This is a genomic window from Pseudomonas gessardii (assembly GCF_001983165.1).
Classification (GTDB): domain Bacteria; phylum Pseudomonadota; class Gammaproteobacteria; order Pseudomonadales; family Pseudomonadaceae; genus Aquipseudomonas; species Aquipseudomonas gessardii.
Genome location: NZ_MNPU01000012.1, coordinates 56586 through 113727, shown reverse-complemented (window position 1 = coordinate 113727; position 57142 = coordinate 56586). Strand labels below are relative to the sequence as shown.

Sequence of the window (57142 nt, the reverse complement as noted above, 5' to 3'; positions counted from 1 at the left end):
CCTGGGGGAGCGCCTGCTGAGTATCACCCAGCGCCTGTTTGTCATCGCCGCCGAAGCCCACGAGCTGCTGCAAGACTCCAAGGCCTTGCAAACCGGCAGCCTGACCCTGGCGGTGGACGCGCCGGTGCATGTGCTGCCGCAAATCGCCCGGTTCTGCCAACGCTATCCGGGGATCACGGTGAAGATCGAGACCGGCAACACCGATGATGCACTGTACCGCCTGTACAACTATCAAGCCGACCTGGCGCTGGTGGGGCGCGATGTCGACGATGAGCGCCTGCTCTCGATCCCCCTGCGCGATGACCCGATGCTGGCGTTCGTCGCACGCAACCACCCGTGGGCCGGGCGCGAGTCCATCGACCTGGCGGACCTGGACGACACGCCCCTGGTCCTGCGCGAAACCGGCTCGGTGACCCGGCAGACCCTGGAGCGCGAGATGCACCAGGCCGGGCTGCGCATCCGCCCGGCGATCCAGGTGGAAGGCCGCGAGGCCGCCCGTGAAGCGGTGGTGGTGGGGATTGGCGTGGGCGTGGTGTCGGCGTCGGAATTCGGCGCGGATTCGCGGGTGTATGCCATGCCCATCCGCGACTGCACCCAGCGCATGAAGGAAACGTTGGTGTGCCTCAAGGAGCAGAGCTCGCGGCGGGTGGTGGCGACTTTTCTGGAGATTGTCCGGGAAAGCCTGCGCGAAGATTAGCTGAGTAATTGCATTGAGTTGACCCGTGCACAGGCTGTCGATGGCTGGCCAGACTCGACCCAACCTCGTTCCTGAGCCTGCACGCCATCATGAGCGTGACTAATACTCTTTTGAAATCAATTCGTTTTTGTTCATGTAGCCTCCTTGCTTAAAATACGTGCAGCTCTTCACGCTGGCCGATCTACAAGCCGTCGAGTGAAGAAACAGCATGTTGATCAAATCTGAAAGAGGCCAGGCGCCATTTCAGGTTTGTCCAAAATACGGGTGCAGGTCACGATGAACAACGAATTCACATTTGCTATCAAGAGCATTTGTTTTGATGAGAATTACTTTCCTTCAGACACTACGCGCATCACGACCAACTTTGCCAATCTGGCGAGGGGGGAGAGTCGTCAGGAGAATCTGCGCAACACGTTGAAGATGATTGATAATCGCTTTAATGCGTTGGCGCACTGGGACAATCCTACGGGTGATCGTTACACGGTCGAGTTGGATATTATTTCCGCTGAAATGAAAATTGATACTGAAGGTCGCGGCCACGCTATTCCTTTGATTGAGATTTTGAAGACCACGATTGTTGATCGAGAAACCAATCAACGCATCAGTGGCATAGTGGGAAATAACTTTTCATCCTACGTGCGAGACTATGACTTCAGTGTGCGGCTGCTGGAGCACAACAAGAACCAGTCACAATTCAGCACCCCACACGACTTTGGCGATTTGCACGGCAAACTATTCAAGTGCTTCGTCAACTCCAGCGCTTACAAAGAGCACTTCGACAAGCCACCGGTCATCTGCCTGAGCGTATCCAGTACCCGGACATACCTTCGAACCGAGAACCAGCACCCTGTGTTGGGCTTTGAGTACCAGCAAGATGCCTACTCTTTGACAGATGAGTACTTCAGGAAAATGGGCTTGAAGGTTCGTTATTTCATGCCGCCGAACAGTGCCGCGCCACTGGCTTTCTACTTCTCGGGGAATTTGCTCGGTGATTACACCGATCTTGAGTTGATTGGCACCATTAGCACCATGGATACGTTCCAGAAAATCTACCGCCCTGAGATTTACAATGCAAACTCCGTAGCTGGAAAGTTCTACCAGCCTAGTTTGAAGCATCAGGACTATTCATTGACTCGAATTATTTATGATCGAGAAGAGCGAAGCCGACTGGCTACTGAACAGGGAAAGTTTGCCGAAGAGCAATTCATCAAGCCCTATAAGGTCATTCTTGATCAATGGTCTGTTAGCTGCGCGCATTAATTAATTTCAAATCAAGGTCTTCTTTAATGAAAAAGCTGTTGCCTACTTCGACCGCTGGGAGCTTGCCTAAACCTTCCTGGCTTGCACAACCTGAAACGCTTTGGTCGCCCTGGAAATTGCAGGATGAAGAACTGGTTGAAGGTAAACAGGACGCTTTGCGCCTCGCCTTGCAGGAGCAGCAGTTGGCCGGCATTGATATCGTCAGTGATGGCGAACAGACCCGTCAGCATTTTGTGACGACCTTCATCGAGCATCTCGAAGGGGTCGATTTCGAGAATCGTGAAACCGTCCGGATTCGTGATCGCTACGATGCCAGCGTGCCGACGGTTGTGGGTGCCGTTTCTCGGAAAAAGCCGGTATTCGTGGAAGACGCCAAATTCTTGCGCCAGCAGACGAAGCAGCCAATTAAATGGGCCCTGCCCGGCCCCATGACGATGATTGACACCCTCTACGATGCTCACTACAAAAGCCGTGAAAAACTGGCCTGGGAATTCGCGAAGATTCTCAATCAGGAGGCCAGAGAGCTGGAGGCTGCCGGGGTAGATATCATCCAGTTCGATGAGCCTGCATTCAACGTGTTTTTTGACGAGGTGAATGACTGGGGTGTGGCCACCTTGGAGCGAGCAATCGAAGGGCTCAAATGCGAAACCGCCGTGCATATTTGCTATGGCTATGGCATCAAGGCCAACACCGACTGGAAAAAAACGCTGGGTTCGGAGTGGCGCCAGTATGAAGAAGCGTTCCCCAAGTTGCAGAAATCCAGCATCGATATCGTCTCGCTCGAATGTCACAACTCTCACGTCCCGATGGATCTGATCGAACTCATCCGGGGTAAAAAAGTGATGGTGGGCGCCATTGATGTGGCAAACCATGCCATCGAGACGCCCGAGGAAGTCGCCAATACCCTACGCAAGGCACTTCAGTTCGTAGATGCCGACAAGCTCTATCCTTGCACCAACTGCGGCATGGCTCCGTTGCCTCGCCAGGTGGCAAGGGGCAAGTTGAATGCGTTGAGCGCAGGCGCAGAGATCATTCGAAAAGAGCTGTCGAACTAGGAATCGCGATGTCACTCACTGCCACTACCACTGCTACTTCCATCGAGCCCCTGAGCTTTCGTCAGGCGCTCGGGCACTACGCTTGCGGTATCACGGTGATTACATCGCACACCGGTGATGAGCCGATTGGCTTTACTTGCCAGTCGTTTTATAGCGTATCGATGAACCCGCCACTGGTCTCGTTCAGCGTCATGTGCAGCTCGGCCAGCTATCCGAAGATTCGTGAGGCAGGTCGATTCGCAGTCAATATTCTGTCCGGTGAACAGGTTGGGATTTCCAACCAGTTCGCTCGCCGAGGCACGGATAAGTGGCATGGAATCGAATGGCAGGAATCACCGCTAGGTAACCCCGTCATTGCCGACAGCCTGCACTGGCTCGACTGTGAAATCCACGCCGAGCACGTCGCAGGCGATCACGTGATAGTGATTGGTGAGGTGAAAGCCATGGATCTGCAAAAGGCCGACACCGCACAGCCATTGCTGTATTTCAAAGGGCAGTATCGCAACCTGGCGGCGCATGGCGCAGTTTGAGCGACGAGGGTTTTCCTGCGTAAACGCACTGGCCACAAGCCACTGCGTTATGTTGCGTTAACCCACACTAGACACCTACAGCCCTGCGAGAGGGGTACGGGGCCAACTCGAAGTCGAATGCAAACGACTGGTCAAACGGGGTGCAACGTCCCAATCAGCTTGAGGCCAACTCGAAAAACGCCTGAATCAAGCGCAACTCGCGGCGTCGTTCCATGCAGCCGAGCATGTGCTGGTTCAGCAGCCCATCGCCACGGATCGCAATCGCATGCACCCGCGGGTCCCGGCTGACTTCCATGGAAGACACCACCCCCACCCCCAATTCGGCGGCCACCGCTTCCGCCACCGCTTCGCGGCTATCGAGTTCCAGCAACACCTTGGGCTGCACGCCGGCCTTGGCACACGCCTCGTCGAAAGTGCGGCGGGTGATGGAACTGGGCTCGCGCAGCACCATGATCACCTGGTCCAACTGCTCCAGGCGAATACCCGCCGGGTCCGCCAGCCACGGGTGGCCAGCCGGTACCAACGCGCAGATACGTGACTCGTTCAACGGCTGCAGGTGCACGCCCTTGCGCGGCTCGACTTCGGTCAACACCGCCACATCCGCATGCTCGGACAGCAGCGCCGCCAGGGTTTCCTGGGCATTGCCCAGGCGCAGGTTGACGGTGATCCCCGGGTAACGGGCACGCAGCTTTGCCAACATCGGCATGACCATATGCGGGCCATCCGCCGCCACCTCCAGGCGTCCGGTGAGCAATTGGCGGTTGGCTTCGAGCAGGGTCTGCGCTTCATCCACCAGGCCGAAGATGCTGCGGGTGATGGCCGCCAGCTTGATGCCCTGCTCCGTCAACTCCACGCGCCGCGCGGTACGCCGCAGCAGGGTGATCTGGTAATGCTCTTCCAGCGCCTTGATATGCCCGGTCACGGCTGGCTGGCTGATAAACAGGCGCGCGGCGGCACGGGTAAAACTGCCGTCCCGGGCCACGGCGTCAAATGCACGGAGTTGGAAAAGATTCATAGCTATCGGCCTCACTGATGGCTGGCATAACAACAAACAATTTGATTGATGACAAGGCAAACTGCAATTTATGCCCCGTAGCTTCATCCCACTGCTTTGCGAGGACATGAGAATGAGTACTGCCGCGCCGATCCTGCTCACACCTGGGCCCCTGACCACCTCTGCCCGCACCCGCCAGGCGATGATGGTTGACTGGGGTTCGTGGGATGACCGCTTCAACCAACTGACCGCCAGCCTCTGCGAGCAACTGCTGGTGATCATTAACGGTGGCGACAGCCATCACTGCGTGCCCTTGCAGGGCAGCGGCACGTTCGCCGTCGAAGCCGCCATCGGTACCCTGGTGCCCCGCGATGGCAAAGTGCTGGTGCTGATCAACGGCGCCTACGGCAAGCGCCTGGCGAAGATCTGCGAAGTGCTGGGCCGCCCGTTCAGCACCTTCGAGACCGCTGAGGACCAGCCCACCACCGCCGCCGATGTCGACCGTCTGTTGCAGGCTGACAGCAGCATCACCCATATCGCGCTGATCCACTGCGAAACCAGCACTGGCATCCTCAACCCGCTGCCGGAGATCGCCCAGGTCATCCAGCGCCATGGCAAGCGCCTGATCATCGACGCCATGAGCTCCTTTGGCGCGCTGCCCATCGACGCCGCCCAAGTGCCGTTTGACGCCCTGATCGCTGCCTCCGGCAAATGCCTGGAAGGCGTGCCCGGCATGGGTTTTGTCTTTGCCAAAAAAGACGCACTGGCCGCCGCCCAGGGCAACAGCCATTCCCTGGCCATGGATTTGTTCGACCAGCACGCCTACATGGCCAAGACCGGGCAATGGCGCTTTACCCCGCCGACCCACGTGGTAGCCGCCCTGCATGAAGCGCTGCTGCAATACAACGAAGAAGGCGGCCTGCCAGCCCGTCATCAGCGCTATGCCGCCAACTGCCAGACGCTGCTGGACGGCATGGCCGACCTGGGTCTGCGCAGCTTCCTGCCGGCCGCGATCCAGGCGCCGATCATCATCACCTTCCACGCACCGAAAGATCCGCGCTACCAGTTCAAGGACTTCTACGAGCGGGTCAAGGCCAAGGGTTTCATTCTGTATCCGGGCAAGTTGACCCAGGTGGAGACCTTCCGCGTCGGCTGCATCGGTCATGTCAACCAGGCCGAGATGCAGGCGGCGGTGGCGGCGATCGGTCAGGCGCTGCAAGAGATGGAAGTGCTCGAAATCTGATTCCCCTCGGCGATGGGGCCTTCAGGGCCGCTATCGCCGGCAAGCCGGTTCCTACACATTATTTACAGGATTTGCACCATGAACTATCAGAACCCCAACACCCTGCAGGCCGCTATCCTTGACTGGGCCGGCACCGTGGTCGACTTCGGCTCCTTTGCCCCCACGCAGATTTTTGTCGAGGCGTTTGCCGAGTTCGACGTGCAGGTCTCCATCGAAGAAGCCCGTGGCCCGATGGGCATGGGCAAGTGGGACCATATCCGCACCCTGTGTGATCAGCCGCAAGTGGCCGAGCACTATCGCAAAGCCTTCGGCCGCACGCCGACCGACGCTGACGTGACCGCCATCTACGAGCGCTTCATGCCCTTGCAGATCGAGAAGATCGCCGAACACTCGGCGCTGATTCCCGGCGCCCTGGCGACCATCGCCGCGTTGCGTGCGCAAGGGATCAAGATCGGCTCCTGCTCCGGCTACCCCAAGCCAGTGATGGACAAGGTGGTCGAACTGGCCGCCACCAACGGCTATATCGCCGACCACGTGGTGGCCACCGATGAAGTGCCCAATGGCCGCCCATGGCCGGCCCAGGCCCTGGCCAACGTGATCGCCCTGGGCATTGACGACGTGGCGGCCTGCGTGAAGATCGACGACACCGTGCCGGGCATCCTCGAAGGCCGCCGCGCCGGGATGTGGACCGTGGCGCTGACCTGCTCGGGCAACGCCCTGGGCCTGACCTACGAGCAGTTCCGCGCCCTGGACCCGGCGACGCTGGCCAGCGAGCGCCAGCGTATCGAAACGCTGTTTGCCGGCTCACGCCCGCACTACCTGATCGACACCATCACCGACCTGCCCGGTGTGATCGCCGACATCAATCAGCGCCTGGCCCGTGGTGAAATGCCACAAAGCGCCTGATCGAGATCAATACTTCGCCCCTCACTCGGGCAAACCTTGCGCAACAGGTTTAGGCTGAAGGGACTCCGTCGCCAAAGAACGGAGGTTTGCCCCTGATGAGTGAGGAAAGACGCGATGCCGTGGAAAAACAGTGAGTCCCGTTACAGTACGATGTCCATTGCCCTGCACTGGCTGATGTTGGTGCTGCTGGTGGCGGTCTACGTCACCATTGAATTTCGCGGGATTTTCCCCAAGGGCAGTGGCGGGCGCACCCTGATCAAAGAACTGCATTTCATGTTCGGCCTGACCGTGTTTGTGCTGGTCTGGCTGCGCCTGTTTGCCCGCAGCCTCGGCGTGGCACCGAAAATCCTGCCGGCGCCGCCGCACTGGCAAACCCTGCTGGCGACCCTGATGCACGTGGCGCTGTATGTGTTCATGATCGGCATGCCGATTTTCGGCTGGCTGATTGTCAGTGCCGAGGGGCATCCGGTGTGGTTCTACGGGATCGAGTTGCCACCCCTGATCGGTGAGAACAAGGACCTGGCCAAGCAGATCGAAGGCTGGCATGTACTGGGCGGCACCATCGGCTACTGGCTGATTGGCCTGCATGCGGCGGCGGGGCTGTATCACCACTACTTTATGCGCGACAACACCGTGTTGCGCATGTTGCCCAAGCGTTAATCCACAAAACCCCGGCGGCCCTGCAAGCCGCCGGTGTGCACAAAGACCAGGCGAGTGCCGGGGGCCAAGCGTCCGGCCTCGATCTGCTGCTTGAGCGCCAGCAGCGCCTTGCCGGTGTAGAGCGGTTCCAACGGCAGGCCACTGGCCTGCTCGGTGGCCTGGATAAACTCCAGCAATACCGGATCGACCTTCGCAAAGCCGCCACGGCTGGCCTCCAACAACTCATACCCGCCCTGCACGATAGCCTGCACGTTCTGCGCAACCCCGTGATCATCCGGCACCGCCAGTGCCCCGTACACCGGATGGGCACCCGCCTCCGCCAGCACCAGCCCCGCCAGGGTGGTACCGGTGCCGGCTGCCAGCCACCAGGCGTCATAGTCGGCCCACCCCAGGGCGGGCAACTGCCTGCGCACCTGCTCGACCAACACCCCACAGCCCAACGCCCCCGTCACCGCGCCGCCGCCTTCGGGCACGGGATGCAGGTGCGGGTATCGCTCGCGCCAGGGCAACCAGAAGTCCGGCTCATGCCGCGCGCGGTAACCGCCATAACCCAACCAGTGCAGTTGCATGCCGAAGGCTTGCAGGTCGAGGACCGTCGGGGTGTCTTGCGGGTGCCCGCGCAGCAGGCCGACGGTGGCAAAGCCAAAGCGTTTGCCGGCCGCCGCCAGGGCATGCAGATGATTGGAGTAGGCGCCGCCCAGGCTGATGATGCCGCTGGCACCCGCCTGTTGCGCCTGGGCCAGGTGCCCGCTGAGCTTGAACCACTTGTTGCCGCTGATCAGCGGGTCGATGCGGTCCAGGCGCAGCACGGCCACCTCGACCCCGTTCAGCCAATCCAGCTGCAAGGGTTCAAGGGGCGCGTGGGGAAGCCAATCGAAAGGACCCATCAGGGCATATCTGCATGAAAAAAGGGGCGCTAGTCTAACACCGCCCCTGCGCGCCCCTTACAACTCGGCGGCCAGGCGCGAGCCTTGGTTGATGGCGCGCTTGGCATCCAGCTCGGCGGCCACATCGGCACCGCCGATCAGGTGCACGTGCTGGCCCGCGGCGACCAGGTCCTCTTGCAGTTCGCGCAGCGGGTCTTGCCCGGCGCAGATGACGATGTTGTCCACCGCCAGCACCTGGGGCTCGCCCTCGGCACCAATACGGATATGCAGGCCCTCGTCGTCGATCTTCAGGTACTCAACGCTATTGAGCATCTGCACCTGCTTGTTCTTCAGGCCGGTACGGTGGATCCAGCCAGTGGTCTTGCCCAGGCCGTCGCCGACCTTGGAAGCCTTGCGCTGCAACAGGTACACCTCACGCGCCGGCGCATGGCGCTCGGGCTTGATCCCGGCCACGCCGCCACGGGCTTGCAGATGGGTGTCGATACCCCACTCCTTCCAGAACGCTTCGCGGTCCAGGCTGGTGGACACGCCCTGGTGCACGAGAAACTCCGAGACGTCGAAGCCGATCCCACCGGCGCCAATCACCGCAACGCGCTTGCCCACCGGTTTGCGTGCCAGGAGCACGTCCAGGTAGCTGAGCACCTTGGCGTTCTGCACGCCTGGAATGGCCGGGGTCCGCGGCGCGATACCGGTGGCGAGGATGATCTCGTCATAACCGCCGGCCACCAGTTGCGCCACATCCACCCGGGTGTTGAGGCACAACTCGACATGGGTGGTTTGCAGCTTGCGCTTGAAGTAACGCAGGGTTTCAAAAAACTCTTCCTTGCCCGGCACGCGCTTGGCCACATTGAACTGGCCGCCGATCTCGCTGGCCGAATCGAACAGGGTCACCTGGTGACCGCGCTCCGCCGCCACGGTGGCAGCCGCCAGGCCGGCGGGGCCGGCGCCGACCACGGCGATTTTCTTGATCTGCTTGACCGGCAGGTAATTAAGCTCGGTTTCGTAGCAGGCACGCGGGTTAACCAGGCAAGTGGTCAATTTGCCGCTGAAGGTGTGGTCCAGGCAGGCCTGGTTGCAGCCGATGCAGGTATTGATCTCATCGGCACGGCCAGCGGCAGCCTTGTTGACGAACTCCGGGTCGGCGAGGAACGGCCGGGCCATGGACACCATGTCGGCATCACCTTCGGCGAGGATCTGCTCGGCCACTTGCGGGGTGTTGATGCGGTTGGTGGTGATCAACGGGATCTGCACCGCGCCGCGCAGCTTGGCCGTGACTTTACTGAACGCGCCACGCGGCACCTTGGTGGCGATGGTCGGGATACGTGCTTCGTGCCAGCCGATGCCGGTGTTGATAAGCGTCGCACCCGCCTGCTCGATGGCCTTGGCCAACTGCACGATCTCTTCCCAGGTGCTGCCGCCTTCCACCAGGTCGAGCATCGACAGGCGGAAGATAATGATGAAGTTCGGCCCCACGGCTTCGCGCACCCGGCGCACGATTTCCACCGGCAAACGCATGCGGTTTTCGTAGGCGCCACCCCAGCGGTCAGTGCGATGGTTGGTGTGGGCGGCGAGGAACTGGTTAATGAAATAACCTTCCGAGCCCATGATTTCCACGCCGTCGTACTCGGCGACCTGGGCCAGTCGCGAGCAGGTAACAAAGTCGCTGATCTGCTTTTCGATGCCGTCCTCGTCCAGCTCCTTGGGCTTGAACGGGTTGATCGGCGCCTGGATCGCGCTGGGTGCGACCTGCTTGGGGCTGTAGGCGTAACGCCCGGCATGCAGGATTTGCATGCAGATCTTGCCGCCCGCCTCGTGCACCGCCTGGGTGACGATCTTGTGCTTGAGCGCCTCGGCCTCGGTGGTCAGCTTGGCCGCCCCGGCATACACCCCGCCTTCATCGTTCGGGCCAATCCCGCCGGTGACCATCAGGCCCACGCCGCCACGGGCGCGTTCGGCAAAATACGCGGCCATGCGCTCGAAACCGCCGGGCTTTTCTTCCAGGCCAGTGTGCATCGAACCCATCAGGGTGCGGTTGCGCAAGGTGGTAAAACCCAGGTCCAACGGGGCCAGCAAATGCGGGTAGGCAGCAGCGCTCATGGTACAGCTCCACAACGGATCATCACGGGACGTGACAGGCTCGAATGGCCGGCCATCGGTTTATGTCCCACAGACTAAGAGCCATACCCCTAGCGCTCAATGACTGAAACTGACAAGTTATTGATCCAAATGCGCAGCGCCCCTTGGCAAGTGTGGCGACGGGCCCTACCCTAGGGTCGAACCCTGCACACGGCCTGTTGTCTGTTCCCCCATGCGTAAATTACTTGCCTTGACCCTCACCATGGCCCTGGTCGCCGCCGTTTCCGCCTATCTGGTCTGGACCCAGGAGCGCCCCGTGGGGCATTACCTGTCGGACCTGCGGATCAACCTGGCCGTGAACCAGGGCACTCCCGCCGATCACGGCAACCTGCTGGGCATCCAGCCGGAACTGTTCCCCGCCGACTACCAGAGCCTGGAGCGCCTGCACCTCAAACTCTCGGCCTACCTGCGCAATGCCCGGGACCTGGGCCTGCTCAACGACAAAACCATCGTGGTCCTGCCGGAACATGTCGGCACCTGGTTGATGATCAGTGGTGAAAAAAACCAGCTGTATCAGGCCACCACCTTTAAAGAGGCGATGAACTGGCTGTCGGTGAGCAACCCGTTGCCGTTCCTGCGCGCACTGATCAGTGCCCAGGGCGACAACCGCCTGGACGATGCCTACCTGCGCATGAAAGCGCCGGCCATGGCCCGTGATTACCAGGTGCTGTTTGGCGGCCTGGCCAAGGAGTTCGGGGTGACCCTGGTCGCCGGCTCCATCGCCCTGCCCAACCCAAGCATCAGCCAGGGTCAACTGCAGGTCGGCCATGGCGCGCTGTACAACACTAGCCTGGTGTTCGACCGCGATGGCCTGCCCCTGGGTCAACCCCAGCGCCAGCTCTACCCGATCTTCGATGAGCGCGGTTTTATCGCCCCGGGCGACGAAAACGCGATCAGCGTGATCGACACCCCGGCCGGGCGCCTGGGCATTCTGATTGGCAGCGACAGCTGGTACCCCGACAACTACCGCAAGCTCAACGAACAAGGCGCGCAAGTGGTGGCGGTGCCGGCACTGGTGATTGGCCGCGACACCTGGGACAAGCCGTGGCGCGGCTTCAAAAGTGTGTCCACGCCCCCGGAAGTCAGCCTCAAGCCCGAAGAGCTCAGCGAAGGCGAAGCCTGGCATCGCCTGAGCCTGATCAGCCAGGTGCCCATCAGCCTCGCGGGTGCGGGCATGAGCGTATTCATGCGCGGGCAATTCTGGGACCAGGGCACCAGCGGCCAGAGCTTTCTCAGTGCCCAGGGCCAAGTCTTCGCCGACAGCAACGCGCGTGGTGCGCGCCTGCTGAACGTGTGGCTGTAAGCCCATGAAACCGGCACCGATGCGCCTCGGGGACTTATCGGTGGGCATCGTGCACACCCTGGCCGACGCCATCCTCAGCCATGGCCTGGACCCACAGCCGCTGCTGTTGCAGTACGGCCTGGACCCAGCGCGCTTGAGTGAGCCCGGCGCGCGCCTGTCGATCCCACGCTATATGCGCCTGGGCCATGCGGCCATCCAACTGACCGGCGACCCCGGCCTGGGCCTGCGCATGGGCCAATTGAGCCGCATGAATCAACTGGGCCTGGCCGGCGTCACCGCCGCCCAGGCGCCCAACGTGCGTGAAGCGGCGCGTACCCTGACGCGCTTCGAGGCCCTGTACGGCGCCAACTACCGTGGCCAGTCGAGCTTTCATGAAGACGCCCGGGGCGCCTGGCTGCGTTTCTATTCCATCAGCCCGTACAACGCCTATAACCGCTTTGTGGTGGACTCGATCCTGGCTGGCTGGCTGCAGCAGATGGCGACCTTGTGCCAGCAGCCGGTGTTGGCCGAGCGTATCGAAATCGAATTCGCCGCCCCGGACTACAGCGCCCGCTACAGCGTACTGGGCGACTGCCCGATCCAGTTCGGCGCCGAACTCAATCAACTGCGCCTGAGCCAGCACAGCCTGGGCCTGCGCAACCCGCAACACTGCCCCAGTACCTGGCACATGCTGTTGCAGGTGTGTGAACGAGAACTGGAACAACTGACCCGCACCCGCAGCCTGCGCGAGCGCATCACACGGTTGCTGGGGCCGATGCTCAATGGCGGCCGGGAACCCGACCTGGAAGAAGTGGCGGCGCGCCTGAAGCTGCCGACCTGGACCTTGCGCCGTAAACTGGCCGAGGAAGGCACGCAATATCGCGCCATACTCAACGACACCCGCCGCGACCTGGCCATGACCTACATTCGCGATACGGAACTGGCGTTTGGGGAAATTGCCTATTTGCTCGGTTTTGCCTCAGCGCAAGCCTTCCAGCGGGCCTTCAAGCGCTGGAACAGCCAGACCCCAGGGGAATTTCGCCGCAGCCAGCGGCATTTCGCCTGACGCCGGCCTACAGCTCGGTGGCGTCGTCGGCCGGGTCCAGAGGGTCCAGTTCAAAGGCCTGGAGTTCCAGCAGTTCTTCCTGGTAATCGTCCATCGTCGACTCCTTATTTGAGGTGAGTGGCTGCATAGTGACCCGCATCACCAGCCTAAAGTGCCTTCATGACGGAAAAATGTATGCGTCAAGATGTGTTCCTGCACCTAAGGAGTAAACGTAGTAGCGCCGTGGGAATTTATGGCGGTGACGGCAGCGCTGGGATCGCCTCGGTCGGGGCCGGCAAGGCGGGTGGGGCTTGCACCGGCACGGCAGGTTGCTCTGGAGCAATCGGCGCGGCATCAGGAGGAGGTGCCAGTGGCTGCGAAGCCTCGGGTTCGGCTACCGGGGCTGCCGGTGCCACAGGCTCTGCTGCCTTCGGCTCCGGCACGCCCAATTCTGCCTTGGGCGCTTCAGGCAGCGGTGCTGCAGGTTTCTCCTGGGGTAGAAACACATCGACCAAGGCAAAGTAGCGGTCATAGAACTTCGGCGAAGTCACTGTCTCGCTGGCCACCTTGACCATCGAGTCGTCGGTGGAGCCGATCGGCATCGACACCGAGCCAAGCACCCCCACTCCCAGGCTGGCGGAGTTGTTGACCTTCTTCAGCGCGTAGCGATCCTGCAGGGCGTTGGCAAACATCGTCGCATGATGCTCACCGCTGCCGTCTTCGGCACACACCACGTTGAAACTGATCTGCAGATGGGTCTCACCGGTCTGCTGGAAGCTTTTGTTACCACTGACCAGCTTCGGGTCGCTGCTGGTGATGATGTAGCCCTGGCTGAGCAACGCCCGGCGTGCCGCTTCGCAGGCCGCGACATCGCTGACCGGGTAATTGCGCGAAAACGTACCGGAGTCGTCGAAATTCTCATGTTCGTAGATAGCGGTCTTGGGCGACGAGCAGCCCGTGGCGCCTGCCAGCACCAGCGCAAGCACAAGGCCACGCAAGTGAAATGAAGTTGACATTGATCATCCTGGGGAAAACGGTCAGGGCGGTATTGTGCAACAGATCACCGGGTGCGCGCGCGGATTCCTGTCGGTAAAACGTCACCGGCCGGCTCGACGCGCGGCGCAGGAAAAAGCCTGGCGCTCATATGATCGATAAACACCCGCAGTTTGGCCGAGGCATGCCGGCTCGACGGCCAGAGCATCCAGAAACTGCCGCGATGCTCCAGGTAATCGTCCAGCACCCGCTGCAAGCGGCCCTGCTCGACGGATTCGCGGACCATGAAGTCCGGCAGGCAGGCGATCCCCAGGCCTTCGTGCACCACATGCTTTAGCGACTCGATGGTCGTGCTGACCAGCGGTGCGCGCAGCAACGGCTCGGGCTCACCCGGTAAATGGCGCAACGGCCAGCTCTCCAGCTTGCCGGTGGCGCAGAACTTGTGACGTAGGCAGGCATGATGGTTGAGCTCCGCAGGACAGGCTGGTATGCCGTGTAGGGCGAAATACTGTGGCGATCCCACCAGCACCAATCGATAGTGCCCCAGCAGCCGCGCCGACAGCCGCGAATCCTCAGGCTTGCCGGTGCGCACCACGGCGTCGAAGCCTTCCTCGATCACATCCACCATGCGGTCGGAAAAATCCACGTCCAACTCAATCTCTGGATAGGCCCGCATAAACTCGGTCAGCACCGGCATCAACAGGCCCCTGACCTGCGGCAAGCTGATGCGCAATTTACCACGGGGGGTGGCCGCCGCTTCGGTCAACTCCCGTTCAGCCGCTTCAACCTCGGCCAGGATCCGCCGCGAACGCTCAAGGAACAGCGCACCCTCGGCCGTCAGCGTAATACTGCGGGTGCTGCGGTGAAACAACCGCACCCCCAGGCGCTGCTCCATACGCGCAATGCTTTTGCCCACGGCCGAGGACGACACACCCAGCAAGCGAGCGGCCTGGGTAAAGCTGCGGGTCTCCGCGACCTGCACAAACACCGACATACTGCCCAGGCTATCCATTGTCCCTTCCTGCTGATTACGGACACCACTGTCCGATAAGTTCGGAACCTTAGCCTATTTTTCCGAGCGGTTCAGCCCCCTACTCTGCCCCGATGTCCTGATGCCTTGAATACGGAGCCGAGCCCCATGAATGACTGCAGTACACCGCAATGCCTGCCCAGCCAGCGCGAACGATTGCCCCTGGCGGGTTTGCTGGCGCTGGCCACCGCTGGCTTCATCACCATCCTCACCGAGGCGATGCCCGCAGGCCTGCTGCCCCAGATGAGTACTGGCCTGGGCGTTTCCGAAGCGCTGGTGGGCCAGCTTGTCACGCTGTATGCCCTGGGCTCATTGCTGGCCGCCATCCCGCTGACCATCGCCACCCGTGGTTGGCGCCGCCGCCCCTTGCTGCTGATGGCCATTGGTGGTTTTGCGCTGGTCAACAGTGTCACGGCGCTATCAAGCGTGTATTGGCTGACCCTGGTCGCACGGTTGTTGGCCGGGGTGTTCGCGGGCCTGCTCTGGGCACTGTTGGCGGGGTATGCCAGCCGCATGGTGGCGCCGCACCTGCAGGGCCGGGCGATTGCCGTGGCGATGCTGGGCGCGCCGCTGGCGCTGTCCCTCGGGGTGCCCGCCGGGACCTTCCTTGGCACGGCGGTAGGCTGGCGCTTGAGCTTTGCGATCATGAGCGGGCTGACCGTGCTGCTACTGGTGTGGGTCCGCTGGCAGGTGCCGGATTTTGCCGGGCAACGTGCGCAGCAGCGCCTGGGCTTGCGCCAGGTATTGCACTTGCCGGGGGTGCGCCCGGTGCTCTGGGTGACCTTTACCTACGTGCTGGCGCATAACATTCTGTACACCTATATCGCGCCGTTCCTGATGCCCGCCGGGCTTGGCGCCGACATTGACCAGGTGCTGCTGGTATTTGGCCTGGCCGCGCTGATGGGCATCTGGATCGTCGGCCTGTTGATCGACCGCCTGCTGCAGGGCTTGCTGGTGCTCAGTTGCGCGCTGTTTGCCGCTGCGGCATTGGCCCTGGGGCTGTGGGTCGCCGCTACCGAGGTCGTCTACCTGTCAGTCGCCGTCTGGGGCCTGGCATTTGGCGGCCTGCCCGCCTTGCTGCAAACCGCGCTGGCCAAGGCGGCCGGTGACTCGGCGGATGCCGCCCAGTCGATGCTGGTGACGGTGTGGAACCTGGGGATTGCCGGCGGTGGCCTACTGGGCGGCGTGTTGCTTCAAGGGTGGGGCGTGGTGTCCTTTCCCTGGACCGTTGCCGGCCTGGCCATGCTGGCGTTGATCACGACCCTACAGCTTCGCCGCACCTGACCCACAGGCAAAAAAAGACCCCGGTTTTCAGGCCGGGGTCTTTTTTTGAGGCGGTATCACACGATCAGAAACGCTTGATATCAGCCTTGGCTTCCAGTTCCTTGCGGAACGCTGCGAAGTCTTGCTGGCCGACCCGCGAGGCGAGGAAGCGACGATATTGCTCCTTCTCTTCATCGCTTGGTGCGGCACCTTCGTTGACGCTGTTCAAGCGCACGATCATCAGGCTGCCATCCGGCAGGGTCACGTCGGTAAAGGTCGGTTTGTCCTTCGCCGCCGGCTTGGCCATGCGGAACAGGGCCTGCAGCACGGCAGGCTCAACGCCTTCCTGGCCACGGGTGGCGGCTTCGGTGACTTTCCAGGCCTGGCCATCAACGGCCTTGTCCAGCGCCAGCTTGCCATCGCGCAGGTTGGCGATCAGCTCGTCAGCGTGGGCCTTCGCCGCAGCGCTTGCACGCTCCTTGGTCAACTGGGCACGGATGGCAGTCGCCACGCTGTCCAGTGGCAGTTGCTCCGGCTTGCGGTGCTCCTTGGCGCGCAGGACCACGATGGTTTCCGGATCCAGCTCGATGGCAGTGCTGTTGGCACCCTCATCCAGCACTTCAGGGCTGAAAGCCGCCTGGATCACCGCACGATTGGCCGTGATGCCTTCGCCACCTTCACGGCCAAACGGCGCCGAGGTGTGCACGGTCAGTTTCAGGTCCGATGCCGGCTGGGCCAGGTCGGAAGCCTCAAATGCCGCATCTTCCAGTTGCTTGGTCGCCTCGACGAAGCGCTGCTCCACTTGCTGGGTCTTCAGCTCGCGGGTCAGCTTGTCTTTGAGGCTGGCGAACGAAGGCACTTCTGGCGCCTCAACACCCAACAGCTTGATCAGGTGCCAGCCGAAGCTGGAGCGTACCGGTGCCGAGACCTGATCCTTGTTCAAGGCATACAGGGCGGTTTCAAACTCCGGATCGTAGACGCCAGGGCCTGCAAAACCCAGGTCGCCGCCATTGTTGGCCGAACCTGGATCCTGGGAGAACTCCTTGGCCAGGGCCTCGAAGCTTTCGCCCTTGGCCAGGCGCGCCTGGACGTCTTCGATCTTGGCCTTGGCCTGCGCCTCGGTCACCTTGTCGCTGACTTCGATCAGGATATGCGCGGCACGACGCTGTTCAGCGAGGTTGGCGGTTTCTTTCTCGTACAGGGCCTGCAGTTCATCGTCCTTGACCGTTACCTGGTCAAAGAACGAAGCCTTCTTCAGCTCCAGATAGTCGATGACGACCTGGTCCGGGGTCATGAACTCCTTGGCACGCTGGTCGTAGTAAGCCTTGACCTCGTCGTCGGTGAGCTTCACCGCTGCCGGGTCGGCCTTGATGCTGACGGTGGCAAAATCACGGGTCTGTTTATCCAGACGCGCGAAGTTCAGCACTTCCTGGTCGGTGACGAAACCGCTGCCGGCAATGCCCAAACGCAACTGCTCGATCAGCATTTGCTGCGTCATCATCTGGCGGAATTGCATGCGGCTGTAGCCCGCCTGACGAATCGCCTGGTCGAAACGCTCAGCGTTGAACTTGCCCTCTACCTGGAATTCCGGCATTTGCAGGAGCATTTGGTCCAGGGCCGCTTCCGAGAAGGAGAACTTCGAGTCGGCCGCGCCTTGCAGCAGCAGCTTGCGGTCGATCAGGCCCTTGAGGGCCGCTTCGCGCAGCATTTTTTCATCCAGCAAGGACGCGTCGAAGTCCTTGCCCAGTTGTTGCATCAGTTGCCGACGTTGCGAGTCGACAGCCTGGCTCAGCTCGTTTTGACTGATTTCTTCACCATTGACCTTGGCCGCGTCCTGGCTGTTGGTCGTCGCCTGGAAAATGGCCTCGATACCGGTGAAAGCCATCAATACAACGATGAGCCCGATAATGGTCTTGGCAATCCAGCCTTGTGAATTGTCCCTGATATTCTGCAGCATGCGTCCCCCAGAAACGGTTGAACTTCAAAATTAGGCAACCGTGGAGCGTGGGTAGAATCCGGATAGAAGAAAGGCGCATCCGAGGATGCGCCTTCTCGTAACTGGCGGAACGGACGGGTGTTGAACCCGCCCCCCGGCGTCGCGACCCAATGGATACCTGGGTCAGTTGCCGCTCCGCTGCCAGGCCAGACCTGCGTCCAGCCCGGATAGGCAAAGGCTTGAGCGAAGCTTAGTTAACGGCTTCTTTCAGGGCTTTACCGGCTTTGAAACCTGGTTTCTTGGCAGCAGCGATTTGCAGTGCTTTGCCAGTCTGTGGGTTACGGCCAGTGCGAGCTGGACGATCGGTCACAGAGAAAGTACCGAAACCTACCAGTACCACGGAGTCGCCGGCCTTGAGAGCGCCAGTGACGGATTCGATTACTGCGTCCAGCGCACGGCCAGCAGCGGCTTTCGGGATATCAGCAGATGCGGCGATAGCATCAATCAGTTCCGACTTGTTCACTCTAAGTCCCCTTATATCTATTGAGTATGATTCTAAGTTTTTTGGTGAAAGCAAAAACCAGTGCTGAATGGCCTACAGACACTTAAGAGCCGCTTTATAACAAGGGCTCTAAAAAGCTGTCAAGGAAGCCACCCGGCTTAAACGTATTAATGCGTGCTAATTCTTTCCTTAGAGTCTGTCTCGCGTTTTTCGTCCTTCGCGACTATCTCGGGAGCCACATCCGGCAAGGGCTCCGGCGCGTATTGCAGCGCAATTTGCAGGACCTCGTCAATCCATTTAACCGGTTTAATCTGCAGATCCTGCTTAATGTTGTCAGGAATTTCCTTCAAGTCGCGGACATTCTCTTCCGGAATGATCACGATCTTTATGCCACCACGGTGGGCGGCCAGCAGTTTTTCCTTGAGGCCACCAATGGCCAATACCTGGCCACGCAGGGTGATCTCCCCGGTCATGGCGACATCGGCACGCACCGGGATGCCGGTCAGGGCCGAAACCAGGGCCGTACACATGCCTACGCCAGCGCTGGGGCCGTCTTTGGGGGTAGCCCCTTCCGGCATATGGATGTGAGTGTCGTGCTTCTGGTGGAAGTCCTGGGGGATCCCCAGGCTGCGGGCGCGACTGCGCACCACGGTCTGCGCGGCCGTGATGGACTCGACCATCACATCCCCCAGGGAACCGGTCTTGATCAGTTGCCCCTTGCCCGGAATCACCGCGGCCTCGATCGTCAGCAATTCGCCGCCCACCTGGGTCCACGCCAGGCCAGTCACCTGCCCGACCTGATCCTGCTGCTCGGCCAGGCCGTAGCGGAATTTACGCACGCCCAGGAAGTGTTCCAGGTCATCGGCCGTGACCTTCACCGAGAAGCGTTTTTCCAGGGCATGTTCCTTGACCGCCTTGCGGCAGATCTTCGCCAACTGGCGCTCAAGGCCCCGTACACCGGCCTCGCGGGTGTAGTAACGAATGATGTCGCGGATCGCCTCGACCTCGAATTCGATCTCGCCCTTCTTCAGGCCATTGGCCGCAATCTGCTTGGGCGCGAGGTATTTGACGGCGATATTGATCTTTTCGTCTTCGGTGTAGCCCGGCAGACGAATCACCTCCATCCGGTCCAGCAGGGCGGGTGGAATGTTCATCGAGTTGGAGGTGCACAGGAACATTACATCGGACAGGTCGTAGTCGACTTCCAGGTAATGGTCGTTGAAATTGTGGTTCTGCTCGGGGTCGAGCACTTCCAGCAGGGCCGATGCCGGATCGCCACGCATGTCGCTGCCCATTTTGTCGATTTCATCGAGCAGGAACAGCGGGTTGCGCACGCCAACCTTTGTCATCTTTTGAATCAATCTTCCTGGCATCGAGCCGATATAAGTCCGGCGATGACCACGGATTTCCGCTTCATCACGCACGCCACCCAAGGCCATGCGCACGAATTTACGGTTGGTGGCATTGGCGATCGACTCGGCCAACGAGGTTTTACCCACGCCAGGAGGACCGACCAGGCACAACACCGGGCCACGGATCTTCTTCACGCGCTTCTGCACGGCGAGGTATTCGAGGATACGTTCCTTGACCTCTTCCAGGCCGTAGTGGTCGGCGTCGAGGATATCTTCGGCACGCACCAGGTCCAGGCGCACCTTGGTCTGGGCCTTCCACGGCACCTGCACCAGCCAGTCGATGTAGGAACGAACCACGGTGGCTTCGGCCGACATCGGCGACATTTGCTTGAGTTTGTTCAGCTCGGCAGTGGCTTTGGTCAGCGCGTCTTTAGGTAAGCCTGCGGCATCGATGCGCTTTTTCAGCTCTTCGATTTCATTGTGGCCTTCTTCGCTGTCGCCGAGTTCTTTCTGAATGGCCTTCATCTGCTCATTCAGGTAGTACTCGCGCTGGCTGCGCTCCATCTGTTTCTTGACGCGACCGCGAATGCGCTTCTCGACCTGCAACAGGTCAATCTCGGCATCCAGCAGGGCCAGGACGTGCTCGACCCGGGTCGACAGGTCGATGATTTCGAGGATGTCCTGCTTCTGCTCGATCTTCAGCGCCATGTGCGCGGCCATGGTGTCGACCAGGCGGCTTGGCTCATCGATGCTGTTGAGGGAGGACAGGACTTCAGCCGGGACTTTCTTGCCCAGTTGCACGTATTGCTCGAACTGGGACAGCAGGCTGCGTACAAACACTTCGGACTCGCGCTCCGGCGCATCGACTTCGTCGATCAACGCCACTTCTGCACGCAGGTGGCCATCCACCTCCATGAAGCGCTCGACCGCACCGCGCTGCTCGCCCTCGACCAGCACCTTGACGGTGCCATCCGGCAGCTTGAGCAATTGCAGGACGGTTGCAACGGTGCCGACGCGATACAGGGCGTCTTCGCCTGGATCGTCGTCAGCCGGATTTCTCTGGGCCAACAGCAGGATCTGCTTGTCGCCCGTCATCGCGGCCTCGAGGGCTTCGATAGACTTCTCGCGCCCCACGAACAGCGGGATAACCATGTGCGGATACACAACCACATCGCGCAATGGCAGGAGAGGCAATTCAATGGTTGTCTTCATGATTTCGCCTCTATGACAGATGAAAGTAAGCTTGAAGCCAAGATGGGGGCTGCGTGCAAAAAAAACAAGCTCAATGCTGGCAGTTACACACAGTAAAAATTTCCATGAAAAACAAAGGGGCCCCTAGAGGCCCCTTGTCTGTACCGAAACGGCGAAACGCTTACGCGTCTGGCGCAGCCTTGGCCGCCGGCTCACTGTTTTCGTAGATATACAGTGGCTTGGACTTACCTTCGATAACGCTTTCGTCGATCACCACTTTACTCACCTCGGACTGCGAGGGGATTTCGTACATGGTGTCGAGCAATACGCCTTCGAGAATCGAACGCAAACCGCGTGCACCGGTCTTGCGCTCCAGTGCCCGCTTGGCCACCGATTTGAGCGCGTCAGAACGGAACTCAAGGTCCACGCCTTCCATCTCGAACAGCTTGGCGTATTGCTTGGTCAGGGCGTTTTTCGGCTCGGTGAGGATCTGAATCAGCGCAGCTTCATCCAGCTCGTCCAACGTGGCCAGGACCGGCAGACGGCCAACGAATTCCGGGATCAGACCGAACTTGACCAGATCGTCAGGCTCGACTTCACGCAGGGACTCGCCCACCTTCTTGCCTTCTTCCTTGCTGCGCACTTCTGCACTGAAACCGATGCCGCCACGGGTGGAACGGTTTTGAATAACCTTTTCCAGGCCGGAGAACGCACCGCCACAGATAAACAGGATGTTACGCGTATCAACCTGCAGGAATTCCTGCTGCGGGTGCTTACGGCCGCCTTGAGGCGGTACGGAAGCGACCGTGCCTTCAATCAGCTTGAGCAGGGCTTGCTGCACGCCTTCACCGGAAACATCCCGGGTGATCGACGGGTTGTCGGACTTGCGCGAAATCTTGTCGATTTCATCGATATAGACAATACCCATCTGGGCCTTCTCTACGTCGTAGTCGCACTTCTGCAGCAGTTTCTGAATGATGTTCTCGACATCTTCACCTACGTAACCCGCCTCGGTGAGGGTGGTGGCGTCGGCGATGGTGAACGGAACGTTCAGCAGGCGAGCGAGGGTTTCTGCAAGCAGGGTTTTACCCGAGCCTGTAGGACCGATCAGCAGGATGTTGCTCTTGCCGAGTTCGACCTCATCACCTTTCTTGTCACGCTGGTTCAAGCGCTTGTAGTGGTTGTACACCGCTACGGCCAGAACCTTCTTTGCACGCTCTTGACCAATCACGTACTGGTCAAGGATGCCGCTGATTTCTTTAGGCGAAGGCAATTTATGCGCGCTGCTCTCGGCCTGTGCCTCCTGCACCTCCTCACGGATGATGTCATTGCACAGGTCGACGCACTCGTCGCAGATAAAGACCGAGGGGCCGGCAATCAATTTGCGCACTTCATGCTGGCTTTTGCCACAGAAGGAGCAATAGAGCAGCTTGCCGTTGTCCTCGCCGTTGCGGGTGTCAGTCATTCGTTCGATCCAAATCCGATAGGCTTGCAACACAAGATGAAGGCTTATGCGGGCTTTTTCAAGCCCGCCGGTGGTCGGACATGCCGACCAGCCCTATTTTGAGCTGCTTATATTAAGCGGGGCGCTTGTCGATCACGGCGTCGATCAGCCCGTATTCACGCGCGGCTTCGGCACTCATGAAGTTGTCACGGTTGGTATCGCGCTCGATTTCTTCCAGGGTGTGCCCGCTGTGCTTGGCCATCAGCGTGTTGAGACGCTCGCGGATAAACAGGATTTCCTTGGCGTGGATCTCGATGTCCGACGCCTGGCCCTGGAAACCGCCCAGTGGCTGGTGAATCATCACACGCGAGTTGGGCAGGCAGAAACGCTTGCCTTCGGCACCCGCCGTCAGCAGGAATGCCCCCATGCTGCAGGCCTGACCGATGCACGTGGTGGATACGTTCGGCTTGATGAACTGCATGGTGTCGTAGATCGACATGCCCGCCGTCACCGAACCGCCTGGGGAGTTGATGTAGAGATGGATGTCCTTGTCCGGGTTTTCCGCTTCAAGGAACAGCAGTTGCGCACAGATCAGGTTGGCCATGTAGTCCTCTACCGGACCAACCAGAAAGATCACTCGCTCCTTGAGCAGGCGCGAGTAGATGTCATAGGCGCGTTCGCCACGAGCAGATTGCTCGACAACCATCGGGACCAGGCCGCCTGCGGCCTGGATATCAGAGTTCTGCTGAATATACGAATTACGGAACATGCTCTGCAGTTACTCCCAAATAGTCATGTCTTGAATACGCATAAGCCAGCGCGAGGCTGGCTTATGGGTGTATTTTCAAACGAGTTGGACAATCAGTCGGCTTGTGCTGCTTCTGCCGGCTTGACTGCTTCTTCGTAAGAGACCGCTTTGTCGGTCACCTTAGCCTTCTGCAGAACAGTATCTACAACTTGCTCTTCCAGCACAACCGAACGGACTTCGTTCAGCTGCTGGTCATTCTTGTAGTACCAAGCCACGACCTGCTCAGGCTCCTGGTAGGCCGAAGCCATTTCCTGGATCATTTCGCGAACGCGGTCTTCGTCTGGCTTGAGGTCGAATTGCTTGACCACTTCCGCGACGATCAGGCCCAGCACGACGCGGCGCTTGGCTTGCTCTTCAAACAGCTCGGCCGGCAGTTGATCAGGCTTGATGTTGCCACCGAACTGCTGGACAGCTTGTACGCGCAAGCGATCCACTTCGTTGGACAGCAGGGCCTTGGGCACTTCGATCGGGTTGGCGGCCAGCAGACCGTCCATGACCTGGTTCTTGACCTTGGACTTGATGGCCTGGCGCAGCTCACGCTCCATGTTCTTGCGAACTTCGGTGCGGAAACCTTCGATACCGGTTTCCTTGATACCGAACTGGGCGAAGAACTCTTCGTTCAGCTCTGGCAGCTTAGGCTCGGAAACGCTGTTGACGGTCACGGTGAACTCGGCGGCTTTGCCAGCCAGGTCCAGGTTCTGGTAGTCCGCCGGGAACGTCAGGTTCAGAACGCGCTCTTCGCCGGCCTTAGCGCCAACCAGACCGTCTTCAAAACCCGGGATCATGCGGTTGGAGCCCAGTACCAACTGGGTGCCCTTGGCCGAACCACCGGCGAAGACTTCGCCGTCAACCTTGCCCACGAAATCGATATTCAGCTGGTCTTCGTTCTGGGCAGCGCGATCGGCCACTTCAAAACGGGTGTTCTGCTTGCGCAGGATTTCCAGCATATTGTCCAGGTCGGCATCAGCCACTTCGGCGCTCAGGCGCTCGATTTCGATACCGTCGAAGCCTGCCACGGTGAACTCTGGGAACACCTCGAATACGGCAACGTATTCCAGGTCCTTGCCCGCTTCCAGGGACTTGGGCTCGATCGAAGGCGAGCCTGCCGGGTTCAGCTTTTGCTCGACAACGGCTTCGTAGAAGGAAGCCTGGATCACATCACCTACAGCATCTTGACGTGCGTCAGCACCAAAACGGCGCTTGATTTCGCTCATCGGCACTTTGCCTGGACGGAAACCAGCGATCTTGGCCTTCTGGGCAGTCTGCTGCAGACGCTTGTTGACCGCGGTCTCGATGCGCTCTGCCGGCACGGTGATGCTCATGCGGCGCTCGATAGCAGTAGTATTTTCAACAGAAACTTGCATGGATATTCCTCGTTGCACAGACGTTAGCCGGCCGTTTCCGACCCAAGAATCAAGGGCATGCATTCTAGTGGGTCAAACTCAAGAAGTCACCCTACTGAAAACGGGTTAAAAAACAGCAGGCATTTTACAGGTACGAATGCACGAATGCTCCTCGCCCCAGTGACAAATACAGCCCATCACGCCAGGGCTCTGTGCCGCCCCTTCTATATATAGAAGAAACCAGCAACTTCCTCCCTGGCAGCCAACCCTGCACGCAAGGCCGGCGGGTAGTTCGGCATCATCGAGAAACAAAAATACGACGAAACGCCCTACCCCTGCGACCCGGAGCCGCAAACCGCTAAAACAAAAAAGGCGCCAGACTGTTAAATCTGGCGCCTTTCGGAATATGGGGTGGACGAAGGGGATCGAACCCTCGACAACGGGAGTCACAATCCCGTGCTCTACCAACTGAGCTACGCCCACCATATTGCGTGACAAAGAAGCCAATCGCCTTCTCTGTTGAGCACCAACCCAGCCCATGGCAAGGGTGACGCTGTATTTGGTGCGGATGAAGAGACTCGAACTCTTACGCCTCGCGGCGCTGGAACCTAAATCCAGTGTGTCTACCAATTCCACCACATCCGCGGCTTGAAGCTTTTAAAACAAAGGCGCCAGACCGTTAAATCTGGCGCCTTTTCAAATATGGGGTGGACGAAGGGGATCGAACCCTCGACAACGGGAGTCACAATCCCGTGCTCTACCAACTGAGCTACGCCCACCATCTTGCGCTACTTGTGCCAAAGCTGCCTAATGGCGCACCCGGCAGGACTCGAACCTGCGACCATCCGCTTAGAAGGCGGATGCTCTATCCAGCTGAGCTACGGGCGCCTGATTAATCTGTACTCTTGGAGGACTACAAACTAAATGCTTCCAGCCTTACACAATAAAACAGCCATTGCGCTCGACCTTCTTAACCAGTGCTAGGCTGTGCCCGACAAGTGCGACGAATAGTATAGACGCCCCCAGGGGCCGTCAAATCTTTTTTGAAAAAAATTCATTTTATTTAAGGGGTTAGGGGAATTTACAGACCAAGCGCCTTTGCCCTCACGTCCTGGCGTGCGAGAATGCGCGCACTTTTCCTCCCCCTCTCGATGGTTAATCACGCGTAATGACTGCACAACTTATCGACGGCAAATCAATCGCCGCCAGCCTGCGCCAGCAGATCGCCAAACGTGTCGCCGAGCGTCGCAAGCTTGGGCTGCGCACGCCGGGGCTCGCGGTGATCCTGGTCGGCAGCGATCCCGCCTCCCAGGTTTATGTCTCGCACAAGCGTAAAGACTGTGAAGAGGTCGGCTTTATTTCCAAGGCCTACGACTTGCCTTGCGACACCACCCAACAGGCCCTGACCGACCTGATCGACGGCCTCAACGACGACCCGAACATCGACGGCATCCTCCTGCAATTGCCACTGCCGGAGCATCTGGATGCCTCCCTGCTGCTGGAGCGTATCCGCCCCGACAAAGACGTCGACGGTTTCCACCCTTACAACGTCGGTCGCCTGGCCCAGCGCATTCCCCTGCTACGCCCCTGTACACCGAAGGGCATCATGACCCTGCTGGAAAGCACCGGCGTGAACCTGTACGGCCTGGATGCCGTGGTCGTGGGCGCGTCCAACATTGTTGGCCGCCCGATGGCCATGGAGTTGCTGCTGGCCGGCTGCACCGTGACCGTCACCCACCGCTTCACCCAGGACCTGGCGGGCCACGTTGGCCGCGCCGACCTGGTAGTGGTCGCCGCCGGCAAGCCGGGCCTGGTCAAGGGTGAGTGGATCAAGGAAGGCGCGATCGTGATCGATGTCGGCATCAACCGTCAGGACGACGGCAAATTGGTCGGTGATGTAGTGTACGAAACCGCCCTGCCCCGCGCCGGCTGGATTACCCCGGTACCGGGCGGTGTAGGCCCGATGACCCGTGCCTGCCTGCTGGAAAATACGCTGTACGCGGCTGAAACCCTGCATAGCTGAGACCTTAGGACGCAATGCTGCTCGCTTAAGCCTTCGAGATTACGCCGGGGCTCTCAAGAAATCCGCAGCCAGATCTCTGGCTGCGGATTTTTTAGGCCTGTTCAATAGCCTCTGCTCAAGCCTGGTGACGTACACCCACCTTGGCCGTCACAGCCAAGCAATAGCCGCAACTTGCACAGTACGCTGCGCTTTTCCGAGAATGAAGCCCCCATAACCCTATAGTGGTTAGCGTCATACTTCCTCCTCAAGGCCTACCACAAGCAGGCACAGGCCATGTCAGACCTTGAAGCGCGCCACTAAGCGATTCAGTTCAATCGCCAGGCCGGCCATCTCACCACAGGCGCTGGCGGTCTGACTGGCGCCCGCCGAGCTCTGGACTGATAGTTCGCGGATACTGGTCAGGTTTTGATCGGCCTCGCGGGCCACCTGTGCCTGCTCTTCCGAGGCGGTGGCGATCAACAGGTTGCGCTCGTTTATCTGGGTGATGGCCTCGGCGATCTGCTTAAGCGACAGGTCGGCGCTCTGCGCCACGGAGATTGAGCTGCTGGCCATCTGAGCACTGACGCTCATGGCACTCACTGCGTGGGTCGAATCGCTCTGAATCGCGCTGATCATCTGTTCGATTTCCTGGGTCGACTGCTGGGTGCGGTGGGCCAGGGCCCGCACTTCATCAGCAACCACCGCAAACCCACGACCTTGCTCGCCGGCGCGGGCGGCTTCAATGGCTGCGTTCAGCGCCAGCAGGTTGGTCTGCTCGGCAATCGCGCGAATGACCTCGACCACCTTGCTGATGTCCTGGGCCCTGCCGGACAAGGCCTTGACTTGATCCCCAGTACTCGCCACGTTGCTGGCCAGACTTTCGATGGCTTTGAGGGTCTGCGCCACGTTCTCGATACCCGAGTGGGTGAATGCCATGGACTCTCGCGAAGATTGGGCGGCGGCTTCGGCGTTGCGTGCCACCTCGTCCACCGCAGCGCTCATTTCGGTCACCGCGGTGGCGGCCTGATTGACTTCATCGTTCTGCCGCACCAGCCCACGGCTGGCATCTTCGGTCACAGCGGTCATTTCTTCAGAGGCCGACGCCAGTTGGGTGGCAGAGTCAGCGATACTGGCGATGGTTTCCCGCAGGTTGCTCTGCATCTTCGCCAAGGCAGCCAGCAGGCGGCCGGCTTCATCGCGACCACTGACCCCAATCTCCCGGGACAGGTCGCTACCGGCAATGCGCTCGGCCACGGCCAGGGCATCGCTGATAGGCGAGGTAATGCTACGGGTCAACACCGTAGCCAGTACTACGGTGAGCATTACGGTCACCACCAGCAGGCCAATCACCAACGTTACGCCGTTGCTGTAGATCGAGGCGGCATCCAGGCCTGCACGCTTCGCACCCTCCTCGTTAAAGGCCGAGAGTTTGTCCATCTTTTCCTGCAGGGCGTTGGTCATCGGGCTGATGCGGGTATTGATCAGGCTAATGGCTGCGGCGTTGTCGCCACTTCGCAGCAACGGTTCCAGCTCATCCACTAGCTTGAAATACTGCTGCACATCGGTGGCCACCGCCTGGTAGAGCTCACGCTCTGCCGGCCCGGTAATCAAGGGGACGTAATTGCTGATGGTGCCCTGTAGCGTACTACGGTAGCCACCCAACGAAGCGATGCGCGTTTGGCGCACTTGCTCGTCGGTAGTCACAGTGATGCGGATGCTTTCAAGACGCAGGCGCAAGACACCTGCCTGCATCTTGCCGATCTCACGGATGCTCGCCATCCAATTAGTTTCGACATCCTGCTCCGCGTCTCGAAGCTTGTCCATTTGCATCAAGGCGACAATGCCCAGAGCAAAAACCACCAGGACAATGAGCGAGAAGAAGATGGCAGACCTTGGAGCAAGGTTTATAGTCCTGACGTTCATTTTTTATCTCTCTTAGAAAGGTCGGTACGTCACTGCTGTCATTCCAGGCTATCGACCAAGATGCCCGAAGCTGTAAGCAACCCAACAATTTGGTTAGCGCAGCCTCTAGCAAGGCATCGTCAATACCTGCCCTCTTCATCTGCAACACACTTGTTTACGCCTGCGCGACTCAGTGCCCCGCCACCTTGGGTCGGATACCGCCCGAAAATGGGCGCAGCCTCGGCAACGTGCATCAGTAAAGTTGAACAACGCCGCTGCCGCCTTGATTTTTTCTGACATGAGAACCTGAAATCCACAAGCGGGACCAGCAAGCCTGAATAATTGATATCATTTAGATATCAATCTAGTTCAGGCACTGTCATAAAACCGTTCCGTTGGCGTGTTTTTTTAGCCCGCTCGATAGCAGGTGTGATGGACGACACCGTAGCGCTACACCCATCATCGCCTTACAGCCTTTATTTAAAGGCTCTCTATCGCTTTCTGATCCATACTCCTAAAATGTAACGTCATTTTTCATAAAACCGGTCGCCCCCGGTATTTTTCTATCTTTTAGCGAGTTCATCCGCGTGAAAATTCATCTCTCTCTTGTCAGCCTGTTCTTCGCATTCGCAGGCACTGTCGCCAACGCCAGCGAAACCACCCTGGCCCCACGGGACACCTCGCAACTGCACATCGCCTCGGGCAGCGCGATGCTGGTCGACCTGCAAACCAACAAGGTGATCTACGCCAGCAACCCCGACGTGGTGGTGCCGATTGCCTCCGTCACCAAGTTGATGACCGGTATGGTGGTGCTGGACGCCAAGCAGAATATGGATGAGTACATCTCTATCAACATCAGTGACACCCCGGAAATGAAAGGGGTGTTCTCGCGGGTCAAGCTCAACAGTGAGATGCCGCGCAAGGAGATGTTGCTGATCACCCTGATGTCCTCGGAAAACCGTGCCGCCGCCAGCCTGGCCCACCATTATCCGGGCGGCTATGCGGCGTTTATTGCTGCGATGAACGCCAAGGCCAAGGCCTTGGGCATGACCAGCACCCGCTATGTCGAACCCACCGGCCTGTCGATCCATAACGTGTCCACCGCCCGTGACTTGAGCAAGCTGGTGCAGGCCGCACGCAAGTACCCAATGCTCACGCAATTGAGCACCACCAAGGAAAAAACCGTGTCGTTCCGCAAGCCCAGCTACACCCTGGGTTTTTCCAACACCGATCACCTGGTCAACCGGGCCAATTGGGATATCAAGCTGACCAAGACCGGTTTCACCAACCAGGCCGGCCACTGCCTGGTGCTGGTGACCAGCATGGGCAATCGCCCGGTGTCGTTGGTGATCCTCGATGCCTTCGGCAAGTTCACGCACTTTGCCGATGCCAGCCGCATTCGCAAGTGGATTGAAACCGGCAAGAGCGGCTCGGTGCCGGACGTGGCCCTGCAATACAAGGCTGACAAGAACCTCAAGGCCCGCCAGACCGGGGTCGCCCAGTCGCGCTAAGACACCACTGACCGGCACAAAAAACGGCGCTCTCGGGCGCCGTTTGCATTAGGGCTGCTTCGGCCTTTCGGCCATCACTTTGAGCGCCTGGGCCGCCGCTTGCTCCTGGCCGGCCTGGGCCGTTGCGTTGGCCGCCTGCTGCCAGCGCGCCGCATCCAGATTGGCCGGCAACTGGCTTGGCCGCTGGACCAGCACCGCCCATTGCCCGGCGCTTTTCCAAGCGGACGCGAAGTCGCTGAACGCCACTGCGCGGCGCCGGTCCCTGGCCACTCGCAACACCACTGTACTGTTCTGCTGGTTAAAGCCCACCAGCACCGCATAGCGCGGTTCGGCCCAGAGCGTCGAGCCTTCGGTAATCCGCAACATCACCGGGTACCCCGCCGCCACCTGCGCCAACAGCGCGGTCAGCTTGGCATCCAGCGGATACACCAGCATCCCGTACTCCCGCGCCAGTGCCTGCATATTGCGCTCAAGGTCAGCTTCCCCGCCCGGCAGGCGCAATGGCTTATCCAGCAAGCCTGGTGTAATCACAATGCCTTGTTGCGACAGCATGCTGGCCAGGGCTGCCGGACCACCCTGGTAGGTGTCACCGCGAAACGCCGGCACGCCGTTGAGCTCTACCCGCTCGGGCAAGCCCTGGATTTTCGAGGATGTGGGGTGCCCGGCACACGCGGCCAATCCGAGGATGCACGCTGCCGCCAGCAAGGATTTTTTGAGGTTCGACCGTAAACGCAACTTCTTCACTCTCTTGATCATCTGCGGGCTGGGGCGTTGATCATAGGGCGCTCGCGGACGCGGGTATAGCCTTGGGCCGCAGTAAAAAACCCGGTATAGAGCAAACAAGTTGGACATACACGACCATTGGTCAATAGCACGCAGCCGCTTGGCGGTTAGACTGTCCATTGCAAAGACCGTATGTGCCCTGCACAGGGCAAAGGAGGCACTTATGAGCCTGACAACCACGATTTTCCTGCTGGTACTTGGCTGGCTGACCGTCGCCAGCGCCATGTTGTGGGGGGTGCTGCGTGTGACCCGCCGCCGCCATCCACCGCCCAAGGCCGCGACGCGCGCCAAGGCCCGCAAGCCGGTCGCGCATCACGCCTAAGCCACTCCAGGAGCCGGAAAACTGGCGCCTACCGATCTAGGCCGCAGGCTTACGGGCCACGGCCGCCGACGCCGCCACCATCGCCCGCAGCAGCACCGCACACCCCGCCGCCAGGTCATCCGGGGCGGCGTTTTCGATTTCGTTATGGCTGATCCCGCCTTCACAGGGCACGAATATCATGCCCGCCGGCCCCAGCTCGGCGACGAAAATGGCGTCGTGCCCGGCACCACTGACGATATCCATGTTGGACAACCCCAAGCCATTGGCCGCCTCGCGCACGGCATCGACACAGCCCTTGTCGAAATACAGCGGCGGGAAATCGGCGGTAGGCACCATCTCGAAGGTCAACCCGTGCTTGGCGCAGGTCTCGTCAATCACCTGGCGCACCTGGGCAATCATCGAATCCAGGCGCGCCGGCTCCAGGTGGCGAAAATCCAGGGTCATGCGCACTTCACCGGGGATCACATTGCGCGAGCCGGGGTAGGCTTGCAGGCACCCCACCGTGCCACAGGCATGGGGCTGATGGCCCAGTGCAGCGGCGTTGACCGCGGCAACCACCGCCGAGGCGCCCACCAGGGCGTCCTTGCGCAGGTGCATCGGGGTCGGGCCGGCATGGGCCTCGACGCCGCGCAGGGTCAGGTCGAACCATTTCTGGCCGAGGGCCCCCAGCACCACGCCGATGGTTTTGCGTTGATCTTCAAGGATCGGACCTTGTTCGATATGCGCTTCAAAGTAAGCCCCGACCGGATGCCCACTGACCGGCCGGGTGCCCGCATAGCCAATCGCATTCAGCGCAGCGCCCACCGTGACACCCTCGGCGTCAGTCTTGGCCAGGGTGTCTTCCAGGGTGAATTTCTCGGCGAACACCCCGGAGCCCATCATGCACGGCGGGAAGCGCGAGCCTTCCTCGTTGGTCCACACCACCACCTCCAGCGGCGCTTCGGTCTGCACGTTCAGATCATTAAGGGTGCGCAGCACTTCCACCCCCGCCAACACCCCGAAGCAGCCATCGAACTTGCCGCCCGTGGGCTGGGTATCGATATGGCTACCGGTCATCACCGGCGGCAATGCCGGATTGCGCCCCGGGCGACGGGCGAAGATATTGCCCACGCCATCGATGGTCACCGTGCACCCCGCCGCCTCGCACCACTGCACAAACAGATCGCGGGCCTGGCGGTCCAGGTCGGTCAGGGCCAGGCGGCACACCCCGCCCTTGGGCGTCGCGCCAAGCTGGGCGAGGTCCATCAACGACTGCCACAGGCGGTCGCGATTGATGTGCTGATGGGTGGATTGCAGAACGTCGATGGCAGCGTTCATAGGGATCTCCTCAGGCAGTTTTCTTATGATTGACGCGGTCCAAATGTGGGAGCGGGCTTGCCCGCGATGGCGATGTGTCAGTCACCGTAGATGTCGCCTGAAAGACCGCTATCGCGGGCAAGCCCGCTCCCACATTTGATTGCATTCCACATCGCTTACAGGGATGTCTTGGCGGCGACAGGGCTGGTTTTGCGTTTGGCGCACAGCCCGTAATACAACACCCCGCCCAACGCCGAGCCGGTGAACCAGCCATAGCTGTAGAACCAACTGAAGGCATCGCTGCCCAGCGACAGCAAGGTCAGCACCACCGGCACACCAAACGCGATAAACCCCGCCGTATTCCACGCCGGGTACACGTCATCACGGTACAACCCCGCCAGGTCCAGTTGCTGGCGGCGAATCAGGAAATAGTCCACCACCATGATCCCGGCAATCGGCCCCAACAGGCTCGAATAACCGAGCAACCAGTTGGAATACACGGTCTCCAGGCTGACATCGGACACGATCAGGCCGAGTTTTTTCAGCAACTCGTGGGCCATCAGCGCCAGCCCCACCAGGCCGGTGAGCACCACGGCGGTGGTGCGGTTGATCAGCTTGGGCGCAATGTTCTGGAAGTCATTGGTGGGCGAGACAATATTCGCCGCCGTGTTGGTCGACAGCGTGGCAATGATGATCAACGCCATTGCCACCGCCACCCACACCGGGCTCTGGATATGCCCGATCAGGGTCACCGGGTCGGAGACGCTGACCCCCACCAGTTTCACCGAGGCGGCGGTCATGATCACACCCAAGGCGGCGAACAGGAACATGGTCAGCGGCAGGCCGAAAATCTGCCCCAGGATCTGGTCTTTCTGGCTTTTGGCATAACGGCTGAAATCAGGAATATTCAGGGACAAGGTGGCCCAGAAACCGACCATCGCAGTCAGCCCGGCCATAAAGTAGCCTGTCAGGCTCGCGCCTTCGGGACGTTTGGGAGGGATCGCCATCAATTCGCTGAGCGACACATTGGGCAACGCCCACACCAGCAAGCCGATGCCCACCGCCACCAGCAGCGGTGCCGACAGGGTTTCCAGCCATTTGATCGACTCGGCGCCGCGCAGCACCACCCACAGGTTCAACACCCAGAAGATCATGAAGCCGATCACCTCGCCGGTGCCGCCCAGGCTCTTCCAGCCCTCGAAAATCGAGCCGAGGAACAGGTGGATCGCCAGCCCGCCGAACATCGTCTGGATCCCGAACCAACCGCAGGCCACCAGGGCGCGGATCAGGCACGGCACATTGGAGCCGAGAATGCCGAAGGACGAGCGCAGCAGCACCGGGAACGGAATACCGTACTTGGTGCCGGGAAACGCGTTGAGCGTCAGGGGGATGAGTACCACGATATTGGCCAGCAGGATTGCCACCAATGCCTCGCCCACCGACAAGCCGAAGTACGCGGTGAGCACCCCGCCCAGGGTGTAGGTCGGCACGCAGATCGACATGCCGACCCACAGTGCGGTGATGTGCCACTTGTTCCAGGTTCGTTCGTGCACCTTGGTCGGCGCCATGTCGTGGTTGTAACGGGGGCTGTCGAGCACGTCGCTGCCGGCGTCGAGTTCATACAGGCCGTCGCGTTCGATGACTTGCGATCTGTTCTGTTGCATGGCTGCTCCACGGTTTTTTTCGAATTATTGTTGCTCATCCAGCGCTCAACGCTGGATGGCCGCAGTCCCGCATGGACAACATGACATCACGGACCCGGCCCACCGGCAGCGCACTCAATTACCGTGCCGTAGACCGTCAACCCATCCGTACCGCTTATATAACCAACTGATGTTTATCAGTTTTATCTACAGCACCGAAAAGTCCCACGTCACTTTCAACGTTACTCAGGCCAAATAACGCAGAAGTTGTCCGAACAATCAGGACTCAATCTGGTGCAACACAATTATTTTTATTACGGCCTCCCGTCAAGAGGCAACTCTCAAGCGTCTGATTTGCAATAGAAAATGTTGCTCATATTGGGAACCTGTCAAGTGCGTCAAAAGGGTGAGAGGCCGCTACATTTTGGTGACTTTTAATTTTTATCCTTAAAAATCATCTACTTATTATAAATATATGCTTATAAAAAATAATCTTGATCATTCCAAAGACTCGGGCTAGTTTCTATTCCTATCACCTGTGACAAGAATAAACCTTGCACCGTGAGCAGCACTACAACACTTAGAACTGGCATAAGCCGGTCAAGCCTCTGAGGAACTCGGCATGTCTCTGTTGATCCGTGGCGCCACCGTTGTTACCCATGATGAAAGTTATACCGCCGATGTAGTGTGCGCAGACGGTCTAATCCGCGCCATTGGCACTGGCCTGGATATTCCCGCCGGCACCGAGATACTCGATGGCAGCGGCCAATACCTGATGCCCGGCGGCATCGACCCCCATACCCATATGCAACTGCCCTTCATGGGCACCGTGGCCAGCGAGGACTTTTTCAGCGGTACGGCAGCAGGCCTGGCGGGCGGGACCACGTCGATCATCGACTTCGTGATTCCCAACCCGCAGCAGTCGTTGCTGGAGGCCTTCCACCAGTGGCGCGGCTGGGCCGAGAAGTCGGCGGCCGACTATGGGTTTCATGTGGCGATTACCTGGTGGAGCGAACAGGTGCGCGAGGAAATGGCCGAGCTGGTGAGCCACCACGGCATCAACAGCTTCAAGCATTTCATGGCCTACAAGAACGCGATCATGGCCGCCGACGACACCCTGGTCGCCAGCTTCGAGCGCTGCCTGGAACTGGGCGCGGTGCCCACCGTGCATGCGGAGAACGGCGAGCTGGTGTATCACCTGCAACGCAAGCTGATGGCCCAGGGCATCACCGGGCCCGAGGCCCACCCGCTGTCCCGGCCTTCGCAAGTGGAGGGCGAAGCCGCCAGCCGTGCAATCCGCATCGCCGAAACCCTCGGCACGCCGCTGTACCTGGTGCACGTTTCGACCCAGGAAGCCCTCGACGAAATCACCTATGCCCGCGCCAAGGGCCAGGCGGTCTATGGCGAAGTCCTGGCCGGGCACCTGCTGCTGGACGACAGCGTGTACCAGCACCCCGACTGGCAAACCGCAGCGGGCTACGTGATGAGCCCGCCCTTCCGCCCCCGCGGGCATCAAGACGCACTGTGGCGTGGCCTGCAAGCGGGTAACCTGCACACCACCGCCACCGACCACTGCTGCTTCTGTGCCGACCAAAAGGCTGCCGGGCGTGACGACTTCAGCAAGATCCCCAACGGCACCGCCGGCATCGAAGACCGCATGGCGTTGCTGTGGGACGAAGGGGTCAACACCGGGCGCCTGTCGATGCAGGAGTTTGTCGCACTGACCTCCACCAACACCGCGAAGATCTTCAACCTCTACCCGCGCAAGGGTGCGATCCGCGTCGGTGCCGATGCCGACCTGGTGCTGTGGGATCCCCAGGGTACGCGGACCATCTCGGCCAAGACCCACCACCAGCAGGTGGACTTCAACATCTTTGAAGGCAAGACCGTACGCGGCGTGCCCAGCCACACCATCAGCCAGGGCCGGCTGGTGTGGGTCGATGGCGATTTGCGCGCCGAGCGCGGTGCCGGGCGCTATGTCGAGCGGCCGGCGTATCCGCCGGTGTTCGAGCAGTTGCGCAAGCGGGCCGAGCATTCCAGGCCAGTCGCCGTAAACCGCTGACATAGCCAATCGCAGGCAAGCCAGCTCCCACCCATTGAGATATGAACCCGATCAAATGTGGGAGCGGGCTTGCCCGCGATGAAGCCCGCACAGGCAACAAAAAACCAATGCCCGCCAGAGGCAAAAAAACCGTGAGGCCATTACCGTGATCCAGACCCTGAACCACCTCCCCCACCCCGACGAAGACGGGGCGACCCTCGCCAGCCATTTCACCGACCTGGCACCGCCCCTCAATGCCCGCCAGGCCCACCTGGAAGCCTCGCGCTGCCTGTATTGCTACGACGCGCCGTGCGTCAACGCGTGCCCCAGCGAAATCGACATCCCGTCGTTTATCCGCAATATCCACACCGACAACGTCCAGGGCGCGGCGCAGAAAATCCTCTCGGCCAATATCCTCGGCGGCAGCTGTGCCCGGGTCTGTCCGACCGAAATCCTCTGCCAGCAGGCCTGTGTACGCAACCACAGCGAAGAATGCGCCCCGGTGCTGATCGGCCTGTTGCAACGCTATGCCATCGACAACGCGCACTTCGAGCAACACCCGTTCCAGCGCGCCGCCGCGACCGGCAAGCGTATCGCGGTGGTCGGCGCCGGGCCTGCGGGTTTGTCCTGTGCCCATCGCAGTGCCTTGCATGGGCATGACGTGGTGATTTTCGAGGCCCGGGAAAAGGCCGGCGGCCTCAATGAATACGGGATCGCCAAATACAAACTGGTGGATGACTTCGCCCAGCAGGAGCTGGACTTCCTGCTGCAGATCGGCGGCATCGAAATCCGCCACGGCCAGCGCCTGGGCGACAACCTGAGCCTGAGCGACCTGCACCAGCAATTCGACGCGGTGTTCCTCGGCCTGGGCCTGGCCGCCAGCAAACACCTGGGCCTGCCCCACGAGGACGCGCCCGGCCTGCTCGCCGCCACCGACTACATCCGCGAACTGCGCCAGGCCGACGACCTCAGCCAACTGCCCCTGGCCGACCGCTGCATCGTGCTCGGTGCTGGCAACACCGCCATCGACATGGCCGTGCAAATGGCGCGCCTGGGCGCACGCGATGTCAACCTGGTCTACCGCCGCGGGCTTGCCGACATGGGCGCCACTGGCCATGAGCAAGATATCGCCAAAGCCAACCAGGTCCGCCTGCTGACCTGGGCCCAACCCGACACTGTGCTGCTGGACGACCAGGGCCAGGTACGCGGCATGCGCTTTGCCCGCACACGCCTGGAAAATGGCCGCCTACACACCACCGGCGACACCTTCGAGCTGGCGGCGGATGCGATCTTCAAGGCCATCGGCCAAGGCTTTGACGAGCAGGCCTTGCACGACCCCCTGGCCCAGCAACTGCAACGCCAGGGCGAGCGGATCTTTGTCGATGCACAGCTGCAAACCAGCATCCCCGGCGTGTATGCCGGTGGCGATTGCGTCAGCCTCGGGCAAGACCTCACCGTCCAGGCCGTGCAGCACGGCAAGCTGGCCGCCGAGGCCATGCACGCTCAACTCATGCTCACTGTGGAGGCTGCGTAAATGGCCGATCTATCGATTGTGTTCGCTGGCATCAAAGCCCCCAATCCGTTCTGGCTGGCCTCCGCGCCCCCCACCGACAAGGCCTACAACGTGGTGCGCGCCTTTGAAGCCGGCTGGGGCGGCGTGGTCTGGAAAACCCTGGGCGAGGACCCGGCGGCAGTCAACGTCTCGTCCCGCTATTCGGCGCACTTTGGCGCCAACCGCGAAGTACTGGGTATCAACAATATCGAACTGATCACCGACCGCTCCCTGGAAATCAACCTGCAAGAAATCACCCAGGTGAAAAAGGACTGGCCGGACCGCGCCCTGATCGTGTCGCTGATGGTGCCATGCATCGAAGAGTCCTGGAAAAACATCCTGCCACGGGTGGAAGCCACCGGTTGCGACGGCATCGAACTGAACTTCGGTTGCCCCCACGGCATGCCGGAACGGGGCATGGGCGCGGCGGTGGGCCAGGTGCCGGAATACGTCGAACAGGTGACGCGCTGGTGCAAGACCTATTGCTCGTTGCCGGTGATCGTCAAGCTCACGCCCAATATCACCGATATCCGCGTGGCCGCCCGTGCCGCCTATCGCGGCGGGGCTGACGCGGTCTCGCTGATCAATACCATCAACTCCATCACCAGCGTCGACCTGGAGCGCATGGTCGCCCTGCCGATCGTCGGCACCCAGAGCACCCACGGCGGCTACTGCGGCTCGGCGGTCAAGCCGATTGCCTTGAACATGGTGGCTGAAATCGCCCGCGATCCCCAGACCCAGGGCCTGCCGATCTGCGGGATCGGCGGCATCGGCAACTGGCGCGATGCCGCAGAGTTCGTCGCCCTGGGCTGCGGCGCGGTGCAGGTGTGCACGGCGGCGATGTTGCATGGTTTTCGCATCGTCGACGAGATGAAGGATGGTTTGTCACGGTGGATGGACAGCCAGGGCTACAAGAGCCTGCAGGACTTTTCCGGGCGCGCGGTGGGCAACACCACAGACTGGAAATACCTGGACATCAACTACCAGGTGATCGCCAAGATTGACCAGGCGGCGTGCATCGGCTGCGGGCGCTGCCATATTGCCTGCGAAGACACCTCGCACCAGGCCATTGCCAGCCTCAAGCAGGCCGATGGGACCCACGTGTATCAAGTGATCGACGACGAATGCGTGGGCTGCAACCTGTGCCAGATCACCTGCCCGGTGGCGGACTGCATCGAGATGGTGCCGATGGACACCGGCAAGCCGTTTTTGAACTGGACCCAGGATCCACGCAACCCCTACCGAGAGGCGGTGTAGCCTTTTAAATCGCTATCGCAGGCAAGCCAGCTCCCACATTTGATCGGGTTCACACAATCAAAATGTGGGAGCTGGCTTGCCTGCGATAAGGCCCTCAACCGCACCACAAACTCAGGGCTCCAACCCGATCCCCCGCAAAATCACACTGGTCACCGTCTGCACCGCCCGCTCGAACTGCATGTCCGACAGGGCCTGATGGTCATTGAGGATCATCACCTGGTGATCGAAGTCGGCATAGTGCTGGGTCGAGGCCCAGATCATATACAGCAGGCTCGACGGCTCCACCGCCAGGATGCGTTTGTCTTCCACCCACTGGCGGATCTTCGCTTCCTTCATCTTGGCCCAGTCGTACAGGCTCGCATCCAGCGCTTCGCCAAGGGTGGGCGCGCCGTGGATGATTTCATTGGCCCAGACTTTCGAGCCATAGGGGCGGCTGCGCGAGTGCTGCATCTTCGCCCGGATATAGCTGCTGAGGACCACCCGCGGGTCATCGAACATCTCGAAGCACAGGGCGTCCTGCTTCCATACTTCCAGCAGGTCGAACAACACCGCGCTGTACAACTCGCTCTTGGTGCTGAAGTAGTAATGCAGGTTGGAGCGCGGCAGTTGCGCCTGTTCGGCAATGTCAGCCATAGCGGTGCTGCCATAGCCCTTTTCGGCGAAGACCTTTTCAGCCGCCAGCAGAATTTTTTCGACGTTGACCCGACGGATACCGATCTTGTGATTGCCCATAGGGGCTCCCTGACAACGACATGCCTGGAAGACTACCATCCGCTCTAGATCGGGGCGACAGCCTAAGTAGAAACTTCGTACACTGCCCGCTCTTCCCATTGAGAGGTAGTGCACGATGTTGATCAAGAAGACGCTGACGACAGTGACCTTGCTGGCCTCGCTGCTGGGCGCTTCGGCAGCCTTTGCCCACACCCACCTGAAAACCACCACGCCGGCGGCCGACAGCACCGTCGCCGCCCCCGCTGATCTGCGCCTGGTGTTCTCCGAGGGTGTCGAAGCCACCTTCACCAAGGTGTCCCTGAGCAAGGACGGCACTGAAGTGGCGATCAAGGGCCTGGAAACCCCGGACAAAGACAAGAAAACCCTGGTGGTGACTCCCGCCGCGCCGTTGGCTGCCGGCACCTATAAGGTCGAGTGGCACGCCGTTTCGGTCGATACCCACAAGAGCGCAGGCAGCTATAGTTTCAAGGTCGGCCAATAATCCATGACCACCCTGCTGGTGCTGTGCCGTTTCCTGCACTTCATGGCGGTGCTGCTGATGTTCGGGACCTGTGTGTTGCGCCCCTTGCTCCTGGGCCGCAAACCCCAGCCGACACTGGACCGGCGACTAGCGCGCCTCACCGGGGTGCTGGCCTGGCTGGCCCTGGGAACCGGTGTGGTGTGGTTGCTGCTGGTCAGTGCCGCCATGGCCGGCGGCGAACTGCTGGCGCTGGACCTGGCAACCGTGCAATTGGTACTGGGCAAGACCTTCTTCGGCCAGGTCTGGAGCGCGCACCTGCTCGTCAATGGCGTGTTGGTGCTGGGCCTGCTGATGCGCTGGAACCGTGCGCGCCTGCCCCTGACGGCGCTGCTCCTGGCGACCCTCGCCCCCGTGGGCCACGGCGCCATGCTCGATGGCCTGGGCGGGCAATTGCTGATCCTCAACCAGGCCGTACACCTGCTCTGCGTCGGTGCGTGGCTCGGCGGGCTGCTGCTGTTGGTCTTGATTCTGCGCCATGCGCAACAGGTGCCCCTGGAAGACATGCTGCGACGCTTCAGCGGCGTCGGCTACGGGCTGGTCGCCGGTTTGCTGGTCAGCGGGCTGATCAATATCCGTGTGCTGACCGGGCAATTCTGGCCGACCCCACTGTTCAGCGGGTTTGCCTTGATCCTGTTGATCAAGGTGCTGCTGGTGGCGGGGATGTTGGGCCTGGCATTGTTCAACCGGCTACGGATCAAGGGTTGCCAGCAGCGAGTCGGCCAGTTGCAGGCCAGCGTGTTGCTGGAATGGCTGTTGGGCGCGGCGGCCGTGGCGGCCGTTTCCCTGTTGGGCACCCTGCCACCGATGCTGTAGGAGCGCTTGCGCCCTCCTACAAGGGGCGCCATCCCTCTCAGGGCGGGCTGTTTTTCAGGCGCCCCGCCGTGTCGATACTCACCACCACCGACAGCCCCGGGCGCAGACGTTCGCCCTGTTCCTGATCCGGGTCCACCGTGATCCGCACCGGCACCCGCTGGGCGATCTTGACGAAGTTGCCGGTGGCGTTGTCCGCCTGCAACAGGCTGAACTCAGAACCGGTAGCCGGCGAAATACGCTGCACCGTGCCATGAAACTGGCGGTGGTCCAGGGCATCGACGGTAAAGGTCACCGGCTGGCCCACCTGCACATGGTCCATCTGGGTTTCTTTCATATTGGCGATCACCCACAGCTGGTTCGGCACCAGCGCCATCAACTGCGCACCGGAGTTGACATAAGCCCCCAGGCGCACGCCGATCTGCCCCAACTGGCCGTCCCGGGGGGCCAGGACGCGGGTGTTCGACAGGTCGATCCGCGCCAGCTCCACCGCCGCCTCGGCGCTGGCGACCGCGGCTTCCAGGGAACCGCGATTGACGATCACCGTCTGCAGGTCCTGGCGCGCGATCTCCAGGCTGGCCTGGGCCTGGGCCACGGCGGCGAGGGTCTGCGCGTTGGCAGCACGGGTCACGTCCAATTCGCGGCGCGACACCGAGCCGTCGCTGATCAGTTCTTCATTGCGGCGCAGGTCGGCGGTGCTTTTGCGCGCCTGGGCCTGGCTATCGACCAGGGCCGCCTGGCGCAGCTTGATGGTCGCCTCGGCGCTGTTGCGTTGTTGCACCACGTTGGCCAGGGCGGCCTGCTGTACCGCCCGTTGCGCCAGGGCCTGGTCCAGGCGCTGTTTGTAGATGCGGTCATCGAGGCGCACCAGCAAATCCCCGGCCTTGACGTGCTGGAAGTCCTGCACCGGCACCTCGAACACATAACCGCCCAGTTGCGGGCTGATGATCGTCACCTGCCCGCGCACCAGGGCGTTCTCGGTGGTTTCCACAGCGCTGCTGAACGGCGGCAATTGCCAGGCATACAACACGATCAATACGCCGACGATGGCAATGGCGGCAAAGCCCAGGGACGAGATGATGCGCACCCCCAGGGAACGCGGCTCGGTGGCCATGGCCCCGGGCGGCGTGCTGCCTTCCGGGGTGGCGGCAATGGCGTTGGTGGTCGTGGTGCTAACCGCAGGTTCTGTCATGAAGGAAGTGCGCCGCTAGGTTGAACGGAAGGTGCTGCACGGGCGGCAGCTTTCTGGGTGGTGCTCATCAGCCACAGGCTCCGGGTAAAAATCCACAGCATGGTCAATATCGCGATGATCGCGATCAGCATGAACACGTCGTTATAGGCCATGACATTGGCTTCGCGGGTGGCCGCCGTGGCCAGGCTGCGAATGCCCATCAGGTTGTGCAACTGCGGGTCGGCGATCACCGAGCCATAGGCCGAGCCGCCGCTTTGTACCCGGGCGGCGACACGCGGATCAAGCAGGGTCAGGTGTTCGACGATCATGCTCGAATGGAATTTCTCCCGCACCACCTGGAAGGTGCCGAGCAAGGCCGAACCCAGCAGCCCGCCGAGGCTCTGGCAGATCCCGAACAACACCGAGAAACTCACCAGGTTGCGGGGGTTGCTCAGCACATTGCGCATGCCCAGCACCATGGTCGGGCCGAGGAAGAAGGTCCCGCCAAACCCCAGCAGAAACTGGCTCAGGTACATGTTCTGCGGCCGCGTCAGGTTGCTGGAGAAACTGTCCATCACCGAGCCTGTGGCCATCAAGGCCAGGGAAATCACCAGGGGCATCAGCAAGTGCGCCGGGTTGATGGTCAAGGCGCTGGTGACCAGGCCGCTGATCGCCCCCAGCAGCATCACCAGGTACAGGGTGCGCATCTGCTCGCTGCTCATATTCAGCGCCTGCAGAAAACCCACCGCGCCGGTGGACTGCTCGGACAGCACCATGCGGATCAGGATCACCGCCAGGGCCAGGCGAATCATCACCCCGCCGCCCAGCCAGCGGGTCATCAACAACGGGTTGCTGCGGTTATGCTCGATGGCCAGCCCGGCCATGATCAGCACCAGGGAGCAGGCCGAGGCCACGCCAATCCACGGTGCTTCCAGCCACCAGTCGATGCGCCCCAGGGACAGCACCGCGCAGAGCAACGCCACGCCCGAGGCGAGCAGGGCGAAGGTCAGGAAGTCGAGTTTTTCAAAGGTCCTGAAGCGGTCGCCCGGTGGCAACTTGAGCAGGCACACACAGCCCAGGCAGGTCAGCGCCATGCCCAGCTCGAACAGGTACAGGCCGCGCCACTCGGCAATTTGCAGCAGGTCCTCGGAAAACAGCCGCGCCATCGGCAGGGCCAGTTGCGCGGTGCCCAGGCCCAGTACCAGGGCCTTGAGCCGCCACTTTGCCGGGAACGCCTGGACCATGTAGTACAAACCCAGGGAACTGAGGGCCGCGCCCACCATGCCGTGGGCCGCACGCACGGCAATCGCCGAGCTGAGGTCATTGACGAACAGATGGCCGAAAGTCACCAGGGCATAGAGCACCAGGAACACTTCGGTAAACGCGCGCAGGCCGAACTGCTGGCGGAACTTCACCAGCAGCAGGTTCATCGACACGTTGGTCATAACATAGGCGGCGGGCAGCCAGGCCATTTCGGCGGTGGTCGCGCCCAATGCCCCTTGCAGGTACGGCAAGTTGGCGATCACCAGCGCATTGCCCAGGCCCCCGGTAATGGCCACCAGCACACCAACCAGGGCAAAGGCCCAGCGTTTGAGCGTGGGGTGATGGGGCGTCGAGGGCGACCCCGGCAAGCTCGGACGCTCGTGGGGTTGCCAGGTGTGCGGGGTGTATTTATCCATTCGTGACCTTGATGACCGACGCACGAGGCCGGTAAACCCTGACTCAGAGCGTAGTAGACCTGAGCAGGATTCATCTTGTCATCTTTGTGGGGGCTTTAGATCCAGCCCAGCCAGCTCCAGTAGGTGGCGGCAAATACCAGCATCAACAGGTAGCCAATCAAGGTCACCAACAAGCCCACCTTGGCAAACTGGCGCGCGGTAAAGGTGCCGGTGCCCAGGCACACCATGTTCTGCGGGGCGTTGATCGGCAGGATAAAGCCATAGCTGACCACAAACCCGAGCAACATGGTCATGCCCAGCCGGCTGAAGTCCCCCGGCAGGGTTTGCAGTACGGCAATCAGGATCGGCAGCAACGCCGAGGTCAACGCGGTGGCACTGGCAAACCCCAGGTGGATCACAATCAGGAATGCACCCAGGATCGCAAACACCCCCAGCGGCCCCAGTTGATCCAGGCCGGTATGCGCCACCACCTGCGCGCCCAGCCATTGCCCGGCCTGGGTGGTGAGCAGTGCTGTGCCGAGGCTGATGCCCACACCGAACACAATCACCGTGCCCCAGGGGATGCGCGACTGCACGTCCTTCCAGGTCATCACGCCGATGCCCGGCAGTAGCAGGAACACCAGGCCGGCGTAGGTGGTGGAGGTGGTATCGAAGCTGTGCAGGCGCCCTTCCGTGGCCCAGGCCAGCAGCAGCAATACCGAGACCGTCAGCAAGCGCTTCTGCGGCCCGGTCATGGGGCCGATCTCCACCAGGGACTGCGCCACCGCCTCCTTGCCTCCGGGAATGCTATTGCTTTCCGGGGGCAACAACTTGAGCACCAGCAACAGCAATACCGCCGACATGATCAACGCCCACGGCGCTCCGGCGATCAACCAGTCGATCCACGACACGCGCTGGCCAAGCATCTTGTCCATAAAGCCCACGGTCAACAGGTTCTGCGCGGCGGCGGTCTGGATCCCGACGTTCCAGATACTGGTGCCCTGGGCAACGACGATCATGATCCCGGCAGCGATATTGGAGCGTTTGTCCACGCCAAACGCGGCAATCACCCCCATCATGATCGGCACTACGCAAGCACTGCGCGCGGTGGCGCTGGGCACTACCAGGCTGAGCAGGATGGTCACCGCAATCGCCCCCACCAGGATCCCGCGGGTGCTGGTGCCGACGCGGGTCAGGGTCACCAGGGCGATACGCCGGTCCAGGCCGGTGTGGGTCATGGCGGCGGCGATAAACAACGCACCGGCCACCAGGGCCAGGGCCGGGTTGGCAAACCCGGTGAGCGCCATGCTGATGGCCGGGCTGGAGCCGATCAGGTGCGTCGGGTCCTGCAAGGACGGCGCGGTGCCCAGCAAAAAGGCCATCAACGAGGTGATCATGATCGCACTGGCTTCGTAGGACACCGCTTCGCTGATCCACACCACCACGGCAAACGCGAGGATCGCCAGCATCCGCTGGCCCGCCACCGGCAAATCGGCGGGCAGCGGCAACAGCAGCACGCCGACCATCACCAGCACGGCGATCACCAGGCCCATGGGCAACTTGAAGGAAACAGCAGGTGTTGCGGGGGCACTCATGGAAATCTCCGGCGGCCATGACAATCAAGGCCTGGAGCATGAGGCAAAGCGTCGCGGCGGGTCTTGACAGGTATCAAGGCGCGGGCAGTTTTGCCCTGCCAGGCAAGCCTGCCCACATTTGGAGCGTATTAAACGCTGCCTTGGGGCTAGAAGGCGTTGAACAACATCCCCCCGGCCACCACGAGACACAGGCTGGCAAAGCCGATTTGCAAGGCCCGCGCCGGGACCCGCGAGCCCAGGCGCCGCCCGGCCAGCATGCCGACGATGCTGGCGCCGATAAACACCCAGCCCAGGGTGTCGATCACCACCCCGGCATGGAACGCGCCGACCACGCCAATCAGCGAGATCAGGCTGATCACCATCAATGAGGTGGCGACGATCCCGCGCATCTGCACATCGGTCAATTGCTTGAACGCCGGCACGATCAGAAAGCCGCCGCCCACACCCAGCAGGCCCGAGACCGCGCCGGTCACCGCGCCCAGGGCAGCCAGGGTCGCGGTGCATTTGGCGGTCCAGGAAAAACGCCCGGTCTGCTGATCGAGCATGCAGTTCTTCTGCCCCCAGGACGCGGCACCGTGGTCGCTGGGGCCGGCCTCGACCTTCTCGCGCCGCAGCATGCGCCAGGCCACCAGCACCATCAGCGCGCTGAACAGGCCCATCAGGATCTTGTCCGGCAACTGATGGGCAAAAAACACCCCCAGGGGCGAAAACAGCGCGCCGAGCAAGGCAATCAGCAAGGCCGCACGATACCGCACCAGGCCATGGCGCAAACCATCCAACGCCCCCACCGCCGCCGCCGCCCCCACCGCGAACAGTGACACCGGCGCCGCTTCGGTCATGGTCAAGCCCAGCCCCAGCACCAACGCCGGCACCCCCAGAATCCCGCCCCCGGCCCCAGTCAGGCCCATGACCAACCCCATCATCACACCAAAGAAACTAGCCAGCAGCATAGGGGTCTCTCACTCCACCTTGGCCAGGCGGGTCAGCCATTCGCGGCCCTTGAGCATGCCGTTCCAGTAGAACCATGGCAGCAGGGTCGCCTTCAAAAACCATGCCGAACGCCGCGCCACGGTGGGGTCCAGGGGGAAAGTCGGCAACAGCCGGCCGCCATAACCGAACTCGGCCAGCACCACCTTGCCGCGCTCCACGGTCAGCGGGCAGGAGCCATAGCCGTCGTACTTGAGCGGCAGCGGCGCCTGTTTGCGCAGGGCCAACAGGTTCTCGGCCACCACCACGATTTGCTTGCGCACTGCCGCCGCTGTCTTGGCATTACTGGTGGAACACACATCGCCCAGGGCGAAGATCTGCGGGTAGCGCACGTGTTGCAGGCTATGGGGGTCGATCTCGCACCAGCCAGCGGCATCGGCCAGCGGGCTGTGGCGGATAAAGTCCGGGGCCACTTGCGGCGGCACGACGTGCAGCAGGTCAAAGGATTTTTCCTCGATGCGGACCGTGCCCTCGGCGTCCTTGACCTCGAACCAGGCCTTGCGCGCCGGGCCATCGACCTTGATCAGGTTGGAATTGAAGGCCAACTGCGCGCCGTATTTCTCGACATAGTTCATCAGCGGCGGCACAAAGGTCGCCACGCCAAACAGCGCGGCACCGGCCAGGTTGAATTCGACGTCGATACTGTTCAGGTCACCCTGCCTGAGCCAATGATCGCAAGACAGGTACAGGGCCTTTTGCGGCGCCCCCGCGCATTTGATCGGCATGGCCGGCTGGGTGAAGATCGCCTTGCCGCCCTTGAGCTGTTGCACCAGTTGCCAAGTGTAGGGCGCGTGCTGGTAGCTGTAGTTGGAGGTGACGCCGTTGTGGCCCAGGGTCTGCTCCAGGCCTTCGATTTTTTCCCAGGCCAGGCGCAGGCCGGGGCACACGATAAGGTTGTTCCAGGTCACGCGCTGGCCGCTGTCGAGCACCAGGGTCTGTTCGTCGGGCAGCAATTGGCTGACCGCCGCCTGCACCCAGGTCACGCCATCGGGCAGCACCTGGGCCATGGGCCGCATGGTCTTGCGAATGTCATGGGCGCCGCCGCCCACCAGGGTCCAGGCGGGTTGGTAGTAGTGTTCGGCGTTGGGTTCGATCAGGGTGATATTCAGGTGCGGGTCGCGCTTGAGCAGGCTGGCCAGCAGGCCGATGCCTGCCGAGCCGCCGCCGATGACCACGATGTCGCCACTGATGGTCGGTCCCCAGTGTTGGTCGTTCATAGTCCGGGCCTTTCTTAGGTTGACAATGCACACAAGGGTCGTTGCCGCGTGGCGTCACGCCCCGTTCGTAAGCGATTCTTTGCCTCGGATCGCTCGTTTCACTTAAGCTCGCAAGCCTATGTGGAAATCACTTTGAATGTAAGCTGCTATTAGCTACCCAGGACACTGTCATGCCCGCGTTGATTCAATCTTTTCTGGACGAGGCGTCGTCAACCTACACCTACGTCGTCTATGAAACGGACGGCAGCCCCTGTGCCATCGTGGATTCAGTGCTCAACTACGACCCGGCCTCGGGGCGCACCGACACGGCCCAGGCCGACCAGGTGATTGCCTTCGTCCGTGAGCACGACCTGCGGGTGCAATGGCTGCTGGAAACCCACGCCCACGCCGATCACCTATCCGCCGCGCCCTACCTGCGCCGCACGTTGGGCGGCAAGATCGCCATCGGCCAGTCCATCAGCCAGGTGCAGGACGTGTTCAAGAACCTGTTCAACCTGGAGCCGGCGTTCCGCGCCGACGGCTCGCAGTTCGACCACCTGTTCGCCCCCAACGAGGTGTTCCATATCGGCCAGCTCAAGGCCCAGGCCCTGCACGTGCCCGGCCACACGCCGGCGGACATGGCCTACCTGGTCGACGACCAGTTGATCCTGGTAGGCGACACCCTGTTCATGCCCGACGTCGGCACCGCCCGCTGTGACTTCCCCGGCGGCGATGCGCGGCAGTTGTATGCCTCGATGCGCAAGTTGCTGGCCTTCCCCGCCGACACCCGGCTGTACGTATGCCACGACTATCCGCCCGAAGGCCGCGAGGCCAAATGCCTGACCAGTGTCGCGGAACAACGCGCAGGCAATATCCATGTGCATGACGGGGTGGATGAGGCTGCGTTTGTGCAGATGCGCACGAAGCGGGACGCCGGGCTGGGAATGCCGACGCTGTTGCTGCCGGCGATCCAGGTGAATGTGCGGGCCGGGCATCTGCCCCCGGCAGAAGACAATGGCGTGGTGTATTTGAAGATACCGCTCAACCAACTATGACCTGCTACGCCGGGCTTCAACTGAAGTAGGAGCCCTTGGGCTCGGGCAAGCCCGACCACAGTTCGTCGATCTGCTTGAAGCCCCAGTCCTCGATATTCTCGCGGCCGACAATCTTGTCGCGCCGGTCGGCCAGGTTCACCACAGCCTGGACAATGGGCAACCGGGAACGCGCCGAAAAGAACACTTTGACCACCGGGGTGAGCAACGATTTCTGGTTTTGCTCGATCACCACACCGATACGCCCGCTCTCCAGGCGCACCAGGGCGCCAACCGGGTAGATCCCAACGCACCGGACAAACGCCTGGAACACCCGCTCATCAAAATGGCCTTTCCACTCGGCCATTTTCTGGATGGCATCGGCCGGCCCCCAGCCCTGTTTATAGGGGCGCTCTGAAGTCACCGCGTCGTACACATCACACACCGCGCCCATTTGTGCAAACAGGCTGATCTGGTGCTGGTGCAGGCCGTGGGGATAGCCCTCGCCGTTGCACTTTTCATGGTGATGCAGGCACACATCCAGCACCATGTCGCTGATATGCGCACTGTTGCGCAACAGGTTCACCCCTTCCTGCGGGTGGCTGCGCACAATGTCGAACTCGGCATCCGTGAGTTTGCCGGTTTTACTTAAAATGCCCTCCGGGATGACCATCTTCCCGACATCGTGGAACAACCCTGCCAGCCCTGCTTCCTGGACCAACTCCGGCGCCAGCCCCAACTGCCGGGCCAGCGCGATCATCAAGCCACTGACCGCCACCGAATGCATGTAGGTGTATTCATCGGCCTGCTTCAAGCGGGCCAGGCTGATCAGGGCATGGGGGTGGCGCATGATTGATTGGGAGATTTCCTCGACCACGCTGGCCACGCGAGTCGGTTCGATCGCCCCGCCCATGCGCAGGTCATTGAACATTTCAACCACGGCCCCCTTGGCCACGGCGCACACCTTGGCAGCACGCACCACCTCGGCCTTCATGTCGGCACGCGGGGGCACCACAGAGCGTGCTGGCGCAGTGGTTTTAGGCACAACCGCAGGCGAATGCGGCTGTTCGCCCGACGGCACGTCAGCCCCCTTTTCGGTATTGATCCAGACGTTCTGGACCCGTGACTGCCGCAAACGCTGCAGGTCTTGCGGTTGGGTCAGCAAAAAACTGCTTTTCCAAAAACCATGGTCGGTCCAGGCGCCCTCCATTTTGTGGACATACATACCCAGCCTGACTTGAGAAGCAGGAATGCGTTTCAACATAAGCCTTCCCCCACTGATCAGGAGCAAACAACCCGCTGGCCTCGACTCAGCTCACAGAAAACTTCGAGACTATTTGCTTGAGATCAACCGCCAGCTTCGATAGTTCATTACTGGCGATAGACGTCTGGCCTGCGGCCGACGAGCTCTGGATGGACAGGTCACGGATGCTGATCAGGTTCTGATCGACAGAGCGTGCAACATGGGCCTGTTCTTCCGATGCGGTGGCGATCAGCAGGTTTCTTTCATTGATATCCTCAATAGCCTGGGTGATTTGGGTAATCGCCGCCCCCGCTTCATGGGCGATCCTCAACGAATCCACTGCTTCAGTTCGGTTCATCCCCATCGAGAGCACGGCCTCGCTGGAACAGCTCTGGATTTTCGCGATCATCTGCTCGATTTCCTGGGTCGAGGTCTGCGTTCTGTGGGCCAGCGCCCTGACTTCGTCGGCCACCACCGCAAAGCCTCGCCCCTGCTCGCCAGCCCGGGCCGCCTCGATGGCCGCATTCAGCGCCAGCAGGTTGGTTTGTTCGGCAATGGAGCGGATGACTTCCACGACCCGGGCAATGTCCTGCGCCTGTTTGGCCAGGCCCTCTACTTCGACCCCGGTTTGCTGGACCGTGGCGCTCAACTTCTCAATCGAGGCGATGGTCTGGGTCACACGCTCCTGGCCGACTTGCGCCGAACGCTGGGAGTCCTGGGTCGATTGGGAGGCGGAGACGGCATTACGGGCCACTTCCTCGACTGCGGCGGTCATCTGATTGACGGCCGTGGCAGCCTGGTCCGTTTCCATACTTTGCCGTTCAATACCGGCAGTGGACTCCTTGGTGATCGAACTCATCTCTTCGGCAGCCGAGGCCAGTTGGCCGGACGCTTCAGATATATGTTGCAGAGTACTTTTCAAACTCATCTGCATCGCTGCGGTGGACTGTTGCAAGTCTGTCAGTTCGTCCTTACCGCTGATCTGGATGGCGACACGCAAGTCGCCCTGGGCAATCTTGGCCGTCGAGGCCAACAGTTCGCCAACCGGCACGATGATACTTTTGGCAAACAGCCGCCCGACCACGATGGCCAACAGCACCGAAGCCACCATCAGTATTACGGTAAACAATCGGGCAGCATTATATTCGTGGGCGGCGACAGTCACCGCCACTTGGGCGCCCCGCTCATTGATGGCCACTAACTCCCCCATCAAAGACTGGAGTTTAAGTGCCAGGGGGCTGGTGTAGTCACGGAAAAACACACTCAGGTCCGCCATCGAATGCGAACTGTCCATGGCCAGCAACTCATCAACCTTTACGTTATATTCTTCTATCCCCCGCACAACCTCATCGTATTTGTTTTTCTCTTCAGGGCTGGAGATGTACTTAACATAATCCTCTGTCATTTTAACCAATGTTGTTTCGGCCTCTTTGACCGAGCCGATCGAAGTGGAACTAAGCCGATTATCATCCAGTGCAAACCTGCGCAACTCCAGGCGCAGTTTCAACAGACTACTGTCCATCTTTCCAGCCTGACGAATACTGGGCAGCCAGTCGGTTTCTATCTCGACAGTGGACGAATAGACCTTGTCGACTTTTACCAGCGTCATTCCTCCCTGTATCAAGAGCAACAGGCATACCACGCCAAAACATAGGGTGGTACGTGAGTTCAACCTTATCGATCTCATTGACATGGCAATTCCCCTAGGCTTCTCTGGCTCAAGGACCTCTACACAGCCCCAGCGACATCAGTGTGTGGACCGTACTGTGAAAAAAATGTAGGCCCGTTGGTTTTTATAGGCTCGGCAAATAAAAAAGATCGCTACACCTACTGCTTAGCTAACTAACCATGCAACGCAACAACCCGCCCGATGTTATCAAGGTGCATAATTCAAGTTGGCGAGGGCATACACCGCATTACAGGAGCGGTCACAGTTATTTCCCACCGTTTCCAGGTGGCGCCTGAGGGACTCGCTGGTTTGTGGTGCAAGTTGCCCCATTTCCTTTATCAGCGCTGCCATATCTTCCAGCGCCGCAATGATGGACAGTTGGGTAAGGTTGAAGTCATAAAGGGCACGATAGACTAACTCTTCATTCTCCATGACTCAGCCTCCCGATTAAAATCTGAGCTTAGCAGGTCCATTGCTGCCCGTAGGGATAAGCAAACTTTAAATAAATCCTCGTTTGCCAGGCGTTGCCATTTGATTGATTTTCTTCAACTTAACACCCAAATGAGTAGCGTCTGATCACAGGCAACCCAGCCGCCCGCGCCTCTTACGCCTTACCCCAGGCTCAAGCCATTGGCCGGCAATGGCAGCGCCGTCTTGTAGCGCACCTGCTTGAGGGCAAAGCTGGAGCGGATATTCGCCACCCCCGGGACCTTGGTCAGAAAATCCATCATAAAGCGCTCCAGGGACTGGATGGTCGGCACCAGCACCCGGATCAGGTAGTCCGGGTCGCCGGCCATCAGGTAGCACTCCATCACCTCCGGCCGGTCGGAAATCGCCCCCTCGAACTGTTGCAACGCCAGTTCATTCTGTTTTTCCAGGCTGACGTGGATAAACACGTTGACGTGCAACCCCAGCAAATCGGCGTCCAGCAGCGTGACCTGGTCACGGATCAGGCCCAGTTCTTCCATGGCCTTGACCCGGTTGAAACACGGCGTGGGCGACAGGTTGACCGAGCGTGCGAGGTCGGCGTTGGTGATACGGGCATTCTCCTGAAGGCTGTTGAGAATCCCGATATCGATACGGTCCAGTTTGCGCATGAGACAAAACCACCTGTTTATTATGTTTATGCAGATTTTTTATCCGCAAATGATCTCAGGCGCAACCAAACAGAGATAAATATTCTCCCCGGCCCGGCCTATGATTGTTGTAGGACAAGATTTCCCCTACCCGGGGACTGACTGTCAGCTAAGCGCGCCCACTACAAGAAATTCACAAGATCGAGCGTAGAAAGCCATGACCCAGCATTACGAACCGCTGCGCCTGCACGTTCCCGAACCCTCGGGCCGCCCAGGTTGCAAGACCGACTTTACCTACCTGCGCCTGACCGACGCCGGTACGGTGCGCAAACCCGCCGTTGACGTAGAACCCGCCGACACCGCCGACCTGGCCAAGGGCCTGATCCGCGTGCTCGACGACCAGGGCCAGGCCCTGGGCCCATGGGCTGAAGGTGTGCCGGTAGAGATTTTGCGCCGCGGCATGCGTGCCATGCTCAAGACGCGGATCTTCGACAACCGCATGGTGGTCGCCCAGCGTCAGAAAAAAATGTCGTTCTACATGCAGAGCCTTGGCGAAGAAGCCATCGGCAGCGCCCAGGCCCTGGCCTTGAACATCGACGACATGTGCTTCCCCACCTACCGCCAGCAAAGCATCCTGATGGCCCGCGAAGTGCCGCTGGTGGACCTGATCTGCCAACTGCTGTCCAACGAGCGCGACCCGCTCAAGGGCCGCCAGTTGCCGATCATGTACTCGGTCAAGGACTTTGGCTTCTTCACCATTTCCGGCAACCTCGCCACCCAATTCGTACAGGGTGTGGGCTGGGGCATGGCCTCGGCGATCAAGGGCGATACCAAGATCGCCTCGGCGTGGATCGGTGATGGCGCCACCGCCGAATCGGACTTCCATACGGCCTTGACCTTCGCCCACGTGTACCGCGCGCCGGTGATCCTCAACGTGGTCAACAACCAGTGGGCGATTTCCACCTTCCAGGCCATCGCCGGTGGTGAAGCCACCACCTTCGCCGGACGCGGCGTAGGGTGCGGCATCGCCTCCCTGCGGGTGGACGGCAACGACTTTATCGCGGTATACGCCGCCTCTGCCTGGGCCGCCGAACGTGCGCGCCGTAACCTGGGGCCGACCCTGATCGAATGGGTGACCTACCGCGCCGGCCCGCACTCCACCTCCGATGACCCGTCCAAGTACCGGCCTGCCGATGACTGGAGCCACTTCCCCCTGGGCGACCCGATTGCCCGCCTCAAACAGCACCTGATCAAGATTGGCCAGTGGTCCGAAGAGGAACACGCCACGGTCACTGCCGAGCTTGAAGCCCAAGTACTCAGCGCGCAGAAAGAAGCCGAACAGTACGGCACCCTGGCCGGTGGCCAGATCCCGAGCGCCGCGAGCATGTTCGAGGACGTCTATAAAGAGATGCCGGAGCACTTGAAGCGCCAGCGTCAAGCGTTGGGGATCTGACATGAACGATCACAACAATAAAATCGAGCTGGAAACCGCCATGACCACGACCACCATGACCATGATCCAGGCCCTGCGCTCGGCCATGGATGTGATGCTTGAACGCGACGACAATGTGGTGGTGTTCGGCCAGGACGTTGGTTACTTCGGCGGCGTGTTCCGTTGCACCGAAGGCTTGCAGACCAAGTACGGCACCTCGCGGGTGTTTGACGCACCGATCTCCGAAAGCGGTATCGTCGGCGTGGCCGTGGGCATGGGCGCCTACGGCCTGCGCCCGGTGGCCGAGATCCAGTTCGCCGACTATGTGTACCCGGCCACCGACCAGATCATCTCGGAAGCGGCGCGCCTGCGTTACCGCTCGGCCGGCCAGTTCACCGCGCCGTTGACCATGCGCATGCCTTGCGGCGGCGGCATCTACGGTGGGCAGACTCACAGCCAGAGTATCGAAGCGGTGTTCACCCAGGTCTGCGGCCTGCGCACGGTGATGCCGTCCAACCCCTATGACGCCAAGGGCCTGCTGATCGCCTCCATCGAAAACGATGACCCGGTGATCTTCCTTGAGCCCAAGCGCCTGTACAACGGCCCGTTCGACGGTCACCACGACCGCCCGGTAACGCCGTGGTCCAAGCACCCGCAAGCCCAGGTGCCGGACGGTTACTACACCGTGCCGCTGGACGTGGCCGCCATCGTGCGCCCTGGCTCGGCCGTCACCGTGCTGACTTACGGCACCACGGTGTATGTGTCGCAAGTGGCCGCCGAAGAAACCGGGATCGACGCCGAAGTCATCGACCTGCGCAGCCTGTGGCCGCTGGACCTGGAAACCATCGTCAAGTCGGTGAAAAAGACCGGCCGTTGCGTGGTGGTGCATGAAGCCACCCGTACCTGCGGTTTTGGTGCTGAGCTGGTGTCGTTGGTGCAGGAACACTGCTTCCACTACCTGGAAGCGCCTATCGAGCGTGTGACCGGTTGGGACACCCCCTACCCCCACGCGCAAGAGTGGGCGTATTTCCCTGGCCCGACCCGTGTGGGCGCGGCTTTACAACGGGTCATGGAGGTCTGAATGGGCACGCACGTTATCAAGATGCCGGACATTGGCGAAGGCATCGCAGAAGTTGAGTTGTCGGTATGGCACGTCAAGGTCGGCGACATGGTCGTCGAAGACCAGGTGCTGGCGGATGTGATGACCGACAAGGCGATGGTGGATATTCCCTCGCCGGTTCATGGCAAGGTGATATCGCTGGGCGGCGAGCCAGGTGAAGTCATGGCCGTGGGCAGTATCCTGATCAGCATTGAAGTCGAAGGCGCGGGCAATACCAAAGAGTCGGCGCTGTCGGCAGTGGTTGAGCAAGCCGCGCCGGCCCCGAAGGCCGACATCAAGGCGCCGGTGGTTGAAAGCAAACCGGCCACCAAGCCGCAGGTAGCGGCCCAGGCCCCGGTAGCTCGCGAGGCCAATGAGCGCCCGCTGGCCTCCCCGGCCGTGCGCAAGCATGCGCTGGATGCCGGGATCCAACTACGCCTGGTGCAGGGCTCGGGCCCCGCCGGACGTATTCTGCATGAAGACCTCGACGCCTATCTGCAACAGGGCAGCCCCCGCGCCTCGGCCGGCGCCAACCCGTATGCAGAGCGCAACGACGAAGAGCAGATCCCGGTGATCGGCATGCGCCGCAAGATCGCCCAGCGCATGCAGGATGCCACGCGCCGTGCTGCGCATTTCAGCTACGTCGAAGAGATCGACGTGACGGCCCTCGACGACTTGCGCGTCCACCTCAATGAAAAACACGGCGCCAGCCGCGGCAAGCTGACGTTGTTGCCGTTCCTGGTGCGCGCGATGGTTGTGGCCTTGCGCGATTTCCCGCAGATCAATGCGCGTTATGACGACGAAGCCCAGGTCATCACCCGTCTCGGCGCGGTGCATGTGGGCGTCGCCACCCAGAGCGATGTGGGGCTGATGGTGCCGGTGGTGCGCCACGCCGAGGCGCGCAGCCTGTGGGGCACCGCCGAAGAAATCACCCGCCTGGCCAACGCCGCGCGCACGGGCAAGGCCAGCCGTGACGAACTGTCGGGCTCGACCATCACCCTGACCAGCCTCGGCGCGTTGGGCGGGATTGTCAGCACCCCGGTGCTGAACCTGCCGGAAGTGGCGATTGTCGGGGTCAACCGCATCGTCGAGCGGCCAATGGTGATCAAGGGGCAGATCGTGATCCGCAAGATGATGAACCTCTCCAGCTCCTTCGATCACCGGGTGGTCGATGGCATGGACGCGGCGCAATTCATCCAGGCCATCCGTGGCCTGCTCGAACAACCCGCCAGCCTGTTCCTGGAGTAAGGGCATGACTCAGACATTACAGACCACCCTGCTGATTATCGGCGGCGGCCCTGGCGGTTATGTGGCGGCGATTCGCGCCGGCCAACTGGGCATCCCGACGATCCTGGTAGAAGGCCAGGCGTTGGGCGGCACCTGCCTGAACATCGGCTGCATTCCGTCCAAGGCGCTGATCCATGTGGCCGAGCAGTTCCAGCAAACCGTACACCTGAGCCAGGGTTCGGCCCTGGGCATCGACGTGGATGTGCCGACCCTGGATATCCGCAAGAGCGTCGAGTGGAAAGACGGCATCGTCGATCGCCTGACCACCGGGGTTGCCGCGCTGCTGAAAAAGCACAAGGTGCAGGTGATCCACGGCTGGGCCAAGATCGTCGACGGCAAGACCGTGGAGGTGGGCGACCAACGCATCCAGTGCGAGCACCTGCTGCTGGCCACCGGCTCGAAAAGCGTCAACCTGCCGATGCTGCCGATTGGCGGGCCGATCATCTCGTCCACTGAAGCCCTGGCGCCGAGCCGTGTGCCAAAACGCTTGATCGTGGTCGGTGGCGGTTACATCGGCCTGGAACTGGGGATTGCCTATCGCAAGCTCGGGGCCGAGGTCAGCGTGGTCGAAGCCCAGGACCGCATCCTGCCCGCCTACGACGCCGAGCTGACGCAACCGGTGGCCGAATCCCTCAAGCAATTGGGGGTCAAGCTGTACCTCAAGCACAGCGTCACCGGTTTTGAAGGTGGCAGCCTGCAAGTGCGCGAGCCCAATGGCGAGACCCTGGCCCTGGGCACCGACCAGGTGCTGGTGGCCGTCGGCCGCAAAC

At 60.9% G+C, this 57142-nt stretch carries 48 protein-coding genes and 4 tRNA genes (2 of these 52 only partly in view); 23 read left to right on the top strand and 29 right to left on the bottom strand.

Annotated elements, in window-relative coordinates; all coding sequences use genetic code 11:
- From BLL38_RS11260 to BLL38_RS11245, 4 genes are all read left to right on the top strand, one after another.
- Positions 1-697, top strand: partial view of a LysR substrate-binding domain-containing protein gene (locus BLL38_RS11260; RefSeq protein WP_076962642.1) — the 3' portion only. 182 nt of this gene lie to the left of the window's left edge; only the last 697 of its 879 coding nucleotides appear in the window; the start codon falls outside the window, past its left edge; the stop codon is at positions 695-697.
- 276 nt (positions 698-973) lie between these two features.
- The gene (locus BLL38_RS11255; RefSeq protein WP_076962662.1) at positions 974-1957 is read left to right on the top strand and encodes a DUF1852 domain-containing protein; all 984 of its coding nucleotides are present in this window, start codon (positions 974-976) and stop codon (positions 1955-1957) included.
- 26 nt (positions 1958-1983) lie between these two features.
- Positions 1984-3012 (top strand): methionine synthase, encoded by a 1029-nt coding sequence (locus tag BLL38_RS11250; protein ID WP_076962641.1) that lies wholly within the window; start codon positions 1984-1986, stop codon positions 3010-3012.
- An 8-nt stretch (positions 3013-3020) separates the two neighbouring features.
- Positions 3021-3542 carry a flavin reductase family protein gene (locus BLL38_RS11245; RefSeq protein ID WP_076962640.1) on the top strand — a complete coding sequence of 174 codons (522 nt, stop codon included), beginning with the start codon at positions 3021-3023 and terminating at the stop codon, positions 3540-3542.
- A gap of 154 nt (positions 3543-3696) precedes the next feature.
- On the opposite strand, the gene BLL38_RS11240 is transcribed toward BLL38_RS11245, so the two are convergent.
- The gene (locus BLL38_RS11240; RefSeq protein ID WP_076962639.1) at positions 3697-4557 is read right to left on the bottom strand and encodes a LysR substrate-binding domain-containing protein; all 861 of its coding nucleotides are present in this window, start codon (positions 4555-4557) and stop codon (positions 3697-3699) included.
- Between the two features lie 112 nt (positions 4558-4669).
- On the opposite strand from BLL38_RS11240, the gene BLL38_RS11235 reads away from it, so the two are divergent.
- From BLL38_RS11235 to BLL38_RS11225, 3 genes are all read left to right on the top strand, one after another.
- Positions 4670-5779: a 2-aminoethylphosphonate--pyruvate transaminase gene (locus tag BLL38_RS11235; RefSeq protein ID WP_076962638.1), complete on the top strand. Its 1110-nt coding sequence runs from the start codon at positions 4670-4672 to the stop codon at positions 5777-5779.
- A 78-nt stretch (positions 5780-5857) separates the two neighbouring features.
- A complete protein-coding gene (gene phnX, locus BLL38_RS11230) occupies positions 5858-6685 on the top strand; it encodes a phosphonoacetaldehyde hydrolase (RefSeq protein ID WP_076962637.1) in 828 nt (275 codons plus the stop codon).
- 114 nt (positions 6686-6799) lie between these two features.
- Positions 6800-7345, top strand: coding sequence for a cytochrome b (locus BLL38_RS11225; protein ID WP_076962636.1), 546 nt, complete (start codon positions 6800-6802; stop codon positions 7343-7345).
- Here the strand turns inward: BLL38_RS11225 and BLL38_RS11220 are convergent.
- Both BLL38_RS11220 and BLL38_RS11215 read right to left on the bottom strand, forming a co-directional pair.
- Positions 7342-8232, bottom strand: a complete 891-nt coding sequence (locus tag BLL38_RS11220; RefSeq protein WP_076962635.1) for a 1-aminocyclopropane-1-carboxylate deaminase/D-cysteine desulfhydrase — start codon at positions 8230-8232, stop codon at positions 7342-7344. The two genes, BLL38_RS11225 and BLL38_RS11220, sit on opposite strands and share 4 nt — an antisense overlap.
- 57 nt (positions 8233-8289) lie before the next feature.
- A complete protein-coding gene (locus BLL38_RS11215; RefSeq protein WP_076962634.1) occupies positions 8290-10329 on the bottom strand; it encodes an NADPH-dependent 2,4-dienoyl-CoA reductase in 2040 nt (679 codons plus the stop codon).
- A 211-nt stretch (positions 10330-10540) separates the two neighbouring features.
- Here BLL38_RS11215 and BLL38_RS11210 point away from each other — a divergent pair, with 211 nt between their 5' ends.
- Positions 10541-11671, top strand: coding sequence for a carbon-nitrogen hydrolase family protein (locus BLL38_RS11210; RefSeq protein WP_076962633.1), 1131 nt, complete (start codon positions 10541-10543; stop codon positions 11669-11671).
- A gap of 4 nt (positions 11672-11675) precedes the next feature.
- Positions 11676-12716, top strand: a complete 1041-nt coding sequence (locus tag BLL38_RS11205) for an AraC family transcriptional regulator (protein WP_076962632.1) — start codon at positions 11676-11678, stop codon at positions 12714-12716.
- Between the two features lie 230 nt (positions 12717-12946).
- On the opposite strand, the gene BLL38_RS11200 is transcribed toward BLL38_RS11205, so the two are convergent.
- Both BLL38_RS11200 and BLL38_RS11195 read right to left on the bottom strand, forming a co-directional pair.
- Positions 12947-13711, bottom strand: a complete 765-nt coding sequence (locus tag BLL38_RS11200; RefSeq protein WP_076962631.1) for a DUF2242 domain-containing protein — start codon at positions 13709-13711, stop codon at positions 12947-12949.
- A 44-nt stretch (positions 13712-13755) separates the two neighbouring features.
- Positions 13756-14700, bottom strand: coding sequence for a LysR family transcriptional regulator (locus BLL38_RS11195; RefSeq protein WP_076962630.1), 945 nt, complete (start codon positions 14698-14700; stop codon positions 13756-13758).
- 126 nt (positions 14701-14826) lie between these two features.
- On the opposite strand from BLL38_RS11195, the gene BLL38_RS11190 reads away from it, so the two are divergent.
- Positions 14827-16002 carry an MFS transporter gene (locus BLL38_RS11190; RefSeq protein ID WP_076962629.1) on the top strand — a complete coding sequence of 392 codons (1176 nt, stop codon included), beginning with the start codon at positions 14827-14829 and terminating at the stop codon, positions 16000-16002.
- Between the two features lie 64 nt (positions 16003-16066).
- On the opposite strand, the gene BLL38_RS11185 is transcribed toward BLL38_RS11190, so the two are convergent.
- The 10 genes from BLL38_RS11185 to BLL38_RS11140 all read right to left on the bottom strand — a co-directional run bounded on the left by BLL38_RS11185 (position 16067) and on the right by BLL38_RS11140 (position 25445).
- Entirely contained in the window at positions 16067-17938 is a 1872-nt protein-coding gene (locus BLL38_RS11185; protein ID WP_076962628.1) for a SurA N-terminal domain-containing protein, read from the bottom strand.
- A 229-nt stretch (positions 17939-18167) separates the two neighbouring features.
- Complete coding sequence (locus BLL38_RS11180; RefSeq protein ID WP_003174819.1) at positions 18168-18440, bottom strand: HU family DNA-binding protein; 273 nt, start codon at positions 18438-18440, stop codon at positions 18168-18170.
- A 146-nt stretch (positions 18441-18586) separates the two neighbouring features.
- Entirely contained in the window at positions 18587-20983 is a 2397-nt protein-coding gene (gene lon, locus BLL38_RS11175; protein ID WP_076962627.1) for an endopeptidase La, read from the bottom strand.
- 160 nt (positions 20984-21143) lie between these two features.
- Positions 21144-22427, bottom strand: coding sequence for an ATP-dependent Clp protease ATP-binding subunit ClpX (gene clpX, locus BLL38_RS11170; protein ID WP_076962626.1), 1284 nt, complete (start codon positions 22425-22427; stop codon positions 21144-21146).
- Positions 22428-22539: 112 nt separating this feature from the next.
- Entirely contained in the window at positions 22540-23175 is a 636-nt protein-coding gene (gene clpP, locus BLL38_RS11165; RefSeq protein ID WP_029298421.1) for an ATP-dependent Clp endopeptidase proteolytic subunit ClpP, read from the bottom strand.
- Positions 23176-23267: 92 nt separating this feature from the next.
- Positions 23268-24578: a trigger factor gene (gene tig / locus BLL38_RS11160; protein ID WP_076962625.1), complete on the bottom strand. Its 1311-nt coding sequence runs from the start codon at positions 24576-24578 to the stop codon at positions 23268-23270.
- 386 nt (positions 24579-24964) lie between these two features.
- Positions 24965-25040 (bottom strand) — tRNA-His (locus tag BLL38_RS11155).
- A gap of 77 nt (positions 25041-25117) precedes the next feature.
- Positions 25118-25202: transfer RNA gene (locus BLL38_RS11150), tRNA-Leu, on the bottom strand.
- Between the two features lie 58 nt (positions 25203-25260).
- Positions 25261-25336: transfer RNA gene (locus BLL38_RS11145), tRNA-His, on the bottom strand.
- Positions 25337-25368: 32 nt separating this feature from the next.
- A tRNA-Arg gene (locus tag BLL38_RS11140) sits at positions 25369-25445 on the bottom strand.
- 280 nt (positions 25446-25725) lie between these two features.
- Here BLL38_RS11140 and folD point away from each other — a divergent pair.
- Positions 25726-26580: a bifunctional methylenetetrahydrofolate dehydrogenase/methenyltetrahydrofolate cyclohydrolase FolD gene (folD, locus tag BLL38_RS11135; RefSeq protein ID WP_076962624.1), complete on the top strand. Its 855-nt coding sequence runs from the start codon at positions 25726-25728 to the stop codon at positions 26578-26580.
- Between the two features lie 276 nt (positions 26581-26856).
- On the opposite strand, the gene BLL38_RS11130 is transcribed toward folD, so the two are convergent.
- Positions 26857-28482: a methyl-accepting chemotaxis protein gene (locus BLL38_RS11130; RefSeq protein ID WP_076962623.1), complete on the bottom strand. Its 1626-nt coding sequence runs from the start codon at positions 28480-28482 to the stop codon at positions 26857-26859.
- Positions 28483-29048: 566 nt separating this feature from the next.
- Between BLL38_RS11130 and pbpG the strand changes: the two genes are divergently transcribed.
- The gene (gene pbpG / locus BLL38_RS11125) at positions 29049-29972 is read left to right on the top strand and encodes a D-alanyl-D-alanine endopeptidase (RefSeq protein WP_076962622.1); all 924 of its coding nucleotides are present in this window, start codon (positions 29049-29051) and stop codon (positions 29970-29972) included.
- Positions 29973-30020: 48 nt separating this feature from the next.
- Here pbpG and BLL38_RS11120 read toward each other — a convergent pair whose 3' ends face one another.
- Positions 30021-30707, bottom strand: a complete 687-nt coding sequence (locus tag BLL38_RS11120) for a hypothetical protein (RefSeq protein ID WP_076962661.1) — start codon at positions 30705-30707, stop codon at positions 30021-30023.
- A gap of 211 nt (positions 30708-30918) precedes the next feature.
- On the opposite strand from BLL38_RS11120, the gene BLL38_RS31105 reads away from it, so the two are divergent.
- Positions 30919-31077, top strand: coding sequence for a hypothetical protein (locus BLL38_RS31105; protein ID WP_162843712.1), 159 nt, complete (start codon positions 30919-30921; stop codon positions 31075-31077).
- A 36-nt stretch (positions 31078-31113) separates the two neighbouring features.
- On the opposite strand, the gene BLL38_RS11115 is transcribed toward BLL38_RS31105, so the two are convergent.
- Together BLL38_RS11115 and BLL38_RS11110 are read right to left on the bottom strand one after the other, a co-directional pair.
- Entirely contained in the window at positions 31114-32394 is a 1281-nt protein-coding gene (locus tag BLL38_RS11115) for a Zn-dependent hydrolase (RefSeq protein WP_076962621.1), read from the bottom strand.
- A 155-nt stretch (positions 32395-32549) separates the two neighbouring features.
- Positions 32550-34037: an NCS1 family nucleobase:cation symporter-1 gene (locus tag BLL38_RS11110; RefSeq protein WP_076962620.1), complete on the bottom strand. Its 1488-nt coding sequence runs from the start codon at positions 34035-34037 to the stop codon at positions 32550-32552.
- Between the two features lie 601 nt (positions 34038-34638).
- Between BLL38_RS11110 and hydA the strand changes: the two genes are divergently transcribed.
- From hydA to preA, 3 genes are all read left to right on the top strand, one after another.
- Positions 34639-36078 carry a dihydropyrimidinase gene (hydA, locus tag BLL38_RS11105; RefSeq protein WP_076962619.1) on the top strand — a complete coding sequence of 480 codons (1440 nt, stop codon included), beginning with the start codon at positions 34639-34641 and terminating at the stop codon, positions 36076-36078.
- Between the two features lie 145 nt (positions 36079-36223).
- Positions 36224-37591 carry an NAD(P)-dependent oxidoreductase gene (locus BLL38_RS11100; protein ID WP_076962618.1) on the top strand — a complete coding sequence of 456 codons (1368 nt, stop codon included), beginning with the start codon at positions 36224-36226 and terminating at the stop codon, positions 37589-37591.
- Positions 37592-38866: an NAD-dependent dihydropyrimidine dehydrogenase subunit PreA gene (preA, locus tag BLL38_RS11095; RefSeq protein WP_076962617.1), complete on the top strand. Its 1275-nt coding sequence runs from the start codon at positions 37592-37594 to the stop codon at positions 38864-38866.
- Positions 38867-38977: 111 nt separating this feature from the next.
- Here the strand turns inward: preA and BLL38_RS11090 are convergent, their stop codons facing one another.
- The gene (locus tag BLL38_RS11090; RefSeq protein WP_029298440.1) at positions 38978-39598 is read right to left on the bottom strand and encodes a TetR/AcrR family transcriptional regulator; all 621 of its coding nucleotides are present in this window, start codon (positions 39596-39598) and stop codon (positions 38978-38980) included.
- Positions 39599-39713: 115 nt separating this feature from the next.
- Between BLL38_RS11090 and copC the strand changes: the two genes are divergently transcribed.
- Positions 39714-40079, top strand: a complete 366-nt coding sequence (gene copC / locus BLL38_RS11085; protein WP_076962616.1) for a copper homeostasis periplasmic binding protein CopC — start codon at positions 39714-39716, stop codon at positions 40077-40079.
- A 3-nt stretch (positions 40080-40082) separates the two neighbouring features.
- A complete protein-coding gene (copD, locus tag BLL38_RS11080; RefSeq protein WP_076962615.1) occupies positions 40083-40931 on the top strand; it encodes a copper homeostasis membrane protein CopD in 849 nt (282 codons plus the stop codon).
- Between the two features lie 37 nt (positions 40932-40968).
- Here the strand turns inward: copD and BLL38_RS11075 are convergent, their stop codons facing one another.
- The 5 genes from BLL38_RS11075 to BLL38_RS11055 form a co-directional block, all read right to left on the bottom strand.
- Positions 40969-42120, bottom strand: a complete 1152-nt coding sequence (locus BLL38_RS11075; RefSeq protein WP_076962614.1) for an HlyD family secretion protein — start codon at positions 42118-42120, stop codon at positions 40969-40971.
- Positions 42117-43778 (bottom strand): MFS transporter, encoded by a 1662-nt coding sequence (locus tag BLL38_RS11070; protein ID WP_076962613.1) that lies wholly within the window; start codon positions 43776-43778, stop codon positions 42117-42119. The genes BLL38_RS11075 and BLL38_RS11070 overlap by 4 nt, the downstream gene beginning before the upstream one ends.
- Before the next feature lie 95 nt (positions 43779-43873).
- Positions 43874-45352 (bottom strand): DASS family sodium-coupled anion symporter, encoded by a 1479-nt coding sequence (locus BLL38_RS11065; protein WP_076962612.1) that lies wholly within the window; start codon positions 45350-45352, stop codon positions 43874-43876.
- A 146-nt stretch (positions 45353-45498) separates the two neighbouring features.
- Positions 45499-46302: a sulfite exporter TauE/SafE family protein gene (locus tag BLL38_RS11060; protein ID WP_076962611.1), complete on the bottom strand. Its 804-nt coding sequence runs from the start codon at positions 46300-46302 to the stop codon at positions 45499-45501.
- A gap of 9 nt (positions 46303-46311) precedes the next feature.
- On the bottom strand, positions 46312-47556 hold the full coding sequence (locus tag BLL38_RS11055; protein WP_076962610.1) for an NAD(P)/FAD-dependent oxidoreductase: 1245 nt from the start codon (positions 47554-47556) through the stop codon (positions 46312-46314).
- A gap of 170 nt (positions 47557-47726) precedes the next feature.
- On the opposite strand from BLL38_RS11055, the gene BLL38_RS11050 reads away from it, so the two are divergent.
- The gene (locus BLL38_RS11050) at positions 47727-48590 is read left to right on the top strand and encodes an MBL fold metallo-hydrolase (RefSeq protein ID WP_076962609.1); all 864 of its coding nucleotides are present in this window, start codon (positions 47727-47729) and stop codon (positions 48588-48590) included.
- Positions 48591-48606: 16 nt separating this feature from the next.
- Here the strand turns inward: BLL38_RS11050 and BLL38_RS11045 are convergent, their stop codons facing one another.
- The 4 genes from BLL38_RS11045 to bkdR form a co-directional block, all read right to left on the bottom strand.
- Positions 48607-49830, bottom strand: a complete 1224-nt coding sequence (locus BLL38_RS11045) for a cyclic di-GMP phosphodiesterase (RefSeq protein ID WP_076962608.1) — start codon at positions 49828-49830, stop codon at positions 48607-48609.
- A gap of 46 nt (positions 49831-49876) precedes the next feature.
- Positions 49877-51502: a methyl-accepting chemotaxis protein gene (locus tag BLL38_RS11040; protein ID WP_076962607.1), complete on the bottom strand. Its 1626-nt coding sequence runs from the start codon at positions 51500-51502 to the stop codon at positions 49877-49879.
- 183 nt (positions 51503-51685) lie between these two features.
- Positions 51686-51910, bottom strand: coding sequence for a hypothetical protein (locus tag BLL38_RS11035; RefSeq protein WP_076962606.1), 225 nt, complete (start codon positions 51908-51910; stop codon positions 51686-51688).
- Positions 51911-52089: 179 nt separating this feature from the next.
- A complete protein-coding gene (gene bkdR / locus BLL38_RS11030) occupies positions 52090-52575 on the bottom strand; it encodes a Bkd operon transcriptional regulator BkdR (RefSeq protein ID WP_076962605.1) in 486 nt (161 codons plus the stop codon).
- A gap of 196 nt (positions 52576-52771) precedes the next feature.
- Between bkdR and BLL38_RS11025 the strand changes: the two genes are divergently transcribed.
- The 4 genes in view from BLL38_RS11025 to lpdA are tightly spaced (at most 4 nt apart) and all read left to right on the top strand, a layout consistent with a single transcriptional unit that may run on beyond the window.
- Positions 52772-54007, top strand: coding sequence for a 3-methyl-2-oxobutanoate dehydrogenase (2-methylpropanoyl-transferring) subunit alpha (locus tag BLL38_RS11025; RefSeq protein WP_076962604.1), 1236 nt, complete (start codon positions 52772-52774; stop codon positions 54005-54007).
- Position 54008: 1 nt separating this feature from the next.
- A complete protein-coding gene (locus BLL38_RS11020; RefSeq protein WP_029296529.1) occupies positions 54009-55067 on the top strand; it encodes an alpha-ketoacid dehydrogenase subunit beta in 1059 nt (352 codons plus the stop codon).
- A complete protein-coding gene (locus BLL38_RS11015) occupies positions 55068-56333 on the top strand; it encodes a dihydrolipoamide acetyltransferase family protein (protein ID WP_076962603.1) in 1266 nt (421 codons plus the stop codon).
- A 4-nt stretch (positions 56334-56337) separates the two neighbouring features.
- Positions 56338-57142: the 5' portion of a dihydrolipoyl dehydrogenase gene (lpdA, locus tag BLL38_RS11010; RefSeq protein WP_076962602.1), read on the top strand. The gene runs 575 nt beyond the window's last position; the window shows 805 of its 1380 coding nt (coding positions 1-805); it begins with the start codon at positions 56338-56340; its stop codon lies off the right edge, out of view.

Bases quoted from the DNA above. Each gene is read 5' to 3' on its own strand.
- BLL38_RS11255 (WP_076962662.1), top strand. From the start codon at position 974: ATGAACAACGAATTCACATTTGCTATCAAGAGCATTTGTTTTGATGAG.
- BLL38_RS11250 (WP_076962641.1), top strand. From the start codon at position 1,984: ATGAAAAAGCTGTTGCCTACTTCGACCGCTGGGAGCTTGCCTAAACCT.
- BLL38_RS11245 (WP_076962640.1), top strand. From the start codon at position 3,021: ATGTCACTCACTGCCACTACCACTGCTACTTCCATCGAGCCCCTGAGC.
- BLL38_RS11240 (WP_076962639.1), bottom strand. From the start codon at position 4,557: ATGAATCTTTTCCAACTCCGTGCATTTGACGCCGTGGCCCGGGACGGC.
- BLL38_RS11235 (WP_076962638.1), top strand. From the start codon at position 4,670: ATGAGTACTGCCGCGCCGATCCTGCTCACACCTGGGCCCCTGACCACC.
- phnX (WP_076962637.1), top strand. From the start codon at position 5,858: ATGAACTATCAGAACCCCAACACCCTGCAGGCCGCTATCCTTGACTGG.
- BLL38_RS11225 (WP_076962636.1), top strand. From the start codon at position 6,800: ATGCCGTGGAAAAACAGTGAGTCCCGTTACAGTACGATGTCCATTGCC.
- BLL38_RS11220 (WP_076962635.1), bottom strand. From the start codon at position 8,232: ATGGGTCCTTTCGATTGGCTTCCCCACGCGCCCCTTGAACCCTTGCAG.
- BLL38_RS11215 (WP_076962634.1), bottom strand. From the start codon at position 10,329: ATGAGCGCTGCTGCCTACCCGCATTTGCTGGCCCCGTTGGACCTGGGT.
- BLL38_RS11210 (WP_076962633.1), top strand. From the start codon at position 10,541: ATGCGTAAATTACTTGCCTTGACCCTCACCATGGCCCTGGTCGCCGCC.
- BLL38_RS11205 (WP_076962632.1), top strand. From the start codon at position 11,676: ATGAAACCGGCACCGATGCGCCTCGGGGACTTATCGGTGGGCATCGTG.
- BLL38_RS11200 (WP_076962631.1), bottom strand. From the start codon at position 13,711: ATGTCAACTTCATTTCACTTGCGTGGCCTTGTGCTTGCGCTGGTGCTG.
- BLL38_RS11195 (WP_076962630.1), bottom strand. From the start codon at position 14,700: ATGGATAGCCTGGGCAGTATGTCGGTGTTTGTGCAGGTCGCGGAGACC.
- BLL38_RS11190 (WP_076962629.1), top strand. From the start codon at position 14,827: ATGAATGACTGCAGTACACCGCAATGCCTGCCCAGCCAGCGCGAACGA.
- BLL38_RS11185 (WP_076962628.1), bottom strand. From the start codon at position 17,938: ATGCTGCAGAATATCAGGGACAATTCACAAGGCTGGATTGCCAAGACC.
- lon (WP_076962627.1), bottom strand. From the start codon at position 20,983: ATGAAGACAACCATTGAATTGCCTCTCCTGCCATTGCGCGATGTGGTT.
- clpX (WP_076962626.1), bottom strand. From the start codon at position 22,427: ATGACTGACACCCGCAACGGCGAGGACAACGGCAAGCTGCTCTATTGC.
- clpP (WP_029298421.1), bottom strand. From the start codon at position 23,175: ATGTTCCGTAATTCGTATATTCAGCAGAACTCTGATATCCAGGCCGCA.
- tig (WP_076962625.1), bottom strand. From the start codon at position 24,578: ATGCAAGTTTCTGTTGAAAATACTACTGCTATCGAGCGCCGCATGAGC.
- folD (WP_076962624.1), top strand. From the start codon at position 25,726: ATGACTGCACAACTTATCGACGGCAAATCAATCGCCGCCAGCCTGCGC.
- BLL38_RS11130 (WP_076962623.1), bottom strand. From the start codon at position 28,482: ATGAACGTCAGGACTATAAACCTTGCTCCAAGGTCTGCCATCTTCTTC.
- BLL38_RS31105 (WP_162843712.1), top strand. From the start codon at position 30,919: ATGAGCCTGACAACCACGATTTTCCTGCTGGTACTTGGCTGGCTGACC.
- BLL38_RS11115 (WP_076962621.1), bottom strand. From the start codon at position 32,394: ATGAACGCTGCCATCGACGTTCTGCAATCCACCCATCAGCACATCAAT.
- BLL38_RS11110 (WP_076962620.1), bottom strand. From the start codon at position 34,037: ATGCAACAGAACAGATCGCAAGTCATCGAACGCGACGGCCTGTATGAA.
- hydA (WP_076962619.1), top strand. From the start codon at position 34,639: ATGTCTCTGTTGATCCGTGGCGCCACCGTTGTTACCCATGATGAAAGT.
- preA (WP_076962617.1), top strand. From the start codon at position 37,592: ATGGCCGATCTATCGATTGTGTTCGCTGGCATCAAAGCCCCCAATCCG.
- BLL38_RS11090 (WP_029298440.1), bottom strand. From the start codon at position 39,598: ATGGGCAATCACAAGATCGGTATCCGTCGGGTCAACGTCGAAAAAATT.
- copC (WP_076962616.1), top strand. From the start codon at position 39,714: ATGTTGATCAAGAAGACGCTGACGACAGTGACCTTGCTGGCCTCGCTG.
- copD (WP_076962615.1), top strand. From the start codon at position 40,083: ATGACCACCCTGCTGGTGCTGTGCCGTTTCCTGCACTTCATGGCGGTG.
- BLL38_RS11075 (WP_076962614.1), bottom strand. From the start codon at position 42,120: ATGACAGAACCTGCGGTTAGCACCACGACCACCAACGCCATTGCCGCC.
- BLL38_RS11070 (WP_076962613.1), bottom strand. From the start codon at position 43,778: ATGGATAAATACACCCCGCACACCTGGCAACCCCACGAGCGTCCGAGC.
- BLL38_RS11065 (WP_076962612.1), bottom strand. From the start codon at position 45,352: ATGAGTGCCCCCGCAACACCTGCTGTTTCCTTCAAGTTGCCCATGGGC.
- BLL38_RS11060 (WP_076962611.1), bottom strand. From the start codon at position 46,302: ATGCTGCTGGCTAGTTTCTTTGGTGTGATGATGGGGTTGGTCATGGGC.
- BLL38_RS11055 (WP_076962610.1), bottom strand. From the start codon at position 47,556: ATGAACGACCAACACTGGGGACCGACCATCAGTGGCGACATCGTGGTC.
- BLL38_RS11050 (WP_076962609.1), top strand. From the start codon at position 47,727: ATGCCCGCGTTGATTCAATCTTTTCTGGACGAGGCGTCGTCAACCTAC.
- BLL38_RS11045 (WP_076962608.1), bottom strand. From the start codon at position 49,830: ATGTTGAAACGCATTCCTGCTTCTCAAGTCAGGCTGGGTATGTATGTC.
- BLL38_RS11040 (WP_076962607.1), bottom strand. From the start codon at position 51,502: ATGTCAATGAGATCGATAAGGTTGAACTCACGTACCACCCTATGTTTT.
- BLL38_RS11035 (WP_076962606.1), bottom strand. From the start codon at position 51,910: ATGGAGAATGAAGAGTTAGTCTATCGTGCCCTTTATGACTTCAACCTT.
- bkdR (WP_076962605.1), bottom strand. From the start codon at position 52,575: ATGCGCAAACTGGACCGTATCGATATCGGGATTCTCAACAGCCTTCAG.
- BLL38_RS11025 (WP_076962604.1), top strand. From the start codon at position 52,772: ATGACCCAGCATTACGAACCGCTGCGCCTGCACGTTCCCGAACCCTCG.
- BLL38_RS11020 (WP_029296529.1), top strand. From the start codon at position 54,009: ATGAACGATCACAACAATAAAATCGAGCTGGAAACCGCCATGACCACG.
- BLL38_RS11015 (WP_076962603.1), top strand. From the start codon at position 55,068: ATGGGCACGCACGTTATCAAGATGCCGGACATTGGCGAAGGCATCGCA.